Raw genomic sequence first — 57,671 nt, forward strand, 5'->3', positions numbered from 1 at the left:
CAGGCCGTACAAACCAGGCACTTGGCAGCAGGAGCAGTAGAGGACACGATATTAGCCCAGAATGCTGTGAAGTCTGAGCATCTTGCAGCAGAATCCATCCAATCAGAGCACTTGCAAAGCGGGGTCATTCAGGGAGAGCATATTGCATTGCAAGCTATAGCGACTCCGGCCTTACAGGATGAATCGGTCACCTCTGCCAAACTGTCGGAGGGAAGCGTAACTCCCACCAAACTGTCTGCCCATGCCGTGCAGTCCGGACATATTATGGACGAAGCTGTACAAAGCAACCATTTGGCTGTGGCGGCCGTGGATTCGGCACATCTGGCTGCAGGAGCGGTCACTTCGGTGCATATACAGGCTTCCTCGGTGCTCACGAGACATTTGGCCCCGGATAGTGTGTCAGGTCGTGCGCTTCAAGCGGAAAGTGTCACCTCGGAAAAGCTGGCAGCGCGCTCGGTACAAGGAATGAACCTCGCGGAAGGCTGCATAGGCCCTTCACATCTTTCTGCGCAGTCGGTACACACTCGGCATCTGGCAGCTGGAGCAGTACAGGATAGAGCACTGGCAGAGGGGGCAGTGAAGTCCGTGCACATCGCACCGGAATCCATCCAGCCACATCATCTGCAGATTGGAACCATTCAGGGAGAGCACATCGCGTCACAGTCCATATCGACCGATGCTTTGCAGGATGAGTCTGTTACGTCCGACAAACTGGCGGATGAGGGTGTGACTGCCGCCAAGTTGTCTGCCCAATCGGTTCAGCCGTGGCACATTACAGACGAAGCGGTGCAAGCCAAACATTTGTCAGAAGAAGCTGTCCAGTCCAACCATCTGGCCCAGGAATCCGTCAGATCTGCTCATTTGCAGGCTTCGGCGGTGCTTGCGAGCCATCTGGCCCCGGATAGCGTATCCAGTAGTGCGATTCAAGCAGAAAGCATCACCTCGGAAAAGCTGGCGGCACACTCGGTGCAAGCGACGAATCTCGCGGAAGGCAGTGTCGGCCCTCCACATCTGTCTACGCAAGCGATACACACCCGGCACTTGGCAACAGGCGCAGTACAGGACAGAGTGTTGGCAGATGGGGCGGTGAAATCTGTGCACATCGCACCGGAGTCCATCCAGCCGCATCATTTACAAATGGGAACCATTCAGCGAGAACATATCGCATCACAGTCCATATCGACGGATGCTTTGCAGGGTGAGTCCGTTACGTTCGACAAACTGGCGGATGAGAGCGTGACTGCCGCCAAGCTGTCTGCCCAATCGGTCCAGCCGTGGCACATTACAGACGAAGCAGTGCAAGCCAATCATTTGGCAGAAGAGGCTGTCCAGTCCAACCATTTGGCCCGGGAATCCGTCAGCTCTGTCCATTTGCAGGCTTCGACGGTGCTTGCGAACCATCTGGCCCCGGATAGCGTATCCAGTAGTGCGATTCAAGCAGAAAGCGTCACCTCGGAAAAACTGGCGGTACACTCGGTACGAGCGATAAATCTCGCGGAAAGCAGCATAGGCCCTTCACATCTGTCCGCGCAGGCGATACACCCCCGACATTTGGCACCCGGCGCAGTACAGGACAGAGCGCTGGCAGAAGGGGCAGTGAAATCCGTGCATATCGCACCGGAGTCCATCCAGTCGCATCATCTGCAAATGGGAACCATTCAGGGTGTGCATATCGCCTCACAGGCGATATCGACCGATGCTTTGCAGGATGAGTCCGTTACGTCTGACAAATTGACGGATGAGGGCGTGACTGCCGCCAAGCTGTCTGCCCACTCAGTCCAGTCATGGCACATTACAGACGAAGCAGTGCAAGCCAATCATTTGGCAGAAGAGTCCATCCAGTCCAACCATTTGGCCCGGGAATCCGTCAGCTCTGCCCATTTACAGGCTTCCTCGGTGTTTGCGAGCCATCTGGCCCCGGACAGTGTGTCAGGTCGTGCACTTCAAGCAGAAAGCGTCACCTCGGAAAAGCTGGCGGCACGCTCGGTGCAAGCGACGAATCTCGCGGAAGGAAGCGTCGGCCCTTCACAGTTGTCTGAGCATGCCGTACACCCCCGACATTTGGCACCTGGCGCAGTACAGGACAGAGCGCTGGCAGAAGGGGTAGTAAAGTCCGTGCATATCGCACCGGAGTCCATCCAGTCGCATCATCTGCAAATGGGAACCATTCAGGGTGTGCATATCGCCTCACAGGCGATATCGACCGATGCTTTGCAGGATGAATCCGTTACGTCCGACAAATTGGCGGATGAGGGCGTGACTGCCGCCAAGCTGTCTGCCCACTCAGTCCAGCCATGGCACATTACAGACGAAGCGGTGCAAGCCAATCACTTGGCAGAAGAGTCCATCCAGTCGAGCCATCTGGCACCTGAATCCGTCACCTCTGATCATTTACAGGCTTCCTCGGTATTTGCGAGACATCTAGCCCAGGACAGTGTGTCAGGTCGTGCGCTTCAAGCAGAAAGCGTCACCTCGGAAAAGCTGGCGGCACGCTCGGTGCAAGCGACGAATCTCGCGGAAGGAAGCGTCGGCCCTTCACAGTTGTCTGAGCATGCCGTACACCCCCGGCACTTGGCACCTGGCGCAGTACAGGACAGAGCGCTGGCAGAGGGGGCAGTGAAGTCCGTGCATATCGCACCGGAGTCGATTCAGCCGCACCACCTGCACCTTGGAACCATTCAGGGTGTGCATATCGCCTCACAAGCAATATCGACCGATGCTTTGCAGAATGAGTCCGTTACGTCCGATAAACTGGCGGATGATGGCGTGACTGCTGCCAAAATATCTCCTCATTCGGTTCAGCCGTGGCATATTACGGACGAAGCGGTGCAAGCCAATCATTTGGCAGAAGAGGCCGTCCAGTCGAGCCATCTGGCTCCTGAATCTGTCACCTCTGCCCATTTGGAGGCTTCGGCAGTGATGACCCGGCACATTGCCCCCGGGAGTGTATCGGTTCACGCGCTCCAGGCAGGCAGCGTGAACGCTGAGAAGCTTGCGCTTCGGGCGGTGCGTGCTTCGAATCTGGCAGAAGCCAGCGTAAACTCCGTGCATTTGACGGAGCATGCCGTACACGCTCAGCATTTGGCCGATGGGGCGATCCAAGGGTCCGCACTGGCAGAGGGCGTGGTGCAGTCCAGGCATATCGCGCTGGATTCAATCCAGTCGGAACATCTGCAAGCAGGGGCAATTCAGCCACAGCATGTAGGCTGGCAGGCGGTAGCTGAGGATGCTATACAGGAAGGTGCGGTGACGTCCAGCAAGCTTGCAGATGGAACGATACAATCCCGCCATGTGGCTGAGGAAGCTATTGAAAGCCACCACATTGGAGAGGAAGTTATTGATTCGCATCACCTAAAGCCGGGCTCGGTGACACTGGCTCAGCTGTCCACAGATATTCATCTCTCCGGACTTTTGCCAGAGGAAGGTGTCAGTGGCGACAGACTTCAGGCAAACAGTATATCTCGCAGCCATCTGCAAGCTCAGGCCGTCGACAGCGAGGTACTGAGCTCGGAAGCTGTGGGACCAGAGCATCTGCAGGCTGCTGCGGTACAAAGCCATCATGTGGCAGAGCAGAGCATTGAAGGTCATCATCTGGTGGAAGGCTCTGTAGGTTCACGTGAGCTGGAACTGAACGCAGTGAAGCCGGAGCATTTGAGCATCACTCCGGTTCGTACTTGTGCGAATCAGCCCGCATTGCAGCAGTTTGGCAGAGCGCCGTTTCTTTTGAAAGGTAGTGAAGGAGAGACGGAAGTGACCATTGTATTCGGGGAGCCTTTTGTAAACCCAGACTACACTTTGGTAGCGATGACGAACCACCCTCTCTTTCATGCGACGCTGAAATCTCAGACGCCGAATGGAGCAGTGATCGTCGTAACCAAGTGGAACGAAACCGCGCATAACTATGGTATTATTTCCTGGATCGCTATTGGCTAGTGAAGATGGTTATTGTAGAACTCATAGCGTGCAGACTCATGTATTTTCTAAATACATGAGTCTGCACGCTATTTCATATACTTTTCACACATTTGCTCCACAATTATCCCGAATTCTCCTGATAAGCTAAAGATACTTTAAAGGAGAGGTGATTCAATCATGAAAAAATGGACTAAAAATGCAGCAGCCGTGTTGACCGTAGTAAGCGTACTGGGAGGGGCAAGCAGTGCATTCGCTGCTACAGCAACAACGACTCCAGCGAGCACTGCACCAGCGATCAAAGCTCCTGCGGTTACGGCTCCGGCTACCAAAACACCGGTGAAAGCACCTGTGACGAAAACACCTGTGGTGAAAGCACCCGTTAAAAAAGCTGCAACAACTCATAAAACAACAACCAAAGCGAAGAAAGCCCCTGCCAAAAAATCCGTTGCGAAAAAAGTGGCAAGCCACAAAACAAAAGCAGTGAAAGTGCAGCACCGTACAGTTAAACATCATGCAAAAAAACATAATGTTGTTAAACACAAAGCAACAACTCATAAAACTCGTGCACATCATGCCGTAGCTAAAAAAGTGACCCACAAAGCTCCAGTTAAAAAAGCAGTCCCAGCAAAAACAGTGAAAAAAGCGCCAAAAACAGCTGCTAAAGTAGTAACAACCAAGAAATAAGATTGATGTGTAATTAGCTTTCAGCTCGCCTGGCATATACAGCAGCGATTCATGATAAGAAAGACGGGACCGGGAACGGTATACCCGTCTTTTGTCTATTCTGCTGGGCTTCTGTTAAGCTTAAAGAGAGGATGGAAGCATCCAGAACAACGGCAAGGGGTTAAGGCCATGACAAAAATAGTAGTAGTGGATGACGATGTGTTCATTTTGCAATTAATATCTGAATATTTGAAAAAAGAATCCTACGAGGTCACTTCCTTTTCCAGTGGTAAAACACTGGTAGAGCATATCCGTACGAACCGTCCGGATTGTCTCGTTCTTGATATTATGATGCCTGGCATTGATGGGCTTTCTCTACTGACTCAGCTTCGTGATTTTACAGAAATGCCGATCATTATGATCTCTGCCCGTGGAGAAGAAAACGACCGTATTCACGGGCTGGAGCTGGGATGCAGCGATTTTTTGACCAAGCCCTTTAATCCAAGAGAGTTGGTAGGAAGGGTTAAAGCGATGCTGAGACTGAGCAAGGCCGGAATGTCTGCATCGGACGATAGACAAGCGGCAGGAAGCGCAGATCTTTGCCATGCGGGCAATCTGTGTATTTTTGCTGACTTTCGTAAAGTCACAGTGGACGGACAAGAGCTAAATTTGACCTCACGTGAATTCGACCTGCTGCTGTTTCTTGCGAATCATCTGGAGAGACCTTTTGGCAGAGAACATCTGATTCAGCAGGTGTGGAGCTATGATTTTATAGGTGATGTGAGGGTTGTGGATGATCTGGTCAAACGGATTCGTAAAAAGTTAGCTGAATATCACTCTACGCTCGTCATTAACACCGTATGGGGTTTCGGCTATAAAGCAACGGTTCAGGAGTTATAACCATGCGTACGATGAGAGCTAAAATACTGCTTTCCCTGTCCATCGCCATGCTTATTACCGTCTGTATTACGGTCGTTTTATTCATCAGGCTTATCGACGACATTCTGGTGAATCAGGCTAAATCCAAGCTCCATGAGCAGGCGCGCAAAGCCGTCCATATTATGAGCGACGGAGGCTTTGATCGACTGGATAATGCTGAATTGAACTATGTTATCAAGGGCGTGCTTTTATCTGCCGATTACTTTATTTTAAGCACGGATAACCGCATCATCGACTCAAGCGTCTCTGGAATGGAAGGCAAAAAGATCGAGCGTTTGCTTTTGATCCGCCAGGGATTTTTCGCATCGGTTCATCCGTCTCCCCAAGATCTGACCGCTACACATGAAGGGGTAGCTGTGCTTCAAGGTAAAAAGGTACTGTTTACGAATGAAGAATTGCCCGGACAGCCTTTTCGTATTTTTGTATACTCACCCTTATCTTCTTTAAGAGCACTGTATGTACCGTTAATGAGAACCACATTACTGTCTATCATCGCGGGTTTTTTGGTGATTCTCGTCATTGGTCTGATGGTTGTCTCACGTCTGGTGCGTCCACTCAAACGATTGAAAGAGGCGGTAGGCAACTATGAGCCAAATCAGCCACAGGATAGTGATTTTCCGCAAGCGGATAAAAGTGAGATTGGCGAGCTGATCGGTACCTTTCATTCCATGTCCGCCCGTATTCAGCAGCACCACCAGGGTCAAATTGAATTTCTACAAAATGTATCTCACGAGCTAAGGACACCGTTAATGTCCATTCAAGGCTATGTATATGCCATTCAGGATCAAGTGGTATCCCAGGACGAGGGGCTGAGTATCATCAAAGTGCAGTCCCAGCGGTTAATTGACATGGTGGAAAAGCTGCTCCAGTTATCGAGGCTGGAAGCGTTGAATGAAGAATGGCCTGTATCTCTAATTGATCTAAGAAGCATGGCGGAGGATGCTGTTCATCTATTGATGCCGGTGGCTGCTGAACGTTCTATCTCGCTTCGAGTGGAGGGAGAGGGCCTGCATGTGGCCGTTCCGGCCGAGCAATTGTTCCGTATGATGTTGAATTTGTTGCAAAATGCAGTTCGGCACACCTCTACGGAGGTTGTCATTCATTTGGAGACAGGGACAACACCGGAGGTTGTATGGGTTATGCATGTGGATGATGATGGGGAAGGGCTGACCGAACAAGAGGCAGCCGAGGTGTTCGGAAGATTCTATGCGGGCTCGAATGGTGTCACAGGTCTTGGATTGGCTATTTGTCGTCAAATTGCTACCCGGTTGAATGGAGAACTACTCTGCACACGTTCGCCATTGGGTGGAGCACGCTTCAGCTATATCCAGCACATGTTATAAATGAGTACAGAAATGGTTAAAAATGATCGTTTTTTCGGCCTAATATCCCATTTATCTAACATAGTATGAGAGGTTTTTGGTGATATTTTAGATATAGCTTGACTGGTAGGTACTAAACTGAGTAAAATTAATCGTATATACCTTGACTCTTGGACGTCGTTTTTTTAGATAGTGGTCAATAATAGTGATGAATAATAAATGAAAGAGTGATGAGATGAACCGCCTTTTGGAAGTGAAGGACTTAACGATATCTTTCAAGACCCGTCAGGGACTAGTGCAGGCCATTCGTGGCGTAAACTTTCATGTCAATAAAGGAGAGACGCTGGCGATTGTGGGCGAATCCGGCTCAGGCAAAAGCGTAACCTCACAAGCTGTTATGAAGTTGATTCCGACCCCTCCGGGCATCTATCAAAAGGGTCAAATTATGTTTGACGGACAAGAGCTGATTAATAAAACGGAAAAGCAGATGCAAAAAATTCGTGGTAAGGAAATTGGCCTGATTTCTCAGGACCCCATGACTTCGCTTAACCCGACGATGAAAGTCGGCAAGCAGATCACGGAAGTGCTTTTCAAGCATGAAAAAATATCCAAGGATGCTGCTCACAAGCGGGGTATTGAGCTGCTGAATCTGGTAGGTATTCCACATCCTGAACAGCGTTTTAACCAATATCCGCATGAATTTAGTGGCGGTATGCGTCAACGTGTCGTCATTGCGATGGCATTGGCTGCTAATCCGAAACTTCTGATTGCCGATGAGCCGACGACTGCGTTGGACGTAACGATTCAAGCTCAAATTTTGGAGCTGATGAAGGATCTTCAGAAAAAGATCAATACTTCCATCATCTTTATTACGCATGACCTCGGTGTTGTGGCTAAGATGGCTGATCGCGTTGCCGTTATGTATGCAGGACAAATCGTGGAAACAGGTACGGTTAATGAAATTTTCTACAACCCGAAACATCCATATACATGGGGCCTTCTCGCTTCTATGCCAAGTTTGGACAGCCATGGTCAGAAGCTGGCAGCTATTCCGGGAACACCTCCGGATCTGCTTCACCCACCTGTAGGGGATGCTTTTGCAGCCCGCAGTTCTTATGCTATGAAAATTGACTTTGAGAAAGAGCCTCCACTCTTTCAATTATCTGATACGCACTTTGTGAAATCATGGTTGCTGCATCCAGATGCGCCTGCGGTTGAGCCACCAGAAGCGGTAAAGGCTAAACTTCGCAAGCTGGATAATGCATTTGAAAAGCCGGTTTTGGTAGAACAATACGGCAGTTAATGCGTGTTATAATTTGTAATTAAACCAATGAGAAATAAAAAGGGCTGTTCTCTCCGTGTGGAATCATTCTACGGAGGAAACAGCCTTTTTTGGTGTAAAATTGCAGGTTGTATGCGCCTGTGGTTATTTGTGTTAGCAGGCAGTGTTTACAGCTTACCGGAACCAGCTTGGGAAGTGACTTCTGCCTTCACACTGGCGGATGGGGAAATTTTATCGTTCAGCGATGGTTTCCAGCCTACAGAGGAGCTAAGACCCGCGCTGGTGCCTGCGTTAACAGCTTGTCCATTCAGGATTGTGCCCGTATCTGACAGGGCAGTTCCTCCAAAGACAGTCACGATTTTAGCTGCAGATAAACCGGCAACGTCAATGACATTGTTTTCGGCGAAGATTTTGGAGGATTTACCTGCGCCCCATATATACAGTGAAGGATATTCGGAGCGTTTTACATCACCTGTATAGTAATTGTTGTACAGATGGACTTGTCCATACCGCACGCGTGGTGTACGTTGTACCGTGTTTTCATAATAGTTGTGATGCAAGGTTACACGTAAAGCTCCTTCATCTGCTGTTTTGCTGTCGCTGTTGCCAATAATCGACGATTTATCATGATCGTAAAAGTGATTGTAAGAAGCCGTAACCAGATCGCCTTGGTTAATCACATCAAGAAGTCCATCATGATGCTGGTATTCTTGACCGTAAAACGTACCGTTTTGGCTATCGGGGTGAGATCCATCATTGAAGGTATTGTGGTCTACCCATACATGTGTGGCGCCGTTAATTGTAATGCTGTCATATTCCGAATTCCAGTTGCCTGTGCTGCCGTCCGTTGGGTCCCACTGAGGGAAATAATCATAGGCATCCTGGAACTCAATATTACGGATAATGACGTTGTCTGTCCCTTTTTTTAGCTGGAGGTTAGCGCCGTTAATGACGGCGTCGCTACCCAGCCCGACAATGGTTGTATTGGACGGAATATCAATGACGACACGACTGGCTTGATTTTTTTGTGAAGCTTCGCGTGCCTTTTCCAATGTGCCAGACGGAGCCTTTTTCCCCCATGTGGACGGGTCATACGCTTTGAGGTAGGCGTCAAAATTATATTTAGGGTCCTTGTAGTCGTCCAATCCTAACGGTTTATTATTGTCATCGACGTTGGCATTGATCGTGCCTTTGACATAAATGATTTTAGGCGCTGTGTTGCTGCTTTTGCCTAAGGCATCGACAAGTTGTTTGCGATTCGTTACGGTGAAAATATTGGAGGTAGTCGCCGCAGCTCCACCTGTTGTGCCTGTAGAAAAGGCTGCCCATCCGTTTTTGCTGCCGAGCGTCTCCTTGCCAATATCGCTGGCTGCATGAGCAGGTGCACCTATAGGAGCCAGAGTAGTGAACAGTAGAGCTGCTGCGATTCCGAGTGAAAATCTCTTTTTCATAAAATACCTCCGTATATTGGATTAATGGAGTAGATGAACGAAGGGAGTCCCGGGTGCTCCTGTGGTTTCTACATTTTCTATCATACTTCGCATTCCAGTATTTGTTAATATAATAAAAGTTACATACTAAAATTTTTGTCGAATTTTTTATATAATTCAATAGTCCCCTTCTTTTTCCAATCAATACGTATATGTAATAATGAAAACGTTAACAATCACACGGAATAGGAAATGTATATATGAATATATGGAATTGTTTTTGTGTTTTTAGCAAAATGTTAACGATTGCAATCTATATTAGTTTAGCAGATCGATTTATAGATTTTTGAAGAATCCTCAGGTAAAATGGCTTGTAATAAAGTTGAGGAGGAATGGGCATCATGGCAGAGCATTTAGCAGATATCTTGAAGTTGTTGAAGCAAAAAGAGTGGGTAGATTTGTCCCACGCTTTTTATCCTGAAATCCCTCATTTTCCCGTATTCGATAATGTTCAGGTGGATACCCTGTTTACCCACGATGATGGCTTTTTTGTAAAACAATACTGCTTTCCAGGGCAGTATGGGACTCATATTGACGCACCCGTTCATTTTGTGAAGGGCAAACGTTACTTGCATGAGCTTTCGTTGAAGGAGCTGGTTTTGCCGCTAGTTGTTATAGACCGTTCAGCAGCCGTTGCAGCCAATTCCGACTATGAACTAACGGTTGCGGATATTTTGGACTTTGAGAAAGAGCATGGACGCATTGCAGATCAGTCCTTTGTTGCCTTTCGCAGTGATTGGAGCAAGCGTTGGCCTGATTCAGACGCCTTCTCGAACAATGATGACGCCGGAGATGCACACTGCCCAGGCTGGTCGCTGGAAGCGCTACGCTTCTTGGTAGAGGAACGGAATGTGGCTGCCATTGGACATGAAACACTAGATACTGATTCCTCTGTAGCTTATCGCAAAGCTGGCAAGCTGGTAGGGGAATATTACATATTGGAGCAGGATCGGTATCAAGTTGAGGTGCTGACGAACTTGGACAAGGTACCTCCGACGGGCGCGGTCATATATAATATCGTTCCGAGCATTCAGGATTCTCCCGGATTTCCGGTGCGCTCCTTTGCTATTTTGCCTTAATCATACAGTACCCAGTCATTTAAAAACGATTATATAATCATCTTGAACTAAAAGACCGATTCAGATATCGACATCTGAATCGGTCTTTTCTAGCTTATATGGGGTAATGTACAGCGTGAATGACCGTTCAGTCCATCTTGAATCAAAAGGATGAAACGTCTTAAGTGATAATCGTTACGGTAGGGGCAGAGATGGTGGGCTGAGTTGATATGGTGGAGGTTGTGCCGCTAAAATCAGATATTTCTATGACAGCGGGGACACCTGGTGTAATATCTACAGAGGCAATGACCAGACTTGCCGTGGTCAGGGTGAATAAGGAGCTCTGCTGAATAACTCCATTAATATAATAATTAGCAGAATCAGTAGCCGTTAATGTTGGTAAAGCAACTACTGGAGCGTCGGCGTCATCTACGAAGCTTGCAGCAGGAATAGTTGTTGTTGTTGCTCCGATCATCCCGGCTGTAATTGTTGCAAAAAAACGAGTCACGGCTGGGGTTACAGTCGTGCTTATGGCACCACCAGTTGCTACGGGAGCAGTAGCTACTGCTATATATACAGGTTTTATGATGGGCATAGTTCTCATCTCCTTTCTTTACTGGTAATGAGCTATCGATAGCTCTTAATCAATAAATGATTTTTCAACCTATTTGGAAACGGCATATGAACCTTTCTATTAATAATAGGGTGAATGGAGACGGCCCTATTTTACTACAAATATAGATGGAAGCGGATACTTGGGATCGGCATGCTACAGATGCCTAAAACCCTAAAGGGGGATATGCATACAATACATAAATAAGCATGTGAGAAGGAGGTGTATACGGCTGGTATGAGGAGACGCGATTCATCACTAAGAAGGCAAGGAAAGAGAACCGTACATTGCAAGATCAACAAACGTAAAAAGTGTAAAACAAGTTATTCATTCAAAGGTAGAACAAAAACGGGGTTCCATGCCAAAAAGCATAGAAAACTAATCATGCAACGACGGTGTAGAAATACTCCTGTCAAGCGGAGGAAAAGAATGGGCCAGACAGGAAAGCGAGGTGTTCCGGGTTCGGCAGGAGCACAAGGCATTCCCGGTTTGACAGGGTTACAGGGTGAAACTGGTTTGACAGGAGTACAAGGCATTCCAGGTTTAGCAGGAGCGCAAGGCATACCGGGAACTGCGGGAACACCGGGAGCCCAAGGAATACCAGGGATACAGGGTCCAGCAGGAACACGGGGAGCGCCAGGAGTGCCAGGTCCGGCTGGAGTCCAAGGTAGTTCAGGTGCAACAGGAGTACCTGGCCCTACTGGAGCACAGGGCATAGCGGGCCCTACTGGAGCCCAAGGTATAACAGGCCCAACCGGCCCGGCAGCTGACATTTCAAATATTGAAATTGTTCCTACGGCTGAGCGGTATTTTTATTTTGCACCTGCTACAATTGAATCTTCAATCACGATTATGGCAGATCAATTTTCTGTAGATGGTGTACAGGAGGCCTTTCAGCGTTTTAATGTCGGAAGCAACAGTTACGCCAATCTATACATTAATGGCATGATACAAGAAAGCACATTGTATAGCCTAACACCTTCATCGCTGACGATTCGCCTTAAGGAAGGAGAGGCAATTCTCTCCGGCACACCTATTATTGTGGAAATTGTCCAATTTAGTGTGCGATCCAGTGGATGATACTGCTTGCGGTGAGGCAACCCGGAGGCAGATACAGCTGTTTCTTGGGGCAACGAGCCTTTGCGTCCGACATGCCAAAGCTGAAGACTGGCTTTGGAGCCTTGGTCATGGATGGCTTGCACGACTTTTTTGCAGCGGGGAAATGTGCTCGTCGCTTCATAGGCCAAGGCTGCCTGAGTTTTTTCCCTGCTGGGTGACTGCGTGCACTTCAAGCATAATTAGTCCCACCTGTCCTAGCGCCCGAGCGCCATAATGCAGCGTATGCCAATCGGTTGCTTTTTTTATTCGGTTACATATCTATTTTATATGAATAAAATGTGGTGATACACGTATAATTTAAGGTGTTTATAATTAATCTATTATAAAAACATGGTATATTAGGTTGAATTCAATTTATTTTAAATGAAGATATAAAGACGGAATGAGCCTCCATAAAAATAATTTGCATTTTGGTTAGTTATCACTTACTATAAGTTTATGAACAAGAAAACACATGTAGACAGCAAAAAGAAAGATATTCTGCAGGCAGCGATGTGCTTATTTGCAACCAAAGGAATTGACGGGATTTCGGTTAAAGAAATTGGAGAGGCTGCCGGTGTGACGGATGCCGCGATTTATAAGCATTTTAAGAGTAAAGATGCGATGGCTTTGGAAGTATTCGGGCAATATTGCAATAGCTACACCACATTAATTGACTTCTATCGCAAGCAGAGTGGGAGCTTCGTTAGTCGTTTCCATCAACTGGTGGATGAAGTGCTGAATATGCATGATGAGGACCAGTATGGTTTGCTTCTACTATCACAGCATCATGAGCTGTATGTTGAAGCAAGCCAGAGCCAAAATGTCCGTCAGCCGCTGGAGGCGTTGACTGAATTCATCGAACAGGGGATTCAACAAGGTGAACTGCCGAAGCAGGATGCTCAGCTATCCGGTGTGCTCATCATTGGAGCTATTACACGCTTGTCCGTGTCCAGCCTGGAAGGTGAACTTCCACAGCAGTTGGTCCCATTTGCAACAGAGGTCAAACAACGTTTAACTGCTTTATTAAGTAAAGGTCAGTAGTGACCTTTTCTTTTTAAATATAAAGTTAGTGTTTTCTAACTAAAAACATAATATGAAGGTAGGAATGGTTTATATGTCTAAAAAAATATTGGTAATTCAAGGGAATCCTGTCGCTGGCAGTTATGGAGAAGCGTTGGCTCAATCCTATGTAAAAGGAGCGAAGGCTGCAGGGGCAGAGGTTCGTTTGTTGCAGCTATCCGAGCTTGATTTTAATCCAAATCTATTAGGTGGATATCGTAATAAATTGCCGCTGGAGCCTGATTTGATTCAAGCACAGGAGTCGATTAAATGGGCAGAACATCTCGTTTTTGTCTTTCCGATCTGGTGGGGCAGCTTGCCTGCATTAATGAAAGGATTCATTGACCGTACCTTTATGCCGGGATTTGCGTTTAAGTATCAAAAAGGAAAACCCCTGCCTGACAAGCTTCTAAAAGGAAGAACGGCCCGCCTCATTACAACGATGGACGGTCCACACTGGTACTACCGATTTTTCCAGGGACAGCCTGGGCATCGAATGATGAAGGATTCCACGCTGCATCTATGTGGTGTCAAACCAGTGCATTCTACTGCGATTGATCTCATGAATAAATTATCGGATCAGCAGCGCAACGATTGGCTGAGCAAGGTGGAGCAGCTGGGACGAAGCATGAGCTAGGTTTTCGCCTGCCTGCCCCAAATCCATTGGCTACAGGTAAACCATGGTGGTATCTGATCATAATTGACCTTCAAAAAGAAAAAACACCGCAATGGGAGCAACTGGCCCGCATTGCGGTGTTTGGAATCGCTCATGTTTGCAATCAACGTTATATAAATATTGATGCAACGATTAAAATAAATCCGATCGCTAGACCGGCAGGGCCCCAATAATGCATAGGGATAAAAAACAGACTGTGCTGGGTTCCCATTCGATAACGTTGCCCCGTTTCCATATCAACTAGCACTTTGTCCGAGTCGGCGTTAAGCGCTTTTCCCAAGTACCAGATAATAACCCCCGACACAATGAACACAAAAGCCATCGGTAGCCGGGAATCTATGGAGTCAAGCCCTAGAGCGGATACTAAACTCCCGACAATAACAAATAAAATCCCTGGAATAACGATGTTTAAAATACCGAAACCCTTCCAAATAATCACATGAAATCTTCCTTCCTAAATTTAAATCCAACATATGTATTTATCGGTTAAAAGAGAGATTTAGTTTACAAAATGACCCATTCATTGTGGGATTTACAATGTGTAAAACTGGAAGGTATGTGTCAAAAAAGGGAAAAAAAGCTTAGTTTGCTATTTATTTTTATTGTGTCGATTTTTGAAAAAAAATATGACCACCATTTAGCTATGTAGGTGGTCATATGATGAATTCAAAAATGTTCCTGTTAGTGGAACACTGTGAACAATTAATCAAGTTTATTGAGGAGCCTTTGCTCGAAGTAGATTTAATCCTAATCCAATGAAGATAATCCCGGTTATTTTGTTTAAATAGCTGCCAATCCTTTGGTTGACTTTTATTTTTTGGGTAATGTAAGAGGAAAAATAGGCAATAAACAAGCACCATAATAATCCGGTGAACGAAAATGTAAGTCCTAAAATGATAAATGGAATGGGACCAGAAGCCTTTGTATCAATAAATTGTGGAAGAAAGGCAATGAAAAACAAAGAAACCTTGGGATTCGTAAGACTGGTCAACATCCCTTGTAAATATGTTTTTCTGTTGCTGTGTTGTTTATTGGATTCAGATGCTCTAAAACTTGCATTTGTTTTATCTAATAGCATTCTAACCCCTAGATAAACTAAATAAATAACTCCAATTATTTTAATCATGTTGAACACGATAATTGACTTTGTAAGTATAATTGATAAACCAAAAGCAACTAACAACGTATGGATCAAAGAACCACTAATGATACCGAAAACAGAATACACACCGGCTTTTCTCCCCTGGGCAATGCTTTTCCCAATTATATACATTGTGTCTGCACCAGGAATTAGATTTAGGAGGATTCCAGTAAGCAAAAATACTTCATAATTTACAATTCCAAACATTTTTGAGCACCACCTCTTCATTATGAAATACATTAAAAGGTAATGATAATTTAGTAAATAGCTCATTGTCAATCTTCAATATCTGTTATACGTTTATGTAAGTTTACCTAAAAAAACCGCTTTTCACCCCTCCATAGGTCTGGCATGACCTGATCCTAAAGGAGGGAAAGCGGCTTTTACAATGAGAGTATACTACGTAGTTACTCACTCACGATAATCAGCAAAAACATGGGCAGCCTGTCCTGTGTCAAATGCCCAAAGGATGGGCCGTTGTCATATACCCGTGGAGCAGGCGACAGGCCTATTCGGCGGTCGCTTTCGCTTGTTCGGCTACGAAAACAACAGGCTTCATAATTCGACTCAGCATATCTTGCTTCGGACGATTCCAGGTAGTCCAGTCATCCAGCAGCAGACCGCCTGTGTCACCGCTATTCGGATTCAGGGACCAGTACGTAAAGTACAGGTTGTTGGCACCAATATAGTCTACGAGTGCATTTTGCCATTTCCCCTCAGAAGAAGACAAATCAACATTACGACCGCCGAATTCACCGACCAGTACCGGAGCTATGTTTTGCTTACTGATGTAGCCCCAGGTTTGATCCCAGATCGCTGGCAAGTTGGACGGGAAGGCCGGATCGTTGAACCATGGCTGCGAAGACACACCAGGGCCGTAATCATGTGGAGAATATACGACACGGTTCGGTACGTCCAGAACGACAGGATAGTTGGCTACACCTGTCAGGTTGCCACCCCACCAGTATTGGCTATTGTTGCCTTGTACATTGTGGTCTACACCTTCTACGAGAATCAGCCAATTCGGATTCACGGACAGAATCGCATTCCCTGCACGTTGTGCCGCCAGACGCCAGTCTGTGGAGGCATTGCCTGTGCCCCAGCTTGCTTGACCGTGTGGCTCATTGTGTAAATCCGCACCAATGACGGTAGGGTTGTTTTTATAACGATCAGCCAACATTTTCCAGTCGCTAATCCAGCGAGACTCAGGGTACTGGGATGTGTACCACAGCTCGGATTGCCCACCTGAGCTTGGACGGTGACGGTCAAGGATAATCTGAATACCGCGTTGTCCAGCTTTTTCGATCAGCTTGTCCATAATTTGAATCGGAGTTAATCCGACCAAATCAGGGTTTTTGTGATAATCAATACTGTCTGGACGGGAACTGGAATCGAATAACTGATTGCTGTAAGGCAGACGAATCAGATTGTAGCCTTCTTTCTTCACCTGATCTAGCATGTCGTCCATTGAGCGGCTCCACAGTCCGTGCAAGGTGTAATTAGGAGTTTCCAGACCGAACCAGTTCAGACCGTTAAATGCCGCTTCTTTCCCGGATTCGTCTACAATCTTGTTTCCTTGGGTGTGATAATATCCTTTCACACTAGCTGCATCTACTGAAGTGGGAGTATAGCTATACAGTGTGAAGCCCATTACGAGGGAGGCAATGACGAAAAATGTTTTTTTCATTCCTTTTTTCTTCATAATTCTGCTTCCTCCTTTATTTAATAGAAATTGTAACCGATTACATTTTTATTTTATGTTCAAATCTTCCATCAAACAAGTTCATAAAATTCGTATATTTCTAAGATTTCGTTCGGATTCAATAGATTCGTAACAACGGATGGTTAAGCTAAGTGTCCAGCTTTTGTGGGAGCGGTTGTTTATGGGCTGATGGCTCGCTCTAACTCTTTATTTATTATATTTTCCTGCTGTAAAAGAAGGTATATAATAAAGTGAAATTCACTTTACATACAGGTTGCAGAATATATATTTGATAAAATAACACGCCTGACATGCAGAAAAAGAAAGGAGGGTAATTATGGTAACAACGATGAAGGAAGTGGCAGAACGTGCCGGGGTGTCGAAGAGTACAGTTTCGCAGTTTCTACAAAAGAGATACAACTATATGAGTGAAAACACCAAGAAGAAGATCGAGCAAGCGATTGAGGATCTCAGTTATATACCCAATGAGGTGGCACGTAGTCTCAAGCAGAAGAAGACCTTCATTGTGGGAGTTATTTCTTCAACCATTTTATCGAGATTTACTACAGAAGTCGTGCGTGCCATTGAAGATGAATGCCAACTGGAAAATGTCCAGGTCATTGTCTGCAATACCGATGATGATTCGCTCAAAGAGAAAAAGTATGTCCAGTCGATGATTGCTCGGCAAGTGGATGGACTTATCATTTTCCCGACGGAAGAGAACAAGAAATTATATGTTTCCCTTGTCAAGAATGGCTATCCTTTCGTGTTTGTGGACCGGAAAATCGATGAAATCAGCGTAGATACGGTGCTATTGAATAATGAAAAGGCCAGCGAGCTTGCGGTTGAAGCACTCATTGAGCATGGTCATAACAACATTGGGATTATCACGTTCCCCTTAGGCAAAAAAGCGATCACTACACGAAGTGAGCGACTGTCAGGTTATCGAAATACGTTGGGCAAACATGACATCCCAGTGAATGAAAACTACATCAAAAGCGGCAGGTTGGATGAAATGCCCAATCTGATTGGACAACTATTCCACATGGAGAATCCGCCCACTGCAATTATTGCTACGAATGACATGATTTTGGAGCAGGTGCTGATTTATGCAAAAAATAATCATCTGACCATACCTAATGATTTTTCCTTGATTGGCATAGATGATGTATCCTTTGCGTCTTTTTATAACCCGCCGATCACCACCGTTTCCCAGCCGAGTTTTGAAATGGGGAAAAGAAGTGCCCGGCTACTGCTGGAGAAAATTGATCAAAAAGAACAGGATCATGAGGAACTGTCAGAAATCATCCGAATGAATCCGGTCATTAACCACAGAGAATCTGTCCAAAAACTGAACTGAATAATTGAATAAGTCCTTTTTATCTTTTTGAAAACGTTTTTATGAATTCTATTGTAAAAAGAAAATAAAGAGCTATAATGGTCTTATGATTCGAGTCATGAATACCCTTTCATTTATGTATGTCCTGATTTTAGTGATGTTGCGATTGAAGAGAGGGGAGGAATGGAGCTTAGACGAATAATGTATGGAGTTAGTTGTGATTTAATTCACAAAAATGATTCTGCTTCTTTTTACATTCCCGGAAGGGAAATTTTTTTCGTGTATTACTAAATCGATTTAGTAAGAATGGAAAATAAATAAAAGAAAGTCGGAGATCACTATGGAAATGTTTATGAGCATTATCAGGGAGCCATCCATCATTATCGCGATTGTGACATTACTCGGCCTTATATTCCAGAGAAAGAAAGTATCAGAAATTATTACGGGAACTACCCTTTCTTTTATGGGCTTCACCATGATCAAGGTCGGCGGCGGCATTTTAGGTGGCGTTCTCACTAACTTCAGCCAAATTTTTTCTTATGCGTTCAACCTTAAAGGTGTCGTACCCAGCAATGAAGCCATTATGGCACTGACCATTGATCAGATCGGGGCGGATGCTGCGCTCATTCTGCTCTTTTCCATGATCCTTAACATCGTGCTTGCACGCCTGACCAAGTTCAAGTACATTTATTTGTCTCTTCACTTGATTTTGTTTATGAGCTTTGCCGCTACAGCCGTTATGAAAGGTCTGGGTCTCAGTTCGCTGACTACGATCATCGTCGGTTCTTTGGTAATTGGGAGCTATATGGCGGTGTTTCCTTACCTCCTCCGGAATGCCAGCAAAAACATTATTAAATCGGATGAATATACGATTGCTCATGCTTCCATGACCTCTTACATTCTAGGTACCTATTTAGGGAAAGTTTTTGGCAACCGTGAAAATGACACCGAAAATGTGAAAATTAATGACCGCATCAGTTTTTTGCGCGACCCCAATGTTGCAACGACCTTGACGATGCTTGTGCTTTTACTGGTATCTGGACTGGTTGCTGGTTCTGATTATGTCAGCAAATTATCGGATGGGAAAGAATATATCGTCTTTATCCTCGAACAGTCAGCTATTTTTGCTGCCGGCTTGTATATCGCAAAAGCAGGTGTTAAACTGTTCACAACTGAAATTGTACCCGCTTTCAAAGGCTTCTCCCAAGTGTTCGCACCTGGAGCAATCCCTGGTGTGGATGTTCTGGTACTGTTCGATAAATCACCCAATTCCGCGTTGGTAGGCTTCTTGGTCAGCTTCTTCACAGGCGTTGCCTGCGTCTTTCTTTTCCCGTTTATCGGATTGCCTGTCATTGTGCCGGGGATCATGGCCTGCTTCCTTGCTGGTGGTGCAGCCGCGATATTCGGCAATTCCAGCGGTGGTTTCAGAGGAGCTGTTATTTCCAGTTGTCTTAATGGATTCTTGCTCTGTCTGCTGCCGGCTCTCACCTTGCCGCTCTTTTCTTTTTTGGGTGCCGAAGGGGTAACGTTCGCCGATCCCGACTTTACTACCCTTTCCGGAGTACTTTGGCTTATTTTCCGCTGGTTTTAAACTAAATCGATTTATGAGTTTTTTCAAAATAACTTATCTAAATCATTTGTGCTTAAAAAGAGGAGGAATTATCCATGTTTTTTAACGAACAAGATATTCAAATTGACATCGTTGACAGTAATACCACCCGGAAAGTGCTGGCCCACAGCGACCAGCTTATGTATGTCAAAGTGATGTTTGCTAAAGCCCAAACAGGGGAGATCCTATTGCATAAGCATGTCCATGAGCAAGTCACTTATGTAATAAAGGGAAGTTTTAAGTTCATGATCGATAATGGCGAAACCAAGGAAGTCCAGACCGTCAAAGAAGGAGACAGCATCCATTTTCCATCCGATACTCTTCATGGCTGTATCCCACTGGAGGATGGCGGTATTCTGCTAGATGCATTTACACCAGCACGTGCAGATTTTCTGTAAATCCCCTTACAAAATACGGTTTATCTACCCCGAGATCTGGAGGGATTTACGAAGCCTTTCCGCGGCAACCAACTGAGGCGGATGATGCCTTCTGGCATGTCCAATACATTTCATTTTTATCTTTTTTAGAAGAAGACCTGCAAGTATGTTATATTTAACAAACGGCAATCGTGATGAACAGTAATATAGTGATTTTTAGAAAAGGATGAGATGATTTTGGAAAACAACGAAACTCAGCAAGAATTTGCAGAAGTATATGAGCAGCTTAAAGTAGCTGCAAACCGAACCTCCGATTGGAAAACACGCCTAGCCGCGGTAAATGATCTGGGTGCATGGAAGAATCAGCAGACGATTGACTTGCTGACACACCGGTTGAATAATGATACGGTATATGCCGTTCAGGAAGCCGCTTACCGCAGACTTCAGGAATGGGGCGAGAATGTACAGCCGCCTGTGCGCAAAGAGGGTGAACTTGTTAAGGGTCTGACGAAGATTCTGGTGCGGATTAAAAAAAGCCTGCCAGCCGACCATACCTATAACGATTTTCGCGAGAAGCTGCACAAGATGAGAGTCGATATTTATGACATCTACGAAGGCGACAAGGGTGCTGAATTTGATCAGTGGCTGGAGCAAAAATGGGCTTCGTTATCTACAAGATAATGTCTGAACCCTGTAATTGAATGTGATTTAAGGATCAATACTGGTGATGCAGACAGAGCCTTAACAAGGATAAGGGATTATCTTTGTTAAGGTTTTTTTAGCTTGTTCTCCTTAAGAATCACGCCCTATATCTTTATGCCACTGTATATATACTTCAGCAATATGGTACGATGGGATCGGATTATTTTAGTGTGTACATGGGAGGGACTAACATGAGCAAGGCGAAGCTGTGTTTTATCGGGGCGGGCTTTCACGCTTCAACAAATATATATCCTGCTGTTATTGGGGCAGGTGCTGAAATTCAGGCGATTGCGACTAGAGATCTAAGCAGATCGAAGACAGCACTTCAGCGGTTTGGAAGCAGCGGCACACCTTATGACAATTACAAGGCTATGCTGGAGCAGGAAGACTGTGATGGAGTTGTCGTGATTGCACAAGCGGCAGATCATCCTTCGCTCGTACTGGACTGCATTAAGGCTGGAAAACATGTTTTTGTAGACAAGCCACTGGGTTGGAATGCGCAAGAAGCGGCCCAAATTGCAGATGCGGCAGAAGCAGCAGGCGTTGTCCTGATGGTCGGCTTCATGAAGCGCTACGCACCTGTATACATAAAATTAAAAGAATTAATTGAGGGTGGCTCGCTTGGAGCCGCACGCTCATTTCAGGCGAAATTTCTCGTGGACAGTACCCTGTTTTGTAAAACCGGCGAAGATTTCATGAAGCTGGCGGCGGTCCACATGGTCGATCTGGTACGTTATTTGTTCGGGGAAGTGGTACAGGTTACCGGATTTGCGAACGATAACGGTGAGTGTATTTCCCATACGATTGCCCTGAAATTTGAAAATGGTGTAGTGGGCAGCGTATACTTCGCAGGTATGACAGCATGGACACGCGAGAGTGAAGGGATCACGGTAACCTTTGATCACGGTTTTGCGAACGCGGATGAGGTGAATACACTGATCATTCACAAGTCGGAGAGTCATACAGAGCTTCCTTGGAAATCCCTTGCGGAAAACGATACGGTTCTGACACCGTCAGCCTCCGCGATGTCGGGCGGATACCGTGATTTGTACTTGCGCGGTTTTGTTGGTGAAATCGCACATTTCATGAACTGCTGCCAAGAAGGACGGACGCCTGATTCAAGTGGACGGGACAACGTGAAAACGATGGAACTGTGCGACCGCATTTTGGCTGCGCTCCAATAGGATATCTATTTTATATCCAAGCTTTGGAGCCTGGACGGTACCTTAGTTTGGGTGATTTGAAAGAAGCTTCGGTTTAACTGGTCAGTAGATGGCTCCTGCATTTGTCTGGAGTCATTTTTTTCGTTTACCCTACGATCTTTCTATTTCATAGCATTCCTGTCCATTTTGATTAATCTCTGCTGAAAATACGCCAACAAGAACGAATGATACGATAGAATAGGAAAAGGAAAGCGTTATCATCACCCATTTTTTCTGCGATGGTTCAGGGGGAGAAGGCATATGCGTTCAAGGTCAAGGTTTCAGCCATTAAACACATTACGTAATCAGATTTTTATCGGATTTATACTAGTGATGCTCATTATGATGAGTGTAGCAGGGGCGTTCATTTATCTCAATGTGTCTCACTTGTTAAAAGACAGTGCTGAGCGACATATTGGTCAGACCGCCGTACAAGCAAGCGGTAGGCTGGATGCATTAATCGGCCAGATGGACAGCTTGACGGAGCAGGTCGCGAATCACCCGTCTGTTCAGCATATTTTGCTGGAGGAGCGTAACGGGGGCAAGGTAAATTTCGGACAGCGCCAATCCCTACTGCAAGTGATGCATAGCTATCAGGCATATATGCCGAGTGTCGGCTCACTGGAGCTGTATACCGCCGAAGGAAAGATGTTGTTTCCGATTAGAGAGGGCAGTCTGGAGGAACGTATTGGACAGGCAGACATCCGGGAAGCGAATCAGATGAAAGGAAGACTGGTCTGGATCGGTATTGATCCCGAAGACCCTCGGTCACTGCTGGCAATTCGGCAGGTAAGTCTGGTGGATCGCTGGTTCTCACGAGGAGGGTACTTGATTACCCGTATGGAGCGAAGTTATTTTGGACTGAATGATGCGTCAACAGTCAATGAAGAAGCGGATGAAACCATGCTGCTTGTAGATCGTCAAGGCCAGCTGCTGTCGGGTGAACCAATGAACCAGACGGATTTGTCAGGTGTACTGCATAGCAAGACACAGACGGTTCATATTGGGGAGCGGGAATATGTGAAGGCGGTTCAGCAGTCGGAGCGGACGGGCTGGTCGCTGCTGATTCTGATTCCGGTTAGCGTCGTCACAGACGGAATTACGGTTTTACGAACTACACTTATCATTTCCGCGTCTCTTGGTGCCGTGCTATTTCTGTTCATGTCCTTTATGTTGTCTACGTTGATTACAAGACCGATAGGTCACTTGATTCAGGCGATGCGTCGTTCACGGGAAGGGGCATTGGCCCTGAATCCAGAACCGGCAGCAGCAGTCGAGCTGCGAGAATTGAACGCAGAGTACAATACGATGATTGTCGATATTAATGAATTGATCCGTGTTATTTGTGAGAAGGAGGTTTTACAAAGCCAGACCGAGCTTAAAGCTCTGCAGGCGCAGATCAATCCGCATTTTCTTTTTAATACGCTGGATGCTTTCAACTGGTCGTTACAGGAGAAGGGAGAGGAGGAGCTTGCGGAGCTGATGGTGTCCATGTCGCGGCTGTTTCGTTATGTTATCGAACCGGCTCACCATGACTCTTGGGTGACCCTCGGGGAAGAAATGGCGCAAATCCGTCGTTATCTGGAACTGATGGAGATGCGTCTGGGTGAACGTCTGAGCTGGCAAATTCATATGCCTTCAGAGGCAGCCAGAATTCCGCTTCCTAAACTGCTGATCCAGCCTATTCTAGAGAATGCCATTTTGCATGGTGTCGAAAATCGCATCGGCAACGGTCGCGTTGAAATCAGTGTCACTCCTTCGACCAGATCGGGTTGGACCAAGATCGCGGTCATAGATAACGGACCTGGAATGACAATGGAAGAACTTGCGGCTGTGCGTACAGCGTTGATGGGGGGAGCAGCCTGCGAGAGCAAGGGAACCGGTATGGGACTAGTGAATGTGCAGCGCAGGCTCGCTCTCTATTATGACAGCGCATCTTATCCAACGGACGGTATGCTGATACATAGTGCTGAGCAGGAAGGAACTGTGGTCGCTTTTGAAATTCCTGATGAATATGGAGGGCGGTAGGAATGAGTGTTTCATCCAAAACCATTGTCATTGTAGACGATGAACAGCGAACACGTCAGGGGATACACCAGACACTGGAGCAATGGGCCGCCGGGAAATACCGGATTGTGACATCTGGTAATGGTTTGGAAGCATTAACTATACTGCGAGCGGAGACAGTTCACCTGTTGATTACGGATGTCCGGTTGCCGGAATTCAGTGGGCTGGATTTAATCCGCTCTCTGGAACGGGATTCACGACGACCAGCGATCATTGTCATCTCGGGATATGCGGAATTTGATTATGTCCAGCAGGCGCTTCGTCTGGGAGCCGTCAATTATTTGCTCAAACCGATTGATAAGCAGGAGCTGCTGAATGCGGTCAATGAAGCGCTTCGGCTTGAAGAGGAGCGGCAGCGGTACGAGAAGCTGGACAAGCTGGCTGACCCTGTTCTGCTAGAGCTTGATCTCCAGGCGGCTACTCTTAGTGATCCGGTACGACGTGCCTTCACCTATATGGCGGAGCATCTTCACGAATCCATTACGATGGCGCAGACTGCCGCGCATTCACACCTGAATGCGAGCTATTTTAGTGTTTTATTCAAGGAGCAAAGTGGTTTGTCCTTCAGCGAATATCTGCATCGACTGCGGATTCAACGGGCCAAGGAGCTGTTGCTGCATACCCAGTTGACGATTGCCCAAATCGGCGAGCGATCAGGCTACCGGACAGATAAATATTTTATTAAAGTATTCAAAGCGACCGAGGGGATAAGTCCTAGCCGCTACAGGCAGCAGATGCGTACAGGGCCGGAGAATATCGACTGACAGTAGGCAGATCAAACCCAATAAAAGTGGAATTATACCCAATGAGTGTACCCTGTTGGAAGCAGGAATGGAGTGCTAAACTTACAAATGATAACGGTTACAAAAAATAAATACAACAAACGGAGGTCTAACGATGTCCAACGAGTATGGTTTGCGTAAGCGCTCACATCAAAAATGGTTTGCTGGGTTGACCCTGCTGCTGTCATTCATGCTGGTGCTATCCGGTTGCGGTGCTGGTAAGGATGGTCAAGGCGGTTCCAGTGGAGAAGGGGGAAAGGTTACACTTAAAATGATGCACCTGTGGCCAGAGGGAAGCTCGGCACAGCAGAGCAAGCTTGTGACTCAGATTATAGATCAATACCAAAAGGATCATCCGAATGTCGTCATTCAGCAGGAAGTGCTGGAAAATGAACAATATAAAAACAAACTCAAAGTGCTGTCAGCTTCCAATGAATTGCCGGATATCGGCATCACCTGGGCAGCGGGTTTTATGGAGCCTTACGTTAAAGGTGGATTATTTACGCCGATGGATGACCTGTTGAATGGTTCCAAGCTGAAGGACAAATTCGTACCGGGAACGACCGAAGCTTATGCGCTGAATGGCAAAACGTATGCGCTTCCGATTGAATTGAACATTACACCTATTTATTACAACAAAGCCATATTCCAAAAATACAACTTGAAGGTACCAGCGACATTTGACGAATTTAAGCAAGTTGTGAAAACACTTACGGATCATGGAGTTGCACCGATTGCATTGGGCAATAAAGACCGCTGGACCGGCTCGCTCTGGTATATGTATCTGGCGGACCGTATAGCAGGTAACGAAACGCTGAAAAAAGCGATTGACGGCTCAGGATCGTTCGATGACCCTGGTTTAATTCAGGCGGCCTCCGAAGTCCAGACGCTTGTGGATATGAATGCCTTTAACAAAGGATTTAACGGCTTGTCCAATGATGAGGGAAAATCCGAGTTTATGAACGACAAAGCGGCTATGTATTTAATGGCTACTTGGGAATTGCCGAATTTTACGACCAATCCTGCAATCCCGCAAGCATTTAAAGATCAAATTGGCTTCTTTAAATTCCCGATGGTTGAAGGCGGCAAGGGCAACGAGAACAGTTGGGTAGGAGGTCCGGGAGTAGGTTTGTTCGTTTCGGAAAATTCCAAGGTAAAAGAAGAGGCCAAAGCGTTCGTTGAATACTTCGTAGTCAAGTGGGGAGAGCAATCGGTCACACAGGCGGGCGTAATTCCGGCGACGAAAGTGGACACCTCCAAAGAAAAATTGCCCAAGCTGTATGTCGATTTGCTGAACGGACTGAATCAAGCCAGCAGCATTACATTGTTCGCCGATGTACAGATGAAGCCGAATGCAGCGCAGGTACATTTGAATATGATTCAGGCGTTGTTTGGTAAAGCGGTGACACCGCAACAATTTGCCGAGCGGCATAAGGCTGCCATCGAGAAAGAAAATTGAAACTGAAATTGACCACCTAAGGAGGTCCGACCGTGGAAAAGGTCATGTCCAATAAGCTTGTCATTGCTCTATATGTATTGCCTTCTCTGCTGCTGTTATTCGCCGTAATATATGTACCCATCGTACTGACCGGCTATTACGGCCTGAATCAGTGGAATGGAATCGGCTCTATGACTTTTGTGGGGCTGGACAATTATCAACATTTGCTCACTGACAGTGCATTCTGGCAAAGTGCCTGGCATTCGCTGCTGTTGGCCTTGTTTTCAGGCATCAGTCTGATCGGTTATCTGGTCATTGCGATGATTTTGTCAGGAAAAATCAAGGGAGCGAATCTGCTGCGGAAAATTTATCTGATTCCCATGCTGTTGTCATCTGTAGCGATCGCACAGCTGTGGCTCAAAATGTATCATCCAACGAACGGAGTGTTCAATTCCATACTGGCGTCGGTCGGAGTCCACAATCCGCCTGAATGGTTAGCTAATCCGTCCTTGGTGCTGTTTGCCTTGTTCATTCCGATTATTTGGCAATATGCGGGCTTTTATATCCTGATCTATTATGCCGGGCTGAAAAACATTCCCGAAACGCTGATGGAGGCTGCACGGATCGACGGGGCCAGTGCCTGGCAGATTGCGACTCGTATCAAATTGCCCCTGCTGCGAGAGGTGATTAACGTTACGATCATATTGTCCATTGTCGGCTCGCTCAAATATTTTGACCTCATCTACGTCATGACGGATGGTGGACCGAATGGAGCCAGTGAAGTGATGGCCTCTTACATGTACCACCAGGCATTCCGCAGCTTTGATTTTGGATACGGCAGCGCTACAGCCTTTGCCCTGCTGCTCATCTGTCTGATTGCTACGTGGCTGATCCGCAAAGTTACGGCTACGAGTGACACCATCCAGTATTCATAATGCAGTCTTGCTAATAGATGAGGGTAACAAAGGACAGGAAGAGGGAGGAACGGATATGAAAACCCAGGCAGCCGCCAACTATCCGCTTGGAGTCGCTACCCGCGGCAAAATGTTAACTCGGGTCGGTTATGCCGCTTTGTATATCATTTTAATCATCTTGGCGGTGACGCAGCTTTTACCGCTGGTGTGGCTGATGTTGTTCTCGCTTAAAAATAATCAGGAAGTATTTAACCTTCCGCCGTTTGCACTCCCGTCCCAGCCGCATTGGGAGAACTATATGAATGTGTGGACCAGCGGCAATATCGGGCGGTATTTTTTCAATAGTGTGTGGATTACGGTCATATCCGTGGCGTTGACGGTGCTGCTAGCCAGCTTTGTAACGTTTGCCATTACGCGTATGCGGTGGAAAGGAAGTCAGCTGGTTCTCGGGCTATTTATGGTCGGACTAATGATTCCAGTCCATTCCACCTTGATTCCGTTGTTCAGTATGTTTCTCAAATTGCATTTAACAGATACTTCACTCTCCATCATCCTGTCGTATGTTGCTTTTAATCTGCCGACAACGATGATGATCTTGCTGGGCTTCTATTACGCCTTGCCCCGTGAAGTGGAAGAAGCGGCCGTTATGGACGGCTGCTCCGTCAATCGGATGTTCTTCCGGATCGTGCTGCCCATGACAACCCCGGTCATGGCAACGACATCTATTATTAACATGATCTATAACTGGAATGAGTTTATTTTCGTCAATACGTTCATCAGCTCGGACGAAAACAAAACACTGACCGTTGGTGTTCAGAACTTTATTGGACAATATACGACCGACTGGGGAGCTATCGGAGCTACGTTGATGATCAGCATTTTGCCCATTTTGCTCGTGTTCCTCATCATGAGTGACCGGATTGTGGAAGGGATTGCGGCAGGATCGGTTAAGGGATAAAACAAATTCCACAGGGTTAGAAGAGTACCCTCTAGTGTAAACATTGGAACAAACCTCTCGGTTTGTCCGATGAATGCTAGGGGGATGGCAAGTTATTGTTTTGGTGCAGGGAGATTGGTGGGACTGCTATTTTTTATTTCTTCTTTAAATTGAAAAAGTCCATTCCTCTTATGATTCAAATTGGAATGGACTTTCAAAATTTTAGAGTGACCCATCTTAAAAAAAGAGTAAATGCATTTAATATATATTTAATAATGATTTCTCTAAATAATTCACTCACGAATCTATATAATTAAGTTCATTTATTTATAGCTACGTTTAGGGCAGTAGCTTTAAAGAGTAATCCTTTTAGTCTCTAGGAGAAATTAATTTAAGAAAAGCTGCGAATGATTCACATACAAAATCTAATGTTTCGTCTTGCCAGTCTTCAAGTGATTTTTCTTCTAATTCCTCTTCGGTTATTTCACTTTCTAAAATTAAATCTTCATGGTTTTGAAACAAAATTTGGGGTTCATTTTTATCTTTCCGAAAATCAAATAAAAATTTATCTCCAGATCCATTAATAGCAAAGGGAAATATATTTTTTGGTAACGCCTCGCTCAAAGTATCATACGCCAGCTCAATTGGAGAAATTACTTCTCCAAGAACTTCTTTTTCTATTAGAGATAATAGTTGTATAGACCATGTTAATTTCCCAGGTACTTCTACAACGCCCGTAATCTCTTCACCATTTTGATCTATTATATAGGGTACCGATCCATCATGATTCAGCACAATTTCTACATACTCTTTAGGAAAGCGGATATTCCATCGCTCCTCAAGACCTCTCAATTTGCTTTCATCTAAATTTATATTATCAGACCATTTTAGCTCATATCCCATTTTAATTCTCCCTTTAATTTATTAGAGGTTTAGTCGCCATTACCCCAAATTTTATTTCCACCAGTATGATTTACTTTACCATGAACATTCTCATCTACCAACGGCATTCTTCCTGTTTCTTGAGGGGGCATGTTATTGTTTTGCGTAGAAAAAAAGCTCATCCTTCTCGCGGTTCAAGTTGGAATAAGCCTTTGAAAATTTATCAAATGGTTGTCAAGTTTTTAAAGTGTTTGATATGTTGTAGTGTACGATCTTGTAGTTTTAGATGTAAACCCACTTTATCTTTATTTGATCAGTCCGTTCAAAAAGGCAGGGGACATACCCTGTTATATCTAGCTCTATCTCACTTGCGTCATCTGGCTCATCATTATCTGTGTGAGAACGAATTTTTAAAGTATACCCCAATTCGCCTCCGGCTCCCTGTAAAACTATCTGAAGTCCCAAAATAGAATTATCAATATATACAGTAGGCACTTCTTCGTAAATATGATCTTCTAATCCAATAAAAGGAACACCCCAAATAACAGAAATAATCTGTGCACGATAAGGCTTTCTTCCGAGAATATTGGTAACAAGCATTTAAAATAAGGGGATTTCTTCATAATCAATCATTCTCCTAATCATAATCAATTTATCCGCCCCCCCTTTTTGATATCTACGACTGTATTCTTCCTGCGTAAATATGCGAAGAGTGAACTTGTCCGTTCTTCCTTTTTATCTTCTCTTCTTAAGCCATCCCAAAATTCTTTAAGTGTTTTATCAATTTCCTTCTGCAATTGTCTATCTTCTCTTAGGTCGGTCCCAGCTCTCCAAAAAGTAGAGCTAGAAGAGAATTTTGAAGCTAACTTATCACTAACGATAAAAGCATCAATATCAAAGTCAGTTGGATCAAATGGCGCATTCCCTTTATGTAGATCTTTCTGACCAGTAGCCAAAGAACCTCTATATTTCACTTTGGCATTAGGGACAATTTCTTTGGATTTTCTTCACTGGAGAACTCAGTGTTTCTTGAACAGTATTCCTAATATCTTTTCGGGTTTGAGCCTTACCCGTCCCATATATTATTTGACCATTTCAGCGCAAATTCCATATTATTTTCCTTCTAAGTTGAATAGAGAAAGTAGAGCAGTGATGACTTGTATAGCCTTCAAATTCTGCTGTACTATTAACTACTAAGTGCATTTTAGATGGAACTTGACGATGCCAAGCTAATTATTTTATTCTAGCTTGATATGTTTATGCTCTGCCTTGATCGCTAAGAAGCAGCATAACGGATGTAGATTAGGATATCGAGGGATTGTATTAAATAGAAAGTCAGATTTTAAATTGAATTGTTGCTAAAGTCTGAGACCTTCGAGACTATGTTACATAATATAACCCAACTCGTATAAAATAAAAAAGCCAGTCACCGGTTTATTTCCGACGACTGGCCGCTGTCACTTATACTAAATCCCACTTAATTTACTTAATATTTCTTTAATGCGTAAAGTTAAATCTATTTTCTCGTCTTCTGATAATTGTAGTCCTATATCTTCAATATTAAACTGTTCTAGCTCACTCTTTATGTTACGAAGATCTTCATCTACCTTAATATTATTCCTAATTAATAATTCCGCTAATGTAGTTTTAATTATAATATTTTCACTAAGGGTGTTATCACAATCATTTTCAAATCGTTCGATTATTTTCTCAACAATTTCATGGTTATCTTGAATCTCAGTAATAATGCTACTAAAGAAGTGTCTTACTTCCTTTTCCATATCATGATAATACCATCTCGTAAATGGATCATAATCGATCTGCTTATTATCAATTTCATCTAAGACCATATCCCTACGTTCTAATAAATCTTCATATTCATCTGAGGTTATCTCTAATTTTAGCTTTTCTAGATTTAAAGAATTTAAAACCTCTACTAATCTTTCTTTTGCTTTAAAAAATATTTTCGAATGCGTTAAATAAATCTTTCCTTCAGCAATGTATACTACGGCTTTCTCCATTTCGCCTTTGTTTAATATACCTTCAAATTCTCCAGAAGTTCTTGCGACGGCCTCAGCGTCACTCATTTTTTCAATTTTAAAATCAAAGTATTTCTCATAAAAGGCACCAAATAAAGCTTCATAGTTTCTTTTCATGTTAATCTATCACCTTTCTATTTTTATGGGATAATCATATCATCATTGTTGTGGATTATTTCAATATTAATACCAGGGTAATCTTTATGGAATTGATTAATAATTCTACTACAACTACCACAAGTATCTTTTTCAGTGAACATTTTTATTTTCCCACGAACATTTGAAGAGTCTTTTAGTTTATCTAATTTTGCTGCTAGATCATTTAATATTTTATACTCAGTGTCCATGTCTCTTTTATATACACGTCCACTTTTATCCGGCGCTTTGGTTGCCTCATATTTAGGTTTTTTTGTTGGCTTTAATGAGAAATCTGCATAGTCTTTCGCTTTATTATCTCCATTTAAGCCACTGTGTGCATAAAATTCTTTTTTATCTATTCCTGGTATGTCCACTTCAGAGTATGCAAAATTTCCATCTTTTTTTAATCTATTTGAGAGTCTAGTTCTTAAATCTCTTACTTTATCGATAATATGACCTTCTGTTTTTAAATCAATTGTTCTTGTTGGATATACTTTTCCGTAGCTTACATTAGGCTCTTTCTCCGGTCCCTTAGTGCTCTTACCCGTATACTCTCCTGATTCTAACGCATCAATCTGTTTTTGTCTCTCAGGCGAAATTTTTGCACCGGAACCTTTGGAATGCGGAACGTCAGGACTAGGATCATGAAACCGATAATGACCTCCAGCAGTTTCGAAAATGGGTAACCTTTTAGTTATACGGAAGTTCATCTTTCTTGCTACACTTTGCAAGTAACTCCCTAAGGATTCAAAATTGGTTGGAAAACGGATGGCATTCGTTTTGAATTTTCCATCTCCAACTTTGGCCAGAGCAGAGTCGGCCTTTGCTGAATCTCCGAATAACCCCGGTGTCCCTCCTTTACCGGCTTTCTTTTCTTCAGCTTCCTTGAGTCCCTTAGATAAGGAGGCTTCTTCTTTACCCAACTTACCCAGCTTTCTAACTAACTTTGCGCCGCCTTTGACAAACCCATAAATATCTGCTACACGTTCAACGGCCTTGATACTGTCATATCCTGCGTCGTAACTTTCCTGTTTGGTATCGGTCAATGGATTAGGGAAGAAATTATTCAATTTTCGCTCAATCGGATCGGGTATGCTTTTTATGCCGTCCCACACGGTTTCAAGGTCGTGAACCACATCTTTCTTTGTTTTTTTTCCTTGGAATGAATCGGCAATATAGTCCCAGCCAAACTTTGCACCGCCCTTAATACCCTCGAGCGTCTCATTGCGTTCCAGAAAACCTTTACCAGTGTAATTTCCCGGCATAACGAAAGGAGTCATTACCATGGTTCCCATATCCGCTATATCGACAACTGAGTCCCATACACCGCCTAAAAACTCTATACCCGCATCCCATTCTCCCTTGAGCGTGGCGCCTACGTTTTCCTTAACGCGTGCTCCGAGCACACTTTGGATTCCCTTTTCAGCGACTTGCTTCTCAAAGTCAGACAAAATCGGTTCTGGGTAGTATTGATGGAGGGAAGCTTTAAGTTGAATCTCAGAGCTGACGCTGTTGACTTCCTGCTCCAAATCCAACGTATCGGTTGTTGTATTCAAGTGTAAGCCGTTGGTTCCTTGCAGCAGGATGCTACCTGCCGAAAGACTAAGACTGCCTGTGGCTTGAATTTGTATACGTTGGGTGCTGTTCAGGCTGACACCGTTATGGGTATTCATGGAGATGTACAGCGACCCTTCCTGCGCACTCATCGACAGTTCAGAGTTCCCTAAGGAAATTTCTTTTCCCTGTGGATTCGCAAAGGATTTGACCCCGGGATCGGCTGTTTTACGCTGGTGGCGTACTGCAGGCGATTCGAACACGGCACCTTGAGCTGCGTGAGATGAAGGGACAGCAACGCTGGATGGTTTCGTTCGGACCGATTGTATGACCATCGCATCGTCTTCGTCAGCACTTGGAAAATACAGCTTCACCTGCGCACCTTTTTCCGGCATCAGATACCAAACCTGATTCCCTTCTGCAGAATAGGGGAACCATTGGGCATCCTTGAGATTCTGCTGATCGTCTATATCCAAATGCAATCGAACCTGATTCCGGCTGACATCTAGTATTTTTCCTTCAATAGCGGCGCCAATGATTGTTCGATTATATACTTTGGGTACCTTCAAGCCTTGCGACAGTGCGCATTCATATGACCAGGTCATTAAGCCGCGAATCAACTGTCCTTCACGTTTGGTGATGACGTAGGTTTCGTGATTGCGCTCCACTTCATCTCCCAATTTCAGCATTCGATCCCACTCAAAGGTATATCGAGTATAGTCTGCAATATGGGCAGATCTCCAGCCATTCGCCTCCTGATCCAGATAAGGGGCAATCTTGCGCTGCAACGAAAAAGGAACCTCTTTCAAATGAATATGCTGTCTGGCTTGCGGAATACCGATCCAAATTTGTGCATGGTGTGAAACGATATTTGGGACGAGAAGGGCTCCCACATGCGAAGCCAGCCGTTTTAAAAAAGTCCAATCAGTCTCTTGATACTGCATCATGAACTGGCCTGTCACTTTTTTCTCAAACGCTTCATCAATCTTGTCCGAGCCCTTATAATCGGCCAGCACTGCGTCGACGATTTCAACATATTTCTGGTTTATGTGCTGAAAGGAGCGGTTTTTGAGCTGCGTATCTAGTTTAAAACTATGAGAAATGACGTCGAGAGTTACCACGATCTCCTGATGTCTGTGCTCCACATCTACGCAGTACAATTGTCCCAAAAATAAGGGATGCTTCTGGTCTTTGGCATCGGAATACCAGAGTTCGACTTTGTCGTCGCTGCTTGCTTTGGTAATGATTGTATCTGCCTGATCGGCTTCTAGACTACCCGTGATCATCAGTCTGGCATGTTCTCCGAGCTCGTGACTCATATGGACGTGACTAAGACGCAGCTTGCCATAAGGCCAAGTGACATGTAAGTGCTGATAGGTAAAGCGGTCTTTCGCTACGATGTTCATCCCTTACTCTCCTTGCTTGATAAAATCAGCCATCTTGTCCGTCATCTGTAATGGAGATAATGCCTCCACCACCCGATCCCGTGCTGTCTGCACCAAAAAAGGACGATATGGCCTCTTGTACACCTTGACAGCTACACATTAAGGTAGAATTGTTGAGTAGGGCAGGTGCCCCCTCAATCAATACGTCTTCCTTCCCGCCTGTCCACTTGGACCCAAACGCAATCTCCGGTTCACAAGGAAGGCCATGCTTCAATTTACACAGTCCAAAAGCATTAATTTTGCTAATATTGGCTCCACAAATGGCATCGTCCACGTTCAGAACGGGTTTATCTTTAATGAAGACACCGTGGCTGTACATCATATTGAGCACACCAGGGTCTGTACCTTGACTGCACTGTAACTTGGCGCCTCTCACCACATAAGAATGTTCTCCACTGAGTGCACCTTGGGCCAGAGCTTTAATAAGTAAAGGTAAAAACATATAAGTACCTCCTTGGATAAAAGGTATAGAATCAAGAAAGCTCCGACCATGTCGCAGTGTGCAGCATGGCATAGGTTAACGGGACCCAGAGGGGAGCATCCTCCAGCTTAAATTGGCAACTCACGATCACAGCTTTGCCGCGCCAGGAACGCACAAAAACAATCTGATAATAGGGAGAGGGGGAAACTAGAAAAATAGCTTCATAGCAGCCAATGATGTTATCTTGAATAGAAAGAGCCTTTTCATCCACGAGCTTCATACTTGGTTGTGCACGACTCGTTTGCTCAATCATTTGTTGTTGATAGATTTCTATTTGCGAAGGGTCCAGTTCTTGTCTGCTTTGGTGCAGACCGAACAGAATTCCACCCAGCTTGTCCTGAACAACGAAACTTTTCGACGGATTTACCATCTGTCCCGCCCGAACTTCTGGAATAAGAGAGTTAGGCAGGGAAATGGTGAGTTGATTTTCAAAGACAGGAAGGGTCTGAAACTGGATCTCCTGTTCATTCGGTAGGGTTAGTGAGCCTTTCGAAATTCCCTCTATCGCTTCTTCAATAGATATCATCATCCAGCTTTCATCGTTCTCCGCTGTACTTAATTGCTCTTTTAATGTTTGTTGATGATGCAGTTTTAAAAAAAATTCATCCCAATGCTCCGTCAAGGTTGAACCTCCTTATAAGAGTTCTAGCTTTTGTAGCCGAAAACCACTCAAACTTCGTCGAATCAAGCTTTCAGCAGCTTCCAAGCTAACGATGAAATAAGGTTCCCTCACGTTGGAGAGTCGGAAAAAATGATGTCCATTCACCTTATGGCTATTCAGCACAAGTCGTTTTAAGGTTTGGTCGTGCGCATAAAATTCAGTCTGTTCTGAAATGCCATCCACAGAGGGAACAGATGAAATCCAATATAATTCCTGACGGCTAGGTTCCCGGTTCACGATATACACCTGCTTAAAACGAGCTTGTGTATTGTATAGTTCTAGGATCCGTTTCATAGGATCGGAAAATAGCGGTTGTGAGGGTGAAAACGGTAGCCAGTCCGTGTACTCGGCATCTTCTGTCGCATGAACATCTAAAACCTGAGCCGGAGGCATGCCAACAAATGGCGTTTTAAAAAGTTCTAAATTCATCGGTTTAATGTTTCGGGAAATACGATGATCATCGACCAGCACATAATAATGGCGCATACACATTCCTCCTTATTCCGTCCACACAATAGATTGACGCTGTGCTTCGCTTAGTTTCCAATGCTGTTGGTACTTTCGTGGGACAAGAGTTCCTTGCATCGAAGCCCCCTCAAAATATGCATGTTCAAACGAATGTACATCTGTAAAATCAGCCCCATCCAGGTTGGCGTGTTCAAAACGAAGTCCACATAGCCCCGGCACCCGAACTCCATGTTCCCGATACGGCTGTCCGCTGGCACTATTGAAGTTAGCACCTCTCAAATCGCTATATCTAAAATCCGTATCGGTCAGTAGGCATCCCTGAAAGTTGCCTCCTGCTAGATTCGCTCGTTGCCAGATGCTTCCAATCAATATGCAGCTGTGAAACTGGCTTTCTCGTAAGTCACTGTGACTAAAATCGTTATAGCGCAAATCCTTTTGCATCAGGTGAAGGTGGGGAAGAGAAAGCCGCTTTAGGTTTTCGTAAACATAGGGTTCTTCTTCACTGGAATGTATCAATTGCTCTCTCACATGATCTGCAAGAAGTGCTTCCTGATCTTCGACATATAGATTCTCGCTGATATCCTTGTACTCGCCCGTTCGTATAGCTACACGATCAGCTTTATGAATGGCGAGATACTCAGGCATTTGAACCACTTCTGCCATCCCTAAGCGCAGGAGGGAGTTCACAAACTGGTGAAAAAAAGGAGCGGATTCCAGCATCAGTCGTTCAACGTCCACTGAAGTGATCGTCCCCATATATATTTTTCGTTCCTGCTCCAAGGTTTCCAACATGGTACTCATCGGTGCGTAAGCCCATGATGCGTCATAGGTTAACTTGCAATCGGAATCATCTTCGTACCATTCAGCAGAGTAAGCCTCGACTATATACAGGTAGGATTGCTCCAGCATCTGAGTGCGCAAGAACGAGTAGTGAATATATCCAATGGGTTGTTTTTGACCTTGTTGCTGCATGCTCAGAATGTGTATACACAAATCCCTGAACGATTCTTTGAAGTCGAAGATCAGTTGAGCTTGGTAGCGATGAAACATGGCTTCCAGCATGTCCAACTGAATGTCCAGCAAAGGTGTAAAGTGATGCTCTTTAAAATGGTGTAACGCCGCTTGTTTATCCATCTGCTAGTTCTCACCTTCCGTTAGTTCATCTTAATTTCCGTGCCAGAGAAGGTGGTTTTGTCATCCAGCGTAATCGTGTTGCCTTTACCAGACAGCTCGATTTTTCCGGCGGAAAGCTGGATGTTACCGGAACTCATAACAATATCTGAAGCCGCGCTAATACTCACATTTTTTCCACTTACAATATCAATGCCTGTTTTATCGTTAATGACAATAGACATGCCATTCCCGGAAATAACGATTTGATCCGGAGCGAGCATGATTTCTTTGCCGTATTTGGTTCGCAGCGTCTTAATGGCAGGGTCAGCCATTCGATCTGGGGCAGGAGCTGCTGCGGACAAGGCTGAAGAAGACTTTGATCCGGCAGACAAAGTAGAAGCTGTGGCATGTCCAGAAGTCGCAGAAGATTTTCCCGTGGAAGGCTGCGGTTCTCTTTTAACTGAGCTGATCGCGTACCCTTCTTCTTCCTTATAACTGGGAAAATAGATGCGGATGCTGTCTCCGTCTTCAGGCATGCAATACCAGCCCGTGTTATCCGCAGATGCATAAATGGTAGAGTAGGGAAACCAGTAATCCGTGTTCGGGTCTTGCTGATCGTCCATATCGAGCTGGGCGCGGACTTTGTCCCGACGAACGCTCAGTACCTTGCCATGAATGGAAGCGCCGATAATGGAGCGATTGTAGTCTTTAATTGGACGTAAGCCGCTTCGTGGTGACAGCTTGGCGGTATGGGTCAGCACCCCGTCTTTCATCTCCGTTAGCACCTCAGCTACGATCAACTTATGACCTTGAAAGGTTACTTCATAGCCAGGTTCCAGTAATTTCTCCGTCTCGACCTCATATTGGATAAAATCAGCATCACGTACGCCAGGGATATGGTTCTCTGAGGCGGTTTGAAAATCCGCAACCCGTTTGGTGACCTTATAATTGGTAGATTTAATTTCTCCTTTACTGAGTCCCATAGGCAGGCCAAAATAAAACTTCGGCACTCCATAGCCTACCGCAGGAATGAGCGGAGAGTAGAAGTGGGAGGCCATCCGTTTCAGAAACTGCCAATCGGTCTCATCATATTGCATGATAAAAGTGCCGATGGGCTTCTTATGAGACACAACATCCATGGCTTCGGCTTTGGAGTAGTCCGATACAATACTTTCGATCAGACCCGTATAGGTGAGCTTGGGGTTCTGGAAAGAGCGTTGATGCCGCTTAATATCTAACTCGTAGGTATGAGATATGGCTTCGACGGTCAGGTAATGGACTCCGTGAACGACTTTTTCCTCCACATCCAAGGCAATGCCTCGAAAAAGGGGCTGTCGATTGCCATTTTGGTCTGTGACAAAAGCTTTGACCTGAGTTTCTTCATCCGAAGCACGTACGTACAGCTCTCGCTTTTTCTCCGAAATGATACCTGTACAGATCATTCGGGCATGGTCATTGACTGTTTTTAAGATTTTAAGTTCATGAAGGCGGACGAACTCATAAGGCATGATTTCGATATGACCGTACGTCACGATGTTTTCCATAGGTATCTCCTTCTATAGTTGTTTTTGGTAAATGTTATTATGAGATTCCCAGCTAGTAATGTGGTTATTGATAAATCCAGCATATGTATTTATCGGTTAAAAGAGAGATTTAGTTTACAGAATGAACCATTGTAAGAGGTATTTACAATGTGTATTTCTGGAAGCAGGAGATATCGGAGGGGAGTTTTGAGTAGAAAAAATTATATAATAGATGGTAAGAGGGAGTATAAAAAGATATTTATAAAAGATTGCACTTTAATGAGAGATGAGGGTTCATGTTATGCCAAAAAACGATAATATGCTGGCCATTCTATGGATGTTGAATTCGGGCGTAAAAATAACTGCAAAACAAATATCCGAAAAGTTAGAAATAAATATACGGACAGTTTATCGGTATATTGATGCACTATGTGCCAGTGGAGTGCCGATAATATCCGACACAGGTCATAATGGCGGGTATAGCTTGCTGAATAATTTTATTAGAGCGCCTCTACTATTTGATATGGAGGAAAAAAAGGCACTCCTTCATGCTGCTATTTTTGCAAAAGAGGCTGGATACCCTTTGAGTGAGGCACTAGACAATGCGACATCAAAATTGAAAATGTATTCGAATCAAGAGCAGGAAAGTATACTTAGCCGTCATTTAGCCGGATTTGAAGTGATTAACCGCATGGGAGACCCTTCTCTTCAGCCGGTATTGGCGGAATTGGAGCAAGCTGTAGCCAACGAATTCTCTGTAGAAATGGATTATCGCACAAGCAATGAAGAACAACCCAAGAATAGGGTGATAGACCCCTATGGAATGGTTTACTGGAACAACAAATGGTACACTGTTGCATTTTGTCACCTAAGAAATGAGATCCGTAGCTTTCGGGCAGATCGGATTCTACAAATCAAGCGTACTCCAACCCTATTTAAGCGTTCCGAAGCTTTTTCGGCTCGTGAATTTTTTATGCAAAATCTGTTGCCTGATTTAGTAGGCAAGGACGGTTTAATTTCTTTAATGATCGAAGGCAGGCCAGAGGCATTGGATGACTTATGTCTGCATTGGTTTTTGGGGCATCATCTGAAAGAGCGGACATCCAATCAAGCCATCTTTTTGCTTGAGGAAAAATCACTTCATACATATGTCCCTTATTTACTCCTACCCTACGGGAAGTCCATTCAAGTCATCGAACCACAGAGTTTGAAGAAAAAGCTTGTTGCTGTTGCGTCGGAGTTAATGGAATATTATCAACGTTAAAAGCTTCACTGACAGCAGATGTCAGTGAAGCTTTTTTATAATGAGGATAGTCATGGATTACCGAGGGTTGGTATCACTTGATAAATTATAAAATAAGGAGAACCTATAAATGAATAGTACGGTATATCTTTATGTGTTTGACACCATGGCAGACTGGGAGATCGGTTACTTAACTGCCGAACTGAACTCGGGAAGATATTATAAAAAGGGGCTGGTTCCATCCAAAATAGTTACCGTGGGAATGGAAAAGACTCCTGTAACTACAATGGGCGGATTGAAAATCCTGCCTGACATCACACTGGATGAGTGCAGCATTGAAAGTACAGATATACTGATTTTACCTGGTGGTAATACATGGACAGAAACCATTCATCAACCGATCTTAAAAATTGCTGAGAGATGTTTAGAGGAAGGTATATGGGTTGCGGCGATTTGTGGTGCTACCATCGGACTTGCCCAGGCAGGACTGCTGAATTCACGTTGGCATACAAGCAATGATCTGGAATACCTTAAAATGATATGTCCCACCTACACGGGCGAAAAATATTACAAAGTGGAGTCTGCTGTAACGGATGGAAAACTGATCACTGCATCTGGAACAGCTCCGTTGGAATTTTCCGTACACGTCTTGAAAGCTCTGGGTGTGTTTTCTTCTAAAACATTAGAAGCCTGGTATAGTCTAAATAAGACTCGCGCATCCAAATATTACTATGAGTTGATGAATTCAATCCAATAAAGGTATGTGCATAAAATTGAACTGTTACAATCATTTAAGGCAGGAGTCAAATGACTGAAAGCAGAGAATATACAGGAGTGTCAGGTAAATATACAAAGAAGGGAATACCCAACGGCTTTACATCTATTACCCCTTATTACAGTGAAGAATCCTTCGGAAGCAATAGAGTTCTATAAAAGTGTTTTCAATGCAAGGGTTAAGGATATTACTGAATATCCTGATGAGAATGGCAATAAAATAATTGTTCATGCTGAATTAGATTTTGGAAATGGTTTTTTGCAGCTGGGAGCAGCGAATCCGTCATATCAATTGGTCTTGCCGCCAGATGAAGAGAATGCGTGTTATTCTTTCGGAATTTACGTAATGAATGTTGATAAGGTTATTGAAAATGCGGTAGCAAGAGGAGCAAAAGTAAGGGAACCAGTTACAAACTTTGTTTCAGGTGATCGATTCGGAAGTATATTGGATCCTTGTGGAGTAAGATGGTCTATTATGACCAGGATTGAGGATTTGTCAGAAGAAGAAAGTAGTCGTAGGGTTGCTGAATGGGCCAAAAGCTTTAGTGAAGAATAAAGGCAATCACTTTTTAAAAGTATTAAGAGTGACGGTCTGCTGAAATGATGTTAAGGAAAGCTTGAATATATCCCCTCGCCTCTATACTGGAACCCGCTCATTGAGCGGGTTTTTATTTTTAATCATTTGAAAAATGTAGACATGAAATATTTAAGGCATAGAGTTTGATGGAGCTTGTAGACATTCTGCTACGTTTTAATCATGTTGTTTACAAAATCGCTGGCGTAATTCTTCTTGAAACAATCTAGCCAATTTGACAGGATACATTACTCCTCCTGTGGTATGAGTGTGTGCATGCATGGTAACTTTGATAGAGGGAGGAATGGCAAGTTATTGTTTTCTTCTTTCGATGGTTTATAAAATGAAGCGCGGCACCTGATGGAATAAGAAATCCCAAATAATTTTTAATTTTAATTACTAAAAATTTATGCTTATGATCTTTGGCAAGGGAAAATAAGATATAAAATATGGAAGGGAGTGATATATTAAGTAATTATATTGAATAATAGTATTCGAAAATAAAAAAGTCACAAAACCAAGAAATTTAATTTTTTTGTTACTAACCATCTTAGGAGGAATTATCTATGAAGAAAAAATTAACAATACTTAGTCTGGCTCTAGCCATCACAGCCTTCTCTACTGTAAGTTTAAGCGCTTCTTACGCTTCTGATTATGACGTTTCCTCTGGAAATTCTTCTCCTTTAATTAGCGCGCATGCAAATGGTGCTGCTGTTGAGCCTCAAGCAATAACATCCCTTGCTCGTAAAGCATGGCAAGTTGGTAAATCAGCTTGGGATGCTAACAAGGATGCTTTGAGAGAAGCGACCCGCTTAGGAAGTCTATTAGGTACAGGTGTTTCTAGTAGTGATGTAGAGAATGCAGATGTAATTTTTGATAAATAGCTTAAATATCAGGGAGAGGATCAGATTTTTATATTTCTCTCTCCCTGATGTTATTAAAAAGAGGTGATTGCTTAAATGAAAAAAAGAAGCGAAACGTGTATTTTAAATGCTACGTTATTCTCTTTATCGTTGTTCTTGATGGTTCATTTCTTCTTTATTTTTCTTCACGCTGGACCGCTTAACCCGGTCTCTGTTTCATTGAAATCAGTAACTGATAACTATGTTGGACGGTTTTTTCAACAAAACTGGCATCTATTTGCTCCCCAGCCTATGACTCAAAATCTAAAATTATATGTACGTGTGAAGTATAAGGGGGAGGGCAGTACCAAAACGGTTATAAGCAATTGGTATGATGTTACTGAACCTATGATCAGGACGAATGAGACGACAGTATTTTCACCTTATAATAGGATGCTCAGAATTGGAAGTGGATACATACATCAATTATATATAGGAGGAAAAGATGATCTAACATATAAATTAATGGAGAAAATATCTAAAAAAGATAATGTCGCCAAAGAAATAAATGCTTCTTTAGAAAAGGATTCGGATCAAGTTGAACAAATCATATACCGCTATGCCTCTGCGTTTGCGAAAAGAGAGTTTTTGAAACATGAAATAACCGATGTCCAGTTTATGACTTCAATATCGGATGCAATTCCATATTCAAAGCGAGATGATCTTCATTTTAAAGTGAAAGAAGATAATGTCGTATATGGTTGGAAAGGAGTTGTAAAGGATGTTGTTGAATTACCGTAATTTTTTTATGAATGAACGCTTTCTTATTGGCACAAGTATCCTTCGGATATGTATCGGGTTGATATTACTTTTCAATTATTTTATCCATTATAAACAAAGATATTTTTTTTGGCACGAATCTGGAATTAATATATATTCTGCTGGGTACAAGTCATTAACATGGTCTTTATATAATTTGAATTCATCAGCTTTATTTTTTGACTTTATCTATCATTTAGGAATTGTGGTTACTATTTTTTATTTAATTGGTTACAAAGGCCGCCTTTTTTCAATTCTGACCTATCTATTTTTTTATTCACTGTATGTTCGTTCTTTTCATATAAGTGACGGAGGAGACAACTTACTTATAGTGAATATGTTTTTTCTGTTGTTCACCAATAACACTGCCTATTTCTCTTTGGATTCCAAAACGAACAACTCACGTGGAAAAGACTCGAAAGACTCTTTACTCTATAAGTTATCCATAATAATTCACAATTTTGCAGTACTTTTTTGTATTATACAACTGTGTATTGTTTATTTCTTCTCAGGAATGTACCAGCTTATGGGGGAAATGTGGCAAAACGGAACGGCACTCTATTATATCTCTCAGGTGAGAGAGTTTAGCAGACCTATTTTGGATTATATGGTTAACCATTATGTTGGGCTCACCATTTTATTCACTTATTTATCTATAATTGTTAAAATAGCTTTTCCTTTTGCTGTAATTAATAAAGGCCTTAAACCGTTTGTAGTTATTGCTATGATATTGTTTCATGTAGGAATCGGTATAGGTATGGGCTTACTGACATTTTCACTAATTATGATTGTTATGGAATTATTGTTGTTTACGGATCGAGAATATAAAAAGTTATACCATTTTTCAAAGATCAGTTTCCGGAAAATATCAATTACAATTCGAAGAAAAACAAGAAGATTAGGATATGTAAGTTTTCAAGACAAACAAATTCTGGTTTTCTATGATGGTTGGTGCCCTGTCTGTACAAATATAAAAGACAATTTGTACAAGCTAGATTATTTTAGAATGCTACGGCTTGTTAGTTTTCGGAATTCTTCATTGGTTCAAGCATACAAATTAGATGTTAATGAATTAGAAAGGCGAATGCATAGTTTCTCACTGAATGATCCCAATAAAATACAACGCGGAATTGACTCTATTGCACAAATTTGTACAAGAATACCGTATCTTTGGTGGGCGGTTCCCTTTATAATTATTTTCAAAAAAATGGGTATAGGCGGTTATTTGTATGATTATATAGCTTCTAAAAGAAAAGTGATCCCTGTGGGGAACTGTGATGATTTATGTGAACTTTACCCTAAGCGTGTCCATTAAGGAGCAAAGCATGAAAATAATTTTATGGATAGTAGCTATAATTTTAATATTTGTTCTCATATGTATCCTGTTTTTGTTCATTGCGAAGCGCCAAAATAATAAGAAAACAGAAATGGATGTTCTGAGCTTTTTAAAGGAAAATCCGAGTAAAGCATCTTTGTTTATGATCAAAAATGGTATGGAGAAAATCAGCTATAACTCAGAAGTTAAAATGCCGCTTGCCAGCACGGCCAAAGTGATCATTGCTATCGAATTTGCTCGCCAAGTTGTGGCGAAAATATTAGACGAGCAGGAACTTGTTCCTTTAGAGGAATTAAATAAGTTTTATATTCCTGGTTCCGATGGTAACGCTCATCATAACTGGATCAAATCCATTCGCGCAAACCATAAAGAGGTTCAAGGTAAAATTACGTTATTGGATATTACTCATGGTATGTTAGCATATAGTTCCAATGCCAATACAGAATTTCTAATGGCGAAAATGGGTTTGGATAAGATAAATGAGAATATTATGAAGCTCTCACTTTCTTCTCATGATAAAATCTTTCCTTTTTCATCTGCGGGATTCATGTCTCCTTATATCCAAGAGACCGAAAACATAGGCTTTAAAGAGTCGATACAAAAGATAAGTGAGATGAGCTACGAGGAATTTATGAAAAAATCTATTGAAATTCATCAGATTTTAAATCGTGATCAGGGGTTAGAATGTATTCAGAAATGGAACACCAGGCAGAATTATGTACGAAAGCTTCAAGTGCTGGAATCGCGCAAGCTTCCTCGTTCAACGACTAAAGAATATGCTTATCTCATGAAGCTCATACACAAGGAGGAGTTGGTTCCTTCTACTATAAATCCATATCTAAAAATGCTAATTCAGCGACAAGTGGATAACTTCAAGTTAATAGAGTTTGGAAACAAAGGTGGATCTACCATTTCTGTTCTAACAGAGGCTTTATATTGTACGGATCGGGAAGGAAATGACATTCAACTAGCCATGTTTATTCAAGATGATTCTGGGGTGGATCATATTTGGCTCAAGCAGAAGATGGATTTGTTTTTTTACAAATTATTAACGGATACTGCATTTCAAGAAGAGGTAAGAAGCAAATTATCATATGATAGGGGAAGAAATTGAATGTTTTTTTATTTTGTAAAAATGCTGCTGATTCCGCTTATACTTTACTGGATCATGGCTTACTTTCCATTTAAAAATCGTATTTCGTGGTATATACACGCTTTGTTTACAAGTGCATATACGTTCATGATTTTATTCATAAATGATTGGACAGAAATTAGCTATTATTTACGACCGGTTTGCATCGTATTGTTTGGATGTTCCTTATTCCGTCAAATGGTTACTTTACGCTCTTTTAAATTTAATGGCTTAAATAGAAAAACACGAATATTCCTTTCTCTTTATGGTTTATTAGCAATATATCAAGTTTTTATATGTATTTTATTTAGTATTTCATACATTACATCCACTCCTAAACACGAAGATGCAGTCGATTTAGCGTTCCCTTTGAAAGGAGGGGCTTACGAGGTAGTGAATGGTGGAATGAGTTCATCTATGAACTATCACTTTTCGCATCGTACTCTGAAATATGCGGTGGATATAACTAAGCTCACCCCGTTAGGTTCAAGAAAAGGAATATTTGATAATCCTGAATCTTTAAAATCCTATCCCATTTATAATGATTCAGTATATAGTCCGGTTGAGGGTAGAATTATCGAAGTTGTGGATGGAGTAGAAGATAATGTGCCGAACTCCCTGGGGCGTAGTACTACAAATATGATTATCATCAAACACAAAGGATATAATATTCTGTTGTTACACTTGAAGAAAAATAGTCTATTAGTTAAGAAAAATGATTTTGTCAAGGTTGGACAAGAAATTGCGAAAGTAGGGAACTCAGGTTACAGTAGCGAGCCGCATCTTCATGTTCATGCTATAAAACATGACAATAAGAGAGATTACTTCAATGGAACTTCGGTTCCTATTACTTTTAATGGTAATTACTTAAAGAGAAATGATTTGCTATTTAATCAAACACTTATTTTTCGTTAAAAATGAATACCTACCTAGAAAGTCGGTTTGAGAAACGGGTTATAGTTCCTCTTAGATTCGTTTCAGAAGTTCTGAGGACTACAGTAAATAACAATTCATCCATAAAACATGATTCACCACGCAAAAAAGTATGATCAGTGCCGTTTCCCATTGCTTCTAGAAATTCAATATAAGCCATAGGTAATTATTGATTGCTAATCTTTTTTCCCACATTAATTAAATCTTCGTATGTGCAAGGACGCATATGAATTTTATTAATTTTAAATTGTGAGACTAACTCATTTAAATATTCCAAATTATTTTCCTTATTAAAAAGATGTTTTGCTGTATAAAAAATTCTGGTGGCCCTTAAAGATGTGTTAGGAGCCACCAGTAAAAACTAATTTACGATATTGTTACATAATAAGAGCCCGCTATACTTTTACTGTATACTGTACCAACACCTTTAAGGAGCTAAAATAAGGATGAGTCATCATTCGATACACATCTTTATTTTGATTAAGAATTATTGTCCAATTTGTTCTAAGATTTGTGTGTAAGCATTCCTATAATGATCGGGGTTAGGATCTTCTCCTATTATTTTGGGTACGTCAAAGTCAGACAGCAGGAAATGGTGTTTGGGTTGAACTTCATGCCTTGCTAAGCAACTCTTGCAACAGGACAAGGGACAGCCGTCAATTGCAATGATGTCACGTCCCGATTTTGCTGTTCTGACAAGTGGTTTGACATCACCACCAACACCAGCAATGCAGGACATTTCAGCGACTTTTTCTCGATCCATTTGTATAGCGATCATGTTAGCGGTTTGTGCTGCGGAGGAACATCCAGAACATGAATAGACAAGAGGCAAATCAGTTCTTTTCATCTTTGTACACTTCCTTGTTTTTTCTTTGTGATCCATCACAGTATCTTTGGTTTTAGATGAAATAAAATTTAAAATTGTTTGTATTTTAACTTAAATTTACAGTCTAAACCGTGATCATGATCACGACAACATTTTGCAAAATCTATTATAGGGCTAACTGCGTGTGTAAAATCAGCTAGATCTCTAGAAAAAAAAGCTTATCCCTACTCATAGATTTAAGTTGGAATAAGCCTTTAAGCTTTTATCAATTTTTCGTTTTTTATGTTGCGTTTGTTGGTTGTAGTGATTAGTTTTACTGTCTTGGGGAAATCCATCGTTCTGTTTTAAAACATTTCAATCCTCATAGTCATCTTCTACTTTAGGTATGAATGGAGACAAGAAGGGGTCCGTGTGTTCAGTCAGTTCACCTCGAATTAACGCATGAACCCTAAATTCATTAAATAATTTCATATCATCGCTATCCCTTACATATAAAACTCCATATGAACCTGGGGCAAACTCCCCTACCTTTTTTAATACTTCTATTGGATTATGTTTAGCAGTAGGTCTATGATTGTTAAGTCCTGCTATCCAGAGTTGATAATCTCCATTTACAGCTCTTAAATCCAGAACACCAGAAGACCAATCCAATTCATTCAAAAAGTTTTGTATATCTTGAATAATTAACGATAATTTTTCATCATCATCTTCAAATGAGGAACTTTCTCTGATGGTTATCCACCCGTGATACTCAAACATTTCTACTCATCCTCTCATGGTATTAGGGGCTTAGTATCAATAATTATTTCTACACCATATCTTTCGGCATATTCTTTAAGTTGTCTTAGCACTCTGTCATCAGGCTTACCTTCAAAGTGGAAATATGCTTTTCTATTCGTTTCAATTGCGGCTTCGATCGTAGCCTTCGCTTGTTTTCTAAATTGCTTATCTAAACTGTTCAACGGTGGTTTGGTTTGAGCAATGTACTGGTCGCTTACCGTATCAAACTCACGTCCCTTAGGGTCATTACTAAATTTAACTCTGGATTCTCCACCTAGTTTTTCTGCCAACATATCAGCTGCTTCATCCTCTTTAGGAACCTTTACCAATTTCCCTGAGTATTGCCCATTATTAGAAGTCCCGGTTTTTGACGTTCCCTCAGCGGGCTTGCCCGAATTCGGTAGTTTAGGTGTTTCTTTAGGTCTACTTGAATTTGCCCCATTATAAATCGCCGAGTCATTGAACTCATCAATAGGCCTGTTTACACCTGGACCACCTTTTGGATTGGGTTTTGCAGGCGGATTTTCTGCAATAGGTGTCTGGCTAGACCTAGCAGGAGAACTTCCAGCACTCCCCATACCGATCCGGGCTGCTACAATCCCATAAGTCGTTTCTTCGACTAAATCGCTTAAGCCTGTCCTTTCCATGTAATCTCCAGATTTTTGTCCAATAAAGCCTTGATTGTATCGAGTAATGAGTGCATCCATTTTCTCTTTGTCCAACTCAATAGCATTTGTAGAGTCCACACCCATCGCTACTAAACCATCTTCAATGGCATTGAGAGTTCCTTCATCCCATACGTGTGTGCGTTTTGCATTGACGATACGCTGGATGGCGGCCAATTTATTAGGATCTTTAATATCATACAGTGATAGTTTGCGCTTCATTGTAATTTCAGTGCGCAGTGCTTGCTCTGCTTGTTTTAGCTTATTTTCATCCTGCCACCAGTTGGCTGTAAAATAATCAGTTTGATTCCAATATGAAGTATATTCACTAGTTTTTCTTTTTCTCCATAATGCAAGTTTTGGATTCTCATGTTTCTGCGTTTGTGCTGCTTGAAGGCGTTGTTTTTCCTCATAATCTCGGAGCCATTTCTCCTGAATGTTTTTAGGAACTTGCTGATACGCTTGAGCCATGGCATTTGACTCTTTCAGCAGGTTTTGAATCAGTTCTAATGGGCCACCAGAATGCGCTATATGACGTGCACTCGTAAACACTTTCCCCAAAATCCACTTGCTGTAATAGGCTTCCTTAGCCCGCTCATGCTCGTATTGGCTTATTAGCCCTTGGAGAGCTAAACTAGCCAGATGCTTCAGTGGATGCAAACCACCTTTAGGAGCACTACCTCCAGCGTGACTTGTTCCTTTGCTCCGGACGGGGATCATTGCGGTTGCTTTTAGAATGACACCCGCCGCAGGCCCACCTAAGGCTCCCGCAACAACACCAGCCACTTTTCCCATCACTGGAATGGAGCCTAATAGCTTGGACACCGTACCCATCAAAGAGTTGGCCTGTTGAAGTGCAGCCGGACTTGTTACTTTGGCGGTGGGAGTGCTGTTTGATGATGTCTTAGCTGTCGATGGAGCTTGCGCCGCCTCGTATGCTTTGATGCTCATGAGTGGAGGCTCAGGCACAGGAGGGAGGTCGGCTACGAAAACAGGAGCTTTCACCGTACCTTCCTGATAAATCACCGGAGCTTTGGTATCCGTCTCACCATCTAGTACCATGCTGCTGGCTCCGCCTTTTAGATACAGCGCCGTTCCAGCTTCCAGTGAAAGTTCCTCGCCAGCATCGAGCTTCACGTGACCACCCTGAATCTGCACATTCCCCGGACTGTCGATCGTAATGCCGTTACCTTCATGTAGTGTAATGGAAAATTCACCGGAGGTGGATAGGGTCAGTTCATGCTCAGACATTTCTACGCCGCTACCTTGCACATGTTGCCATACCTTAACATTCGGCCTTACATTTGCGTGGCGTTGTTGTCGGAGCGAGTCCGTGACATAGGCATCCTGTTCGCGGTGGGTAGGCAGATACAATTCCACTTGTTCCCCGATCTCAGGCATATCGTACCAGCCACTATGTTCTTCGGCGACATAACGGGTGGACACCGGAAACCAGCACGCTTTGGCAGGATCTTGCTTCGGGTCAATGTCCAGTTGAAGCTGTACAAAATCCTTCTGTACCTTGAGCACTGTTCCTGTCAGCGAAATTCCGGTGGCCTGATTGTTTTCATACCGGGCATAGCGGATATCTTGTTCGGCTTGAAGATCGTAACGGGTGCGCAGTAAGCCATCCGTTAGTGTAGTCACGGCCCGAACCACGACCAGTTCTTTACCTTGTCCAATGGGTAACGTGATGAGGTCGCCCAGCGCATAGTATTGCAGGCTTTCGATCATATAGGTGATATACGAGCCAGCACGTTCGCCTGGCTTTTCCGCATCCAGCTCATGAAACGTTTTTCGTACACGATAAAATACATCCCGTTCTACCTTATGCTGCTTGCCTTCTGGCATCCCGAAGAAAACCTTGGGCGAAGCTGCGGTTACCTCTGGCACAAGTACGGAGCCAAAGCGAGAAGCGAGACGTTTTAAAAACGCCCAATCGGTCTCATCATATTGTAAAACAAATGTCTCTAGTTTGGCATAGTGGCTCACCGTATCAATGGCATCTCCGTACTGATATTTTCGAACCATTGCAGTGACCAGATCATCATAGGTACGGTGAAAATCTTGATAGGAGCGCCTTTTACGCTTAATATCCATCTGGTACGAATGGGAAGCGGCCTCTAGTTCAAACGTATACACGCCTCGCACGCAGTGTACGGACATACGTGTAACAATCCCATGGAACAGCCTTCTCAACGATTGTCCCTGATCATTTAACTGACGAATCACAATGGGCTCTTGCTCCATATCCTGTCCGATGCATACAGCTCCTTGTTCTTCGGAGAGCATGCCACTGATATGTAAAAAGGCATGATCATTAATGGTGCGTGTTATTTGAAGTTGTTCGATGTGTAGTGGCTGAAAGGGACCATAAAAGCGTAGGCTTTCATATCCGATCCCATCTGATAATACGCTCAAGTGAGTTCATGACTCCTTTCTAGATGCGATGGGGATTTCCAAGTAAAGCACGTCTTCTTGAAATTGCTTTTGATTAAAGAAGTCGCAGATGAGTACAAATTTGAGTCAATATAAATATGTATAACAAGGTTTGTACGCAAAAAAGGGGCCAGAGGTGATATTTAATAAACAACCCAGCATATGTATTTATCGGTTAAAAGAGAGACTTAGTTTACAGAATGACCCATTGGCTGGGAGATTTACTATGTTTATTTTTGGAAGTAGGTGATATGAGAGAGGATTCATAAATTATAAAAAGCATATAAGTAGGAAGGTAAGAGGAAGTATATCCTTTCCAATCGACACATGTGGAGTGTGTGGTAGTAGTACATCGGGATTAAATAGGATTTTACAGAAACAATATAATCACGTCATTTTAGAAAAATACTCATATTGTTTATGAGTATTTTTTTGTTCTACTATACTCTTGCATTCCTACTCGTTTATATCGAGTAGTTCTAAAGTATCGGGCTATCGCTAGAAGATTTTCTGATTACTTAGCTGATTTACTCTTCTAATAAGAATTCTAAGAATAACTATTTTAATTACTTCACTATGATTAGTGCCATAGAAATGCTTTTTAAGATATTGTGATATACAAAAAAAGTTGAAAATAGTGTGTCTATGAACGGTTTTATGTTTATTTCATGGGAATAATTTAGCGATGAAATTTCGTATTATGCGTTAAGTAAAACTAGATAAATGAAAAAATGTAAAACTTATAGAACGTTTGTTTGGAAGGAATTAGATAATTAGTTGTCGAAATACGAGGAAAAAGGTCGTGAGTCAAAAGTCTCATTTAAAAGCAGGATAATAAAAAACATTATGCGTAAGCTCCAACGTCAGTAAATAGGTACCACCATTATTGTATTCTTAGTATTTTGGAGAGAAACTGAAGACAAGTTCAATGTGATTAATTGAATGCAAGGGATAAACTATTATAAAGTATGTATTTTACTGGTTGAAATTTTTTCATTTGTTAAGGTGGTGACAATCGTGTCTACTAATATTCATTCCGCTCAACCATCATTGCTTGGCTACCGATTCCAGCCATTTTATGCTCTTATAGTTCTTTGGAACGAATCAGAAGATGATTTGGACGAAGTTCTAATAGAGGATGATGATGATGTTACTTTAAAAGGGAATGATTTTACTAAGTTGTATCAATTAAAACATTCTTTAGGAAGCTCTTCTTCTCTAACTGTGAAAAATGATGAATTTTGGAAAACAATTCGTATTTGGTCCCAATTTGCTAACTCCCCTACTCACCAATTTTATTTTGTTACAAATGATACTGTTCAACCATCCAGTCCCTTAATAAAGTTAGTCAAAGCCGACATGGACAGAGAAAGTATTGTTAATCTAATGACAGTAGAAGCTGAACGTGTTATTGGTGAAAGGGAAAAAGCGGTAGCTGCTGAGACTGAACCACTTCCTTATTCTAAGAGAGTTGCTGGTTGTGAATCATTTTTGAATTTGTCCATGGAAGAACGATTGAAACTAATTGAAAAAATAACTATTCGGCCAAATAATTTTAATATACTTCAAATACATAATGAAGTTATAAAAAATTTAAAACGAATTGTTGTTGGTAAATTGCGCTATTTGATAGCAAATCGTTTACTGGAATGGTGGGATATACGGACGATTGACCCAAAGATCAGGATTCGTAAGGTTGATATGCTATTTCAACTTCAAAGCTTGATTGGACAATTCCAGGACAATAACTTACCGGATGATTATTCAAAACAAAATCCTATCTCTATTGATGCAGAGTTGGGAGGTTTTATGGAAAAACAAATTGATCTTGTTAATGGAAGATTCCATAGAAAGAAAAGAGCTGCTATAGCTAGATGGAGAGCCAGAAATCAGAGGGAAAAGTGGATCAGAGAAGATATTCTAAATGCAATTGAACTTGAAGAGTATGATGAAGTTTTGGTCGAAACGTGGTCGGACAAGCATGGCCCCATGAAAGATGATCTAATTGATCAGCCTGAGTTATTATGCCAACAAAAAGGATTAGAGTTATTAGAGTGGGTGCATTCAGATGCACATTTATATATCAATCCAATTAGAAGTGAATGGAAACAACATTTTTTAATGCATGGTTCATATCAACAAATGGCAGAAGAGCTGAAGGTCGGTTGGCATCCAAAATATAGAGAAATGTTGAGTGATGACTAATGGTTTCATCAGATGTTTACACAGTAACTAATCCGGTATTAGGTTCAATTGTTCTTTGGTCTTTCTTACAAGGATATGAGAGTAACAGTGAACGCGGTTGTTTTTATCCCTTACTTCTTCTCCCGCTTCCTTTAGTGTTATCTGAGAGTATACGTAATGAATTCAAAGGCACCAATTCGGCTACAGGATTATACACTTGGGTTTCTCGAAATCAGAAGGTTCTGCTTCATTTTAATGAAAGAGTAAAAAAAACAAATCAAATCTCAAAAGAAGCTATCGTCTTTGCTTGTAGCAATAAAATAATGCATTTTCAAGAAGATGGTACTTTGATCTCATCTAACAAAGGTATTATCAAAAAAAATATGAACAGCTTATCTTCTGAGTTGAAAGAAATGTTATCTGTATCAAAAAGATTGGGATACTGGATGTCTCAAATGGATTCTCCATCAAGTATCTTAAATAGTCTGGGGTTAACTTTATGAAACGATGGAATATACAAAAAGTATTTCTTTACAGTCATGATAATCGACGGAGTGATATTGTCTTTGATCTTGAAAAAGTGAATATAATAACAGGGGATTCGCAGACCGGAAAATCGGCTTTACCTGAAATAATAGACTATGTTTTAGGTTCCAGTGAATGTCATATACCTTCGTATGTAAGAAGAAGTGTTTCTTGGGTTGGTTTACTCTGGAAAAAGAACGATACCGAATTTGCCATATTTAGAAAAGTTCCACGGGCTCCTGCCAAGTCCTCTAATATAATGCATTGCTTAAAAGGTCAAAATTTGATTATCCCTAAGAAAGCCGATGTAATCCCTCCTTCCACAAATTTGGAAGGGGCACTTGGAAACTTTGAAAGATTGCTAGGCATTGGAGATGTAAAAAGTGAACCTTTTGACGGCCTAAGAGACACTAAAACAATTAGCTTGAGGAGTGCTGTACCCTACTTATTACAAGATGATAATATCATAATTAACAAGACGAATTTAATACGGGGAACTGATGATTATCAGAAACGACAAACTATTATTGACGCTTTGCCCTATTACCTGGGGTTGATTAATGAAGAAACTATGGAAAAAGAAGTCGAGTTAAGGATTCTAAAAAAGGAACTTCGACGTTTAGAGAAAAATATTTCTGAGGAAGAACAAATATCAGGTAGTATCAAAGCCAATACTCTATTATATCAAGCCGCAGAACTCGGTTTAAGTACCCCACCCATTTTAGGCATGTCTGAATTTAAAATTAACGATATGCTAGAAGAAGTAACTAAATGGACGCCCATGTCTCCAACTACAATAGTTGAAGATACCTTATCGACTTTATATGAGCAATTATCAGAATATCAAAGTGAAATACTGCTGATTAAAAGAAAAATCAATCATGCAAGAAAAATGATGAGCCAAGCTTTTGAATTTAAAAACACAGCAAATAGACAGAGACATCGACTTGATGTGATAAACGTTTTTAAGAAGCCGATTGAACCTAATTTTTGCCCATTATGCAATCAGAATTTAACTGAACAAAATGAACCAGTAAGACGAATTAACGAATCTATTCAGAATGTTCACATAGATATGGTTTCAATAGAAAAAGAACGTCCCAAGCTGGATAATTATATCAATAGTTTAAAGGTATCTTTAACACTCGCTGAAGAAAAAATGAGTATAACTCAAGATGAAATTTCAGCCCTTATAAAGGAAAACGATGCTTTTGAAACAGGATTAGGCTTAAATGATCGAAGAAATAGGCTTGTTGGGAGTATAAAATTGTATTTAGATGCAGTTGGTAAAGTTGCGTCTAAAAAACCTCTAGGATTTAAGTCTAATATTCCTAGGTTAAGAGAACGAATTGATTTACTTAATGAAGAAATCAACATTGACGCTAGGAAAGAAGCCTTGGAAAATGCCGAAAGAAGAATAGCGGATATTGCAAAAAATATAATATCTGAACTCCCTTTCGAGCTTAGGTACAGAAACAATCCAATTTATTTGAATCTCAGAGATTTTAAAGCTGGTGTGGCCCTTCCTTCCCGCATTGAATACATGAGAGATGTGGGATCAGATGAAAACTATTTAAGTTTACATGTGTCTATATTACTCGCTTTCCATAGACACTTCTTTGAGTTAAATCGTCCTGTTCCAGGAGTTTTATTATTTGATCAACTTAGTCGTCCATATTTTCCTTCAGATAAGGAACCTGCAATAGTTGAAATTGCTGATGAAGAAATGGATAGTGATAGAAAAGCACTGTTACAGTATTTTGATCTGCTTTTTAGAGAGGCTGAACGTGGAGAATCTTTGCAGATAATCGTTATTGAACATGCCTATTTTAATAATTATCCGGAATATGTTCAAGCGGTTAAGAAGAAATGGAAAAAAGGGATAGATGGACTCATACCCTTAGGTTGGCCTGAAAGAGATTAACCCATTTCTTAAGTAAAACTCACACTCTAAATTTACACAGGATAATGAAAAGGTGGACTATATGGATATAATTACAGTTAAATATTTCGAAAAATTTATTGAGGAATTTAATATATCTGGAGGAGCCACCGAGAGAAATTTTGAAAAATTTGTTAATTACTGCATGCTTTTCCCTAAAAATATATCCAACTTCAATCTTTCTTCAGTCTCAACAGGGGACGGAGGAGACTGTGCTATTGACGGTTTAGCAATTGTTCTAAATAACAGATTTATATCTACTATAGGAGAATTGGAAGATATCTTAGATACAGGTATGGAATTCTCCTTAGAATTGTATTTTATTCAAACTAAGATGTCACAGGGCTTTGAAGGTAAAGAAATGCTGCAATTTGGTAATGGAGTTGTTGATGTCTTTAAATCTGAAAATCAATCAACAAAGGTAAGGAATGAAAAAATAAAAGAGAAATGCAGAATGATACAGGTGTTATTAGACAACTATGATTCTTTTAGTACACAGCCCAAATGTTATTTGTATTTTGTTACCACTGGAACTTGGGCCAACGATGTTAACCTTATTGTTGACAAGGATAAAATTATTTCTGATGTAAAAGGACTTGAACTTTTTGAAGTGATAGAGTTCTTCCCTTTTGGTGTGAAGGAAATTAGAAAACATTATGAATTAACCAAACTACAAAATAGTGCAACATTTGAACTTAAAGATAAGATTGAGCTTCCTTATATGGAAGGGGTAAAAGAATCTTACCTAGCTATATTACCTGCAAGAGAATACTTGAAGATAATAGTCGATGAACAAAATAAAATTGTAAAAGGTATTTTCGAACTAAATGTTCGAGATTTCAATGGAATTGAAAAGAATCGAGTTAACCAAGATATTATTAATACAATTAATTCGGATGACAAAAATTATTTTGGTTTGTTAAACAACGGTATAACTATTGTGGGAAAGTCTTTAAGTAAAGGAAAAGGTCTATACACAATTAAAAACTTTTACGTTGTGAATGGATGCCAGACATCAAATATTTTACATTTAAGTTCAGTTAATGTTGATGATAGTATGTGGGTAGCCATAAAAATTGTTATAACTGAGAACGATGATATTATAAGCAATATAGTTAAAGCAACTAATAATCAAACTGAAGTACAACAAATTCAATTATTATCTATGTCAGAGTATCAAGAATTACTTGAAAGTTTTTATGCTAACTATGATGGAATATATAATCTCTATTATGAAAGACGATCAGGTCAATATAACTATAATAATAATATTGAGAAGTCAAAAATCGTTAATCCAGAAATGCAGATACGTGCCTTTGCTTCAATTTTCTTAGATGCTCCCCATCGTGCTAGTCGTTCCTATGGCAGTCTTGTTGAAGATATAGGTAAAGACAATGATTCTGATATTAGTAGAGGTATTTTTGTAACCGGACAGCAACCGATTGTATATTATACTTCTGCATTGTTACTGCACATTCTTGAGAACAGTTTTACTAATGATAAATTGGATGAAAGGTATTCAAAATTTAGATATCACCTTTTGTTTTTAATATCAAAAATTATCTGGAAAAATGAGAAGCGCCCTCCTTTAAACTCAAGAAAAATTGAAGATTATTGCGAGATATTAATCAATAAAGTTACAGACGAAAAATATTTTGAAGAGCTATTAAAAGTAGCCAAGTCTACTCTGAACAGAGTCGTTATCAACTTAGAAGATCAAGAGATTAATAAATCTGCTGCTATAATTAATTTATTACTAATGTATATTAATCTAGGTTTAACCACTAAAATTATAAGAGCGAGAATAGGTTTTTTGGATGAAATGGATGTCTTGTTAGCTCCATTCTATAATTTAAAAATAGATGGTGACTTTAGATATAATTTCAAAGATAGAGTAAATGATCTCAAAAGAAGAATTGGTTATTATCAAGCGAAATTGATGGAAGAATTTATAGATTCTGTAGTGGCTAAGTTGAATGAAGATGTAAGACAAAGTAGAAAGGAATGTGCTGCTGAGATTTACAA

49 protein-coding genes and 1 pseudogene (2 of these 50 running past the window's edge) are annotated in these 57,671 nt (G+C 42.2%); 31 read left to right on the forward strand and 19 right to left on the reverse strand.

Annotated elements, in window-relative coordinates:
• The 5 genes from ACUYLD_RS16360 to ACUYLD_RS16380 form a co-directional block, all read left to right on the forward strand.
• Positions 1-3,933: the 3' portion of a WIAG-tail domain gene (locus ACUYLD_RS16360; RefSeq protein WP_446675516.1), read on the forward strand. It extends 2,304 nt beyond the left edge of the window; the window shows 3,933 of its 6,237 coding nt (coding positions 2,305-6,237); its start codon lies beyond the left edge, outside the window; it ends in the stop codon at positions 3,931-3,933.
• Positions 3,934-4,092: 159 nt separating this feature from the next.
• Positions 4,093-4,599, forward strand: coding sequence for a hypothetical protein (locus ACUYLD_RS16365; protein ID WP_446675517.1), 507 nt, complete (start codon positions 4,093-4,095; stop codon positions 4,597-4,599).
• Between the two features lie 168 nt (positions 4,600-4,767).
• Positions 4,768-5,478 carry a response regulator transcription factor gene (locus ACUYLD_RS16370; protein ID WP_061828739.1) on the forward strand — a complete coding sequence of 237 codons (711 nt, stop codon included), beginning with the start codon at positions 4,768-4,770 and terminating at the stop codon, positions 5,476-5,478.
• Positions 5,479-5,480: 2 nt separating this feature from the next.
• Entirely contained in the window at positions 5,481-6,860 is a 1,380-nt protein-coding gene (locus ACUYLD_RS16375) for a HAMP domain-containing sensor histidine kinase (protein WP_446675518.1), read from the forward strand.
• A 214-nt stretch (positions 6,861-7,074) separates the two neighbouring features.
• Complete coding sequence (locus ACUYLD_RS16380) at positions 7,075-8,142, forward strand: ABC transporter ATP-binding protein (RefSeq protein WP_446675519.1); 1,068 nt, start codon at positions 7,075-7,077, stop codon at positions 8,140-8,142.
• A 146-nt stretch (positions 8,143-8,288) separates the two neighbouring features.
• Here the strand turns inward: ACUYLD_RS16380 and ACUYLD_RS16385 are convergent, their stop codons facing one another.
• The gene (locus ACUYLD_RS16385; protein WP_446675520.1) at positions 8,289-9,572 is read right to left on the reverse strand and encodes a pectate lyase family protein; all 1,284 of its coding nucleotides are present in this window, start codon (positions 9,570-9,572) and stop codon (positions 8,289-8,291) included.
• 380 nt (positions 9,573-9,952) lie between these two features.
• On the opposite strand from ACUYLD_RS16385, the gene ACUYLD_RS16390 reads away from it, so the two are divergent.
• Positions 9,953-10,690: a cyclase family protein gene (locus tag ACUYLD_RS16390; RefSeq protein WP_250239952.1), complete on the forward strand. Its 738-nt coding sequence runs from the start codon at positions 9,953-9,955 to the stop codon at positions 10,688-10,690.
• 160 nt (positions 10,691-10,850) lie between these two features.
• Here ACUYLD_RS16390 and ACUYLD_RS16395 read toward each other — a convergent pair whose 3' ends face one another.
• A complete protein-coding gene (locus ACUYLD_RS16395) occupies positions 10,851-11,264 on the reverse strand; it encodes a DUF4183 domain-containing protein (RefSeq protein ID WP_446675521.1) in 414 nt (137 codons plus the stop codon).
• Positions 11,265-11,711: 447 nt separating this feature from the next.
• Between ACUYLD_RS16395 and ACUYLD_RS16400 the strand changes: the two genes are divergently transcribed.
• The 3 genes from ACUYLD_RS16400 to ACUYLD_RS16410 all read left to right on the forward strand — a co-directional run bounded on the left by ACUYLD_RS16400 (position 11,712) and on the right by ACUYLD_RS16410 (position 14,079).
• Entirely contained in the window at positions 11,712-12,362 is a 651-nt protein-coding gene (locus ACUYLD_RS16400) for a DUF4183 domain-containing protein (RefSeq protein ID WP_446675522.1), read from the forward strand.
• Between the two features lie 477 nt (positions 12,363-12,839).
• Positions 12,840-13,424: a TetR/AcrR family transcriptional regulator gene (locus ACUYLD_RS16405; RefSeq protein ID WP_311079312.1), complete on the forward strand. Its 585-nt coding sequence runs from the start codon at positions 12,840-12,842 to the stop codon at positions 13,422-13,424.
• A gap of 73 nt (positions 13,425-13,497) precedes the next feature.
• Positions 13,498-14,079 carry an NAD(P)H-dependent oxidoreductase gene (locus tag ACUYLD_RS16410; RefSeq protein ID WP_103049409.1) on the forward strand — a complete coding sequence of 194 codons (582 nt, stop codon included), beginning with the start codon at positions 13,498-13,500 and terminating at the stop codon, positions 14,077-14,079.
• A gap of 148 nt (positions 14,080-14,227) precedes the next feature.
• On the opposite strand, the gene ACUYLD_RS16415 is transcribed toward ACUYLD_RS16410, so the two are convergent.
• The 3 genes from ACUYLD_RS16415 to ACUYLD_RS16425 all read right to left on the reverse strand — a co-directional run bounded on the left by ACUYLD_RS16415 (position 14,228) and on the right by ACUYLD_RS16425 (position 16,961).
• Complete coding sequence (locus tag ACUYLD_RS16415) at positions 14,228-14,557, reverse strand: hypothetical protein (protein ID WP_061828748.1); 330 nt, start codon at positions 14,555-14,557, stop codon at positions 14,228-14,230.
• A gap of 273 nt (positions 14,558-14,830) precedes the next feature.
• Complete coding sequence (locus tag ACUYLD_RS16420; RefSeq protein WP_446675523.1) at positions 14,831-15,466, reverse strand: LysE family translocator; 636 nt, start codon at positions 15,464-15,466, stop codon at positions 14,831-14,833.
• A gap of 301 nt (positions 15,467-15,767) precedes the next feature.
• Positions 15,768-16,961: a glycoside hydrolase family 5 protein gene (locus ACUYLD_RS16425; RefSeq protein ID WP_446675524.1), complete on the reverse strand. Its 1,194-nt coding sequence runs from the start codon at positions 16,959-16,961 to the stop codon at positions 15,768-15,770.
• Positions 16,962-17,298: 337 nt separating this feature from the next.
• Between ACUYLD_RS16425 and ACUYLD_RS16430 the strand changes: the two genes are divergently transcribed.
• The 10 genes from ACUYLD_RS16430 to ACUYLD_RS16475 all read left to right on the forward strand — a co-directional run bounded on the left by ACUYLD_RS16430 (position 17,299) and on the right by ACUYLD_RS16475 (position 28,349).
• On the forward strand, positions 17,299-18,321 hold the full coding sequence (locus tag ACUYLD_RS16430; RefSeq protein ID WP_061828751.1) for a substrate-binding domain-containing protein: 1,023 nt from the start codon (positions 17,299-17,301) through the stop codon (positions 18,319-18,321).
• Positions 18,322-18,646: 325 nt separating this feature from the next.
• Positions 18,647-19,891 (forward strand): PTS ascorbate transporter subunit IIC, encoded by a 1,245-nt coding sequence (locus ACUYLD_RS16435; protein WP_226887745.1) that lies wholly within the window; start codon positions 18,647-18,649, stop codon positions 19,889-19,891.
• Between the two features lie 74 nt (positions 19,892-19,965).
• Positions 19,966-20,307: a cupin domain-containing protein gene (locus ACUYLD_RS16440; protein ID WP_446675525.1), complete on the forward strand. Its 342-nt coding sequence runs from the start codon at positions 19,966-19,968 to the stop codon at positions 20,305-20,307.
• Positions 20,308-20,523: 216 nt separating this feature from the next.
• Positions 20,524-20,967 carry a HEAT repeat domain-containing protein gene (locus ACUYLD_RS16445; RefSeq protein WP_013311410.1) on the forward strand — a complete coding sequence of 148 codons (444 nt, stop codon included), beginning with the start codon at positions 20,524-20,526 and terminating at the stop codon, positions 20,965-20,967.
• Positions 20,968-21,179: 212 nt separating this feature from the next.
• Entirely contained in the window at positions 21,180-22,172 is a 993-nt protein-coding gene (locus ACUYLD_RS16450; protein ID WP_235308970.1) for a Gfo/Idh/MocA family protein, read from the forward strand.
• A 279-nt stretch (positions 22,173-22,451) separates the two neighbouring features.
• Positions 22,452-24,218, forward strand: a complete 1,767-nt coding sequence (locus tag ACUYLD_RS16455) for a cache domain-containing sensor histidine kinase (RefSeq protein ID WP_446675526.1) — start codon at positions 22,452-22,454, stop codon at positions 24,216-24,218.
• Between the two features lie 2 nt (positions 24,219-24,220).
• Complete coding sequence (locus ACUYLD_RS16460) at positions 24,221-25,021, forward strand: response regulator (protein ID WP_039273000.1); 801 nt, start codon at positions 24,221-24,223, stop codon at positions 25,019-25,021.
• 133 nt (positions 25,022-25,154) lie between these two features.
• Positions 25,155-26,498: an extracellular solute-binding protein gene (locus ACUYLD_RS16465; protein WP_250266436.1), complete on the forward strand. Its 1,344-nt coding sequence runs from the start codon at positions 25,155-25,157 to the stop codon at positions 26,496-26,498.
• 32 nt (positions 26,499-26,530) lie between these two features.
• A complete protein-coding gene (locus tag ACUYLD_RS16470; RefSeq protein WP_039273005.1) occupies positions 26,531-27,412 on the forward strand; it encodes a carbohydrate ABC transporter permease in 882 nt (293 codons plus the stop codon).
• Positions 27,413-27,467: 55 nt separating this feature from the next.
• A complete protein-coding gene (locus ACUYLD_RS16475) occupies positions 27,468-28,349 on the forward strand; it encodes a carbohydrate ABC transporter permease (RefSeq protein ID WP_013311404.1) in 882 nt (293 codons plus the stop codon).
• A gap of 348 nt (positions 28,350-28,697) precedes the next feature.
• Here ACUYLD_RS16475 and ACUYLD_RS16480 read toward each other — a convergent pair whose 3' ends face one another.
• The 11 genes from ACUYLD_RS16480 to ACUYLD_RS16530 form a co-directional block, all read right to left on the reverse strand.
• Positions 28,698-29,231, reverse strand: a complete 534-nt coding sequence (locus ACUYLD_RS16480; RefSeq protein ID WP_235308977.1) for an SMI1/KNR4 family protein — start codon at positions 29,229-29,231, stop codon at positions 28,698-28,700.
• A gap of 29 nt (positions 29,232-29,260) precedes the next feature.
• On the reverse strand, positions 29,261-29,392 hold the full coding sequence (locus ACUYLD_RS16485) for an HNH endonuclease (protein ID WP_446675527.1): 132 nt from the start codon (positions 29,390-29,392) through the stop codon (positions 29,261-29,263).
• A 100-nt stretch (positions 29,393-29,492) separates the two neighbouring features.
• Complete coding sequence (locus ACUYLD_RS16490) at positions 29,493-29,810, reverse strand: hypothetical protein (RefSeq protein WP_446675528.1); 318 nt, start codon at positions 29,808-29,810, stop codon at positions 29,493-29,495.
• Between the two features lie 47 nt (positions 29,811-29,857).
• Positions 29,858-30,166, reverse strand: a complete 309-nt coding sequence (locus ACUYLD_RS16495; protein ID WP_446675529.1) for a hypothetical protein — start codon at positions 30,164-30,166, stop codon at positions 29,858-29,860.
• A gap of 510 nt (positions 30,167-30,676) precedes the next feature.
• Positions 30,677-31,366 carry an Imm3 family immunity protein gene (locus ACUYLD_RS16500; RefSeq protein WP_235308981.1) on the reverse strand — a complete coding sequence of 230 codons (690 nt, stop codon included), beginning with the start codon at positions 31,364-31,366 and terminating at the stop codon, positions 30,677-30,679.
• A gap of 23 nt (positions 31,367-31,389) precedes the next feature.
• The gene (locus ACUYLD_RS16505) at positions 31,390-34,347 is read right to left on the reverse strand and encodes a deaminase domain-containing protein (protein ID WP_446675530.1); all 2,958 of its coding nucleotides are present in this window, start codon (positions 34,345-34,347) and stop codon (positions 31,390-31,392) included.
• Positions 34,348-34,372: 25 nt separating this feature from the next.
• Positions 34,373-34,828 (reverse strand): DUF4280 domain-containing protein, encoded by a 456-nt coding sequence (locus ACUYLD_RS16510; RefSeq protein WP_446675531.1) that lies wholly within the window; start codon positions 34,826-34,828, stop codon positions 34,373-34,375.
• 31 nt (positions 34,829-34,859) lie between these two features.
• A complete protein-coding gene (locus tag ACUYLD_RS16515; protein ID WP_446675532.1) occupies positions 34,860-35,489 on the reverse strand; it encodes a hypothetical protein in 630 nt (209 codons plus the stop codon).
• Positions 35,490-35,501: 12 nt separating this feature from the next.
• Positions 35,502-36,014 carry an imm11 family protein gene (locus tag ACUYLD_RS16520; protein ID WP_446675533.1) on the reverse strand — a complete coding sequence of 171 codons (513 nt, stop codon included), beginning with the start codon at positions 36,012-36,014 and terminating at the stop codon, positions 35,502-35,504.
• A gap of 12 nt (positions 36,015-36,026) precedes the next feature.
• Positions 36,027-37,130, reverse strand: coding sequence for a pentapeptide repeat-containing protein (locus tag ACUYLD_RS16525; RefSeq protein ID WP_250266431.1), 1,104 nt, complete (start codon positions 37,128-37,130; stop codon positions 36,027-36,029).
• 20 nt (positions 37,131-37,150) lie between these two features.
• Complete coding sequence (locus ACUYLD_RS16530; protein WP_446675534.1) at positions 37,151-38,653, reverse strand: hypothetical protein; 1,503 nt, start codon at positions 38,651-38,653, stop codon at positions 37,151-37,153.
• Positions 38,654-38,933: 280 nt separating this feature from the next.
• Between ACUYLD_RS16530 and ACUYLD_RS16535 the strand changes: the two genes are divergently transcribed.
• The 8 genes and pseudogenes from ACUYLD_RS16535 (at position 38,934) to ACUYLD_RS16570 (ending at position 46,267) form a co-directional block, all read left to right on the forward strand.
• The gene (locus tag ACUYLD_RS16535) at positions 38,934-39,896 is read left to right on the forward strand and encodes a helix-turn-helix transcriptional regulator (protein ID WP_446675535.1); all 963 of its coding nucleotides are present in this window, start codon (positions 38,934-38,936) and stop codon (positions 39,894-39,896) included.
• Positions 39,897-40,005: 109 nt separating this feature from the next.
• Complete coding sequence (locus ACUYLD_RS16540; protein WP_446675536.1) at positions 40,006-40,632, forward strand: type 1 glutamine amidotransferase family protein; 627 nt, start codon at positions 40,006-40,008, stop codon at positions 40,630-40,632.
• Positions 40,633-40,682: 50 nt separating this feature from the next.
• Positions 40,683-41,205, forward strand: a pseudogene (locus ACUYLD_RS16545) (VOC family protein).
• Between the two features lie 584 nt (positions 41,206-41,789).
• Positions 41,790-42,107: a hypothetical protein gene (locus ACUYLD_RS16550; RefSeq protein ID WP_039273018.1), complete on the forward strand. Its 318-nt coding sequence runs from the start codon at positions 41,790-41,792 to the stop codon at positions 42,105-42,107.
• Positions 42,108-42,182: 75 nt separating this feature from the next.
• A complete protein-coding gene (locus ACUYLD_RS16555) occupies positions 42,183-42,866 on the forward strand; it encodes a DUF5819 family protein (protein WP_446675537.1) in 684 nt (227 codons plus the stop codon).
• A 544-nt stretch (positions 42,867-43,410) separates the two neighbouring features.
• The gene (locus ACUYLD_RS16560; RefSeq protein WP_419538102.1) at positions 43,411-44,199 is read left to right on the forward strand and encodes a DCC1-like thiol-disulfide oxidoreductase family protein; all 789 of its coding nucleotides are present in this window, start codon (positions 43,411-43,413) and stop codon (positions 44,197-44,199) included.
• Positions 44,200-44,209: 10 nt separating this feature from the next.
• Entirely contained in the window at positions 44,210-45,334 is a 1,125-nt protein-coding gene (locus ACUYLD_RS16565) for a serine hydrolase (RefSeq protein WP_446675538.1), read from the forward strand.
• Positions 45,335-46,267, forward strand: coding sequence for a M23 family metallopeptidase (locus tag ACUYLD_RS16570; RefSeq protein WP_446675539.1), 933 nt, complete (start codon positions 45,335-45,337; stop codon positions 46,265-46,267).
• A 505-nt stretch (positions 46,268-46,772) separates the two neighbouring features.
• Here ACUYLD_RS16570 and ACUYLD_RS16575 read toward each other — a convergent pair.
• The 3 genes from ACUYLD_RS16575 to ACUYLD_RS16585 form a co-directional block, all read right to left on the reverse strand.
• Entirely contained in the window at positions 46,773-47,132 is a 360-nt protein-coding gene (locus tag ACUYLD_RS16575) for a putative zinc-binding protein (RefSeq protein ID WP_013311396.1), read from the reverse strand.
• 333 nt (positions 47,133-47,465) lie between these two features.
• Positions 47,466-47,870 (reverse strand): Imm7 family immunity protein, encoded by a 405-nt coding sequence (locus tag ACUYLD_RS16580; RefSeq protein ID WP_446675540.1) that lies wholly within the window; start codon positions 47,868-47,870, stop codon positions 47,466-47,468.
• Between the two features lie 14 nt (positions 47,871-47,884).
• The gene (locus tag ACUYLD_RS16585) at positions 47,885-50,977 is read right to left on the reverse strand and encodes a restriction endonuclease fold toxin (RefSeq protein WP_446675541.1); all 3,093 of its coding nucleotides are present in this window, start codon (positions 50,975-50,977) and stop codon (positions 47,885-47,887) included.
• Between the two features lie 1,035 nt (positions 50,978-52,012).
• Between ACUYLD_RS16585 and ACUYLD_RS16590 the strand changes: the two genes are divergently transcribed.
• The 4 genes from ACUYLD_RS16590 to ACUYLD_RS16605 all read left to right on the forward strand — a co-directional run.
• The gene (locus ACUYLD_RS16590) at positions 52,013-53,200 is read left to right on the forward strand and encodes an ABC-three component system protein (protein WP_446675542.1); all 1,188 of its coding nucleotides are present in this window, start codon (positions 52,013-52,015) and stop codon (positions 53,198-53,200) included.
• Positions 53,200-53,682 carry a three component ABC system middle component gene (locus tag ACUYLD_RS16595; protein WP_446675543.1) on the forward strand — a complete coding sequence of 161 codons (483 nt, stop codon included), beginning with the start codon at positions 53,200-53,202 and terminating at the stop codon, positions 53,680-53,682. The genes ACUYLD_RS16590 and ACUYLD_RS16595 overlap by 1 nt, the downstream gene beginning before the upstream one ends.
• Positions 53,679-55,628 (forward strand): DUF3732 domain-containing protein, encoded by a 1,950-nt coding sequence (locus ACUYLD_RS16600; RefSeq protein ID WP_446675544.1) that lies wholly within the window; start codon positions 53,679-53,681, stop codon positions 55,626-55,628. The genes ACUYLD_RS16595 and ACUYLD_RS16600 overlap by 4 nt, the downstream gene beginning before the upstream one ends.
• Positions 55,629-55,689: 61 nt before the next feature.
• Positions 55,690-57,671 carry the 5' portion of an AIPR family protein gene (locus ACUYLD_RS16605; RefSeq protein ID WP_446675545.1) on the forward strand. Its footprint extends 76 nt past the window's final position, so 1,982 of the gene's 2,058 nt are visible here — the first part of the coding sequence; it begins with the start codon at positions 55,690-55,692; its stop codon lies off the right edge, out of view.

Source organism: Paenibacillus sp. SER-28 (genome assembly GCF_052906305.1).

Excerpts from the sequence above, each read along its gene's own strand:
- ACUYLD_RS16365 (WP_446675517.1), top strand. The coding sequence starts at position 4,093 with ATGAAAAAATGGACTAAAAATGCAGCAGCCGTGTTGACCGTAGTAAGC.
- ACUYLD_RS16370 (WP_061828739.1), top strand. The coding sequence starts at position 4,768 with ATGACAAAAATAGTAGTAGTGGATGACGATGTGTTCATTTTGCAATTA.
- ACUYLD_RS16375 (WP_446675518.1), top strand. The coding sequence starts at position 5,481 with ATGCGTACGATGAGAGCTAAAATACTGCTTTCCCTGTCCATCGCCATG.
- ACUYLD_RS16380 (WP_446675519.1), top strand. The coding sequence starts at position 7,075 with ATGAACCGCCTTTTGGAAGTGAAGGACTTAACGATATCTTTCAAGACC.
- ACUYLD_RS16385 (WP_446675520.1), bottom strand. The coding sequence starts at position 9,572 with ATGAAAAAGAGATTTTCACTCGGAATCGCAGCAGCTCTACTGTTCACT.
- ACUYLD_RS16390 (WP_250239952.1), top strand. The coding sequence starts at position 9,953 with ATGGCAGAGCATTTAGCAGATATCTTGAAGTTGTTGAAGCAAAAAGAG.
- ACUYLD_RS16395 (WP_446675521.1), bottom strand. The coding sequence starts at position 11,264 with ATGCCCATCATAAAACCTGTATATATAGCAGTAGCTACTGCTCCCGTA.
- ACUYLD_RS16400 (WP_446675522.1), top strand. The coding sequence starts at position 11,712 with ATGGGCCAGACAGGAAAGCGAGGTGTTCCGGGTTCGGCAGGAGCACAA.
- ACUYLD_RS16405 (WP_311079312.1), top strand. The coding sequence starts at position 12,840 with ATGAACAAGAAAACACATGTAGACAGCAAAAAGAAAGATATTCTGCAG.
- ACUYLD_RS16410 (WP_103049409.1), top strand. The coding sequence starts at position 13,498 with ATGTCTAAAAAAATATTGGTAATTCAAGGGAATCCTGTCGCTGGCAGT.
- ACUYLD_RS16420 (WP_446675523.1), bottom strand. The coding sequence starts at position 15,466 with ATGTTTGGAATTGTAAATTATGAAGTATTTTTGCTTACTGGAATCCTC.
- ACUYLD_RS16425 (WP_446675524.1), bottom strand. The coding sequence starts at position 16,961 with ATGAAGAAAAAAGGAATGAAAAAAACATTTTTCGTCATTGCCTCCCTC.
- ACUYLD_RS16430 (WP_061828751.1), top strand. The coding sequence starts at position 17,299 with ATGGTAACAACGATGAAGGAAGTGGCAGAACGTGCCGGGGTGTCGAAG.
- ACUYLD_RS16435 (WP_226887745.1), top strand. The coding sequence starts at position 18,647 with ATGTTTATGAGCATTATCAGGGAGCCATCCATCATTATCGCGATTGTG.
- ACUYLD_RS16440 (WP_446675525.1), top strand. The coding sequence starts at position 19,966 with ATGTTTTTTAACGAACAAGATATTCAAATTGACATCGTTGACAGTAAT.
- ACUYLD_RS16450 (WP_235308970.1), top strand. The coding sequence starts at position 21,180 with ATGAGCAAGGCGAAGCTGTGTTTTATCGGGGCGGGCTTTCACGCTTCA.
- ACUYLD_RS16455 (WP_446675526.1), top strand. The coding sequence starts at position 22,452 with ATGCGTTCAAGGTCAAGGTTTCAGCCATTAAACACATTACGTAATCAG.
- ACUYLD_RS16460 (WP_039273000.1), top strand. The coding sequence starts at position 24,221 with ATGAGTGTTTCATCCAAAACCATTGTCATTGTAGACGATGAACAGCGA.
- ACUYLD_RS16465 (WP_250266436.1), top strand. The coding sequence starts at position 25,155 with ATGTCCAACGAGTATGGTTTGCGTAAGCGCTCACATCAAAAATGGTTT.
- ACUYLD_RS16475 (WP_013311404.1), top strand. The coding sequence starts at position 27,468 with ATGAAAACCCAGGCAGCCGCCAACTATCCGCTTGGAGTCGCTACCCGC.
- ACUYLD_RS16480 (WP_235308977.1), bottom strand. The coding sequence starts at position 29,231 with ATGGGATATGAGCTAAAATGGTCTGATAATATAAATTTAGATGAAAGC.
- ACUYLD_RS16485 (WP_446675527.1), bottom strand. The coding sequence starts at position 29,392 with ATGAGCTTTTTTTCTACGCAAAACAATAACATGCCCCCTCAAGAAACA.
- ACUYLD_RS16490 (WP_446675528.1), bottom strand. The coding sequence starts at position 29,810 with ATGCTTGTTACCAATATTCTCGGAAGAAAGCCTTATCGTGCACAGATT.
- ACUYLD_RS16500 (WP_235308981.1), bottom strand. The coding sequence starts at position 31,366 with ATGAAAAGAAACTATGAAGCTTTATTTGGTGCCTTTTATGAGAAATAC.
- ACUYLD_RS16505 (WP_446675530.1), bottom strand. The coding sequence starts at position 34,347 with ATGAACATCGTAGCGAAAGACCGCTTTACCTATCAGCACTTACATGTC.
- ACUYLD_RS16510 (WP_446675531.1), bottom strand. The coding sequence starts at position 34,828 with ATGTTTTTACCTTTACTTATTAAAGCTCTGGCCCAAGGTGCACTCAGT.
- ACUYLD_RS16520 (WP_446675533.1), bottom strand. The coding sequence starts at position 36,014 with ATGCGCCATTATTATGTGCTGGTCGATGATCATCGTATTTCCCGAAAC.
- ACUYLD_RS16525 (WP_250266431.1), bottom strand. The coding sequence starts at position 37,130 with ATGGATAAACAAGCGGCGTTACACCATTTTAAAGAGCATCACTTTACA.
- ACUYLD_RS16530 (WP_446675534.1), bottom strand. The coding sequence starts at position 38,653 with ATGGAAAACATCGTGACGTACGGTCATATCGAAATCATGCCTTATGAG.
- ACUYLD_RS16535 (WP_446675535.1), top strand. The coding sequence starts at position 38,934 with ATGCCAAAAAACGATAATATGCTGGCCATTCTATGGATGTTGAATTCG.
- ACUYLD_RS16540 (WP_446675536.1), top strand. The coding sequence starts at position 40,006 with ATGAATAGTACGGTATATCTTTATGTGTTTGACACCATGGCAGACTGG.
- ACUYLD_RS16550 (WP_039273018.1), top strand. The coding sequence starts at position 41,790 with ATGAAGAAAAAATTAACAATACTTAGTCTGGCTCTAGCCATCACAGCC.
- ACUYLD_RS16555 (WP_446675537.1), top strand. The coding sequence starts at position 42,183 with ATGAAAAAAAGAAGCGAAACGTGTATTTTAAATGCTACGTTATTCTCT.
- ACUYLD_RS16560 (WP_419538102.1), top strand. The coding sequence starts at position 43,411 with ATGGGGGAAATGTGGCAAAACGGAACGGCACTCTATTATATCTCTCAG.
- ACUYLD_RS16565 (WP_446675538.1), top strand. The coding sequence starts at position 44,210 with ATGAAAATAATTTTATGGATAGTAGCTATAATTTTAATATTTGTTCTC.
- ACUYLD_RS16570 (WP_446675539.1), top strand. The coding sequence starts at position 45,335 with ATGTTTTTTTATTTTGTAAAAATGCTGCTGATTCCGCTTATACTTTAC.
- ACUYLD_RS16575 (WP_013311396.1), bottom strand. The coding sequence starts at position 47,132 with ATGAAAAGAACTGATTTGCCTCTTGTCTATTCATGTTCTGGATGTTCC.
- ACUYLD_RS16580 (WP_446675540.1), bottom strand. The coding sequence starts at position 47,870 with ATGTTTGAGTATCACGGGTGGATAACCATCAGAGAAAGTTCCTCATTT.
- ACUYLD_RS16595 (WP_446675543.1), top strand. The coding sequence starts at position 53,200 with ATGGTTTCATCAGATGTTTACACAGTAACTAATCCGGTATTAGGTTCA.
- ACUYLD_RS16600 (WP_446675544.1), top strand. The coding sequence starts at position 53,679 with ATGAAACGATGGAATATACAAAAAGTATTTCTTTACAGTCATGATAAT.